Raw genomic sequence first — 55,697 nt, 5'->3', positions numbered from 1 at the left:
ACGCTGGTGCCATGACGCGCCTGCTCGACCGTCTTGAGGCCAAGGGCCTGTGCCGCCGCGTGCGCTCGCTGGAAGACCGCCGCGTGGTCAACATCGAGCTCACCGAAGAAGGCCGTGCCGCCGCCCAGGAAGTGCCGTACGTGCTGAGCCGCGTGCAGAACGAGCACCTGGCGGGTTTCACCAAGGAAGAGTGGGAGCAGCTCAAGGGCTACCTGCGCCGCATCCTCGACAACGCACAGGCCCTTGCGGCTCGTGGAGATAAGAATGACTGAATCCCTTGCCGTGCGCGCCGTGCGCCGCACTCCCGTGGTTGCCGCCGTGCTGCTGATGGCCGCGCTGGCCGGTTGCGCCGACATGGCCGGCATCGGCTCGCAGGCCAGGCTGCGCGATGCCTCGTCGCTCGGCATTGCCGCGGACCGCAGCGCGGCCGCCGTGCCGGGCGTCGAGCGCCAATGGTGGCTGGCTTTTGGCGACGCGCAGCTCAACGCGCTGATCGACCAGGCCGTGGCCGGCAACCCGAACCTGCAGGTTGCACGTGCGCGGCTCGTGCGCGCGCAGGCTTCCGCGGACATCGCCGAGTCGGCGCTGAAGCCCAAGGTCAATGGCGAACTCGACCTGAACCGCCAGAAGTTCAACAGCAACTACATCTATCCCGAGCCGCTCGGCGGCTCGACGCAGAACATCGGCTTGCTGCAGCTCGGCGCGAGTTGGGAGCTCGACTTCTTCGGCAAGAACCGCACGGCGCTCGAAGCCGCCATCGGCAGCGCCAACGCCGCGGCAGCCGATGCCGATGCCGCGCGCGTGCTGCTGGCCAGCAACGTGGCGCGCAGCTACTTCCAGTGGGCGCGCCTGAACGAACAGCTCGGCGTGGCCCGGCGCACGCTGGCCCAGCGCGAGGAAACGCTCAAGCTGGTGCGCGACCGCGTGTCCGCCGGCCTCGACACCCGCCTCGAACTGCGCCAGAGCGAGGGCGGTCTGCCCGAAGCGCGCCAGCAGATCGAGGCACTCAACGAGCAGATCGCGCTGCAGCAGCATGCGCTCGACGCACTCGTGGGCCAGCCCGACATCTCTGCATCGCTCAGGCCGCCGATGCTGGAGGCCGTCAAGCCGATCGCCCTGCAAGCCAGCATTCCGGCCGACCTGCTGGGCCGCCGCGCCGACATCGCCGCCGCGCGCTGGCGCGTCGAGGCTGCCACCAGCGACGTGGCCAATGCCAGGACCCAGTTCTATCCGAACGTGAACCTCACGGCCTTCGTCGGCTTCCAGAGCCTGGGTTTCGGCAAGCTGCTCAAGTCGGGTAGCGAGCAGTGGGGCGTGGGCCCCGCGATCCATCTGCCGATCTTCGAGGGCGGCCGGCTGCGCGCCAACCTGCGCGGCAAGGCGGCCGATCTGGATGCCGCGATCGAGAGCTACAACGCCACCGTGCTGGATGCGGTGCATGACGCGGCCGACCAAGTGTCGAGCGCACAGTCGATCACGCGGCAGCAGGCCGAGCAGCGCGCCGCGCAGACCGCCGCCGAAGGCGCCTACGACATCGCCGTGCAGCGCTACCGCGCGGGCCTGGGCAACTACCTCAACGTGCTGACCGCCGAAACCGCCGTGCTCGCGCAGCGCCGGCTGGCGGTCGATCTTGCCGCGCGCGCACTCGACACGCAGGTGGGCCTGGCGCGCGCGCTCGGCGGCGGCTGGCAGCCGCCGGCAACCGCCACGGCCAGGGCCACGGCGCCCGCTTCGCCTGCATTGAACTGAACTGAACCGGCTTTTTCGTCTTCGGAAAGAACTTCATCATGAGCGACAACAACACTCCGACGCCCGCTGCCCCTGCAGCCTCCACTGCAACCGAAGCACCCGCCGGCAACGGCAAGCGCCGCCGCGCGATGACCGCGCTGGCGGCCGTGGTGATCGTCGCCGGCGGCGGCTGGGGCCTCTACGAATGGCTGGTGGCCAGCCACTACGAGGACACCGACAACGCCTACGTGCAGGGCAACGTGATCCAGATCACGCCGCAGATCGGCGGCACCGTCATGGCCATCAATGCCGACGACACCGACTTCGTGAAGGCCGGCCAGCCGCTGGTGCAGCTGGATCCCGCCGATGCGAAGGTGGCGCTCGAGCAGGCTGAAGCCGCGCTCGCGCAGGCCGTGCGCCAGGTGCGCACGCTCTACGCCAACAACGGCTCGCTCGCGGCGCAGGTCACGCTGCGCCAGGCCGACATCGTCAAGGCGCAGAGCGACATCGCCAAGGCGCAGGACGACCTGCAGCGCCGCCGTGCGCTGTCGGGCAACGGCGCGGTCTCGAAGGAAGAACTCAACCATGCCGAGACGGCGCTCGACAACGCGAAGAGCCAGCTCGCCGCCGCGCAGGCCGGCGTGGTGGCCGCGCGCGAAGCGCTGGCAAGCAACCAGTCGCTGACCGAAGGCACCAGCGTGGCCCAGCACCCGAGCGTGCAGGCCGCTGCCGCCAAGGTGCGCGAAGCCTACCTGGCCACGCAGCGCGTGGCCATGCCGGCGCCGGTCGACGGCTACGTCGCCAAGCGCACAGTGCAGCTCGGCCAGCGCGTGGCGGCCGGCACGCCGATGATGTCGATCGTGCCGCTGAACCAGCTGTGGGTCGACGCCAACTTCAAGGAAGTGCAGCTGCGCAACATCCGCATCGACCAGCCCGTGAAGCTCAGGGCCGACGTCTACGGCAAGAAGGTGGAATACACCGGCAAGGTCGCGGGCCTGGGCGTGGGCACCGGCAGCGCCTTTGCACTGCTGCCGGCGCAGAACGCCACCGGCAACTGGATCAAGGTGGTGCAGCGCGTGCCCGTGCGCATCGCGCTCGACCCCGAGCAGCTCAAGGCCAACCCGCTGCGCATCGGCCTCTCGATGGATGCCGAGATCGACATCTCGCAGAAGAGCGGCAAGATGCTGGCCGACGCGCCGCGCGCCACCGCCATTTCGCAGACGCAGGTCTACAGCAAGCTCGACCACGGCGCCGATGCCGAAGTCGACCGCATCGTGGCCGCGAATCTCGGCCGCGGCGCGCCGACGGCCGCAGCGGCACCGGTGCCGGCGCCGGCGGCAGGCCGCTCCGCCACGCCCGCAGCAACTACCGGAACCGCGGCACACGGCGCTTCGCAGTCCCATCCCGGCTGATCGCCGTTCCCGGTTTCCGAGGCAAAGCCAATGGCCACTGCTGCTCCTGCTTATGTAGCGCATCCGCCGCTCGAGGGCGCTGCCCGCGTCTGGGGCACGATCGCGCTGTCGGCCGCCACCTTCATGAACGTGCTCGACTCGTCGATCGCGAACGTGTCGCTGCCGGCCATTTCGGGTGACCTGGGCGTGAGCACCACGCAAGGCACCTGGGTCATCACCAGCTTCGCGGTGGCCAACGCCATCGCGGTGCCGCTCACGGGTTTCATGACGCAGCGCTTCGGACAGGTGCGGCTCTTCATGGCGAGCGTGATCCTGTTCATGGTCGCCTCGCTGCTGTGCGGCCTGGCGCCGAACATGACCACGTTGATCCTGTTCCGGGCACTTCAGGGCTTCGTCGCGGGGCCGATGATTCCGCTGTCGCAGACGTTGCTGCTGTCGAGCTATCCGCGCGCCAAGGCGGGCCTCGCGATGGCGATGTGGTCGATGACCACGCTGGTCGCGCCGGTGATGGGACCGCTCCTGGGCGGCTGGATCACCGACAACATCTCATGGCCGTGGATCTTCTACATCAACATCCCGGTCGGCATCGTCGCGGCCGCGATCACCTGGGCGCTCTACCGCAAGCGCGAGAGCACCACGCACAAGGTGCCGATCGATGCCATCGGCCTGGCGCTTCTGGTGCTGTGGGTCGGCTCGATGCAGCTGATGCTCGACAAGGGCAAGGAGCTCGACTGGTTCCACTCGCCCGAGATCGTCACGATGGCGGTGATCGCCGTGGTCGGCTTCGCGTTCTTCCTGATCTGGGAGCTGACCGACAAGCATCCGGTGGTCGACCTGTCGCTCTTCAAGCGCCGCAACTTCTGGTCGGGCGCCGTGGCCACGGCCGTGGCCTATGGCCTGTTCTTCGGCAACGTGGTGCTGCTGCCGCTGTGGCTGCAGCAATGGATGGGCTACACCGCCACGCAGGCCGGCATGATCATGGCGCCGGTGGGACTGCTGGCCATCTTCTTCTCGCCGGTGGTCGGGCTCACGGTGGCCAAGATCGATCCGCGGCGCTACGCCACGTTCTCGTTCCTGGTGTTTGCGCTGGTGCTGTGGATGCGGTCGAACTTCAACACGCAGGCCGACTTCGTGACGATCATCATCCCGACGATCATCCAGGGCATTGCGATGGCGTTCTTCTTCATCCCGCTCGTGACCATCACGCTCTCGGGCCTCACGCCCGACCGCATACCGGCCGCGTCGGGGCTGTCGAACTTCCTGCGGATCACCGCGGGCGCCATGGGCACGTCGATCACCACCACGCTGTGGGAGAACCGCGCGGCGCTGCACCACTCGCAGCTCGCGGAGTCGGTGAACCAGGGCAACAACGCGGCGACCAGCGCGATGTCGGGGCTTGCGAGCAGCGGCTTGAGCACCGAGCAGGTGATGGGCCAGATCAACCGGATCGTCGACCAGCAGTCGTTCATGCTGGCCACGAACGACATCTTCTATGCGTCGGCGATCCTGTTCCTGCTGCTGATTCCGCTGGTGTGGCTGGCAAGGCCGCAGCGCGGCGGCGCGGGAGGCGACGCGGCCGCCGGGGCCCATTGAGGGCACGTGTTGCTCTTCAGGCGCCGAGTGCCCGCAGCACGTCGTAGCACGCGCCCATGGTGTGGTAGTCGGTCTTGCCGGCCGGGCTTTTTTCGTCGCTGATCTTGCGGTTGTCGGGCGTGAGGATGCGATACCACGCGCCGTGGGGGTGGTCGACGAAATGCGCCCAGCCGTAGGCCCAGATGCGGTCGTACCAGTTCCAGTAGCCGGCATCGCCGGTGCGCACGGCCAGCAGGGCCGCGGCGGCCAGGCTTTCGGCCTGAACCCAGAAGTACTTGTCGCCGTCGCACACCGCACCGTCGGGCCCGAAGCCGTAGACGAGTCCGCCGTGTTCCGCGTCCCAGCCGCGGAGCATGGCAGTGTCGAAGAAGTGCCTGGCACGCGGCACGGTCCAGTCCGCTTCGCGGCCGGCGGCAACGAGCGCGCGCTCCAGCTGCAGCAGCAGCTTGGCCCACTCGGTGAGATGGCCGGTCTGGAAGCCCCAGGGCCGGAAGATGTTGCTCTTGTCGCCGCGGTTGTAGTCCCAGTCGACCGACCAGTCCTCGCGGTAGTGCTCCCAGACCAGCCCGCCGGCCAGCGCGGCCTGCCGGGCTGTGACCGACTCTGCAAGCGCGAGCGCACGATCGAGGTAGCGTGCGTCCTGCGTGGCCTCGAACGCGGAAAGCATCGCCTCGCAGGCATGCATGTTGGCGTTCTGGCCCCGATAAGTACCCACATGCCAATCGGTGGTGGCTTCGTCGGCATAGAGCGCGTGCTGCGGCTCCCAGAAATGCCGTTCCATCAACTGCCAGGTGTCTTCGAGCCCCGCGCGCGCCTCTTCGATGCCGGCCATGAGCGCATGCGCATGCGCGAGCAGCACGAAGGCCAGGCCGTAGCAATGCTGCGTGCCGTCCTGCACGGTGGCGCGGCCGTCGTGCCAGTCGATCTGCCATGCGTAGCCGCCGCCCGGCTGCGCATGCGCGTGCTGCACGAAAGCCAGGCCGTGGCGCGCACTGTCGAGGTGCTTCGGATCCCCGAAGTGCCGATGCGCCATCGCATGGTTGAAGACGAAGCGCGTGCTGCTGACCAGGTGCCGCGTGCGCCGGTCGTACACCGTGCCGTCGTCCTTGAAGAAGTGGAAGAAGCCACCTGATGGGTCGCGGCTGACCGGCTCATAGAAAGCCAGCGTGTGTTGGATATGGTCGGTCAGGAATTCGGGCGAGCGGAAGTTCGGCATGGAAGTAGGGGGCGAACCGATGGGTCATTGTCATTGTGACGACAGTCGTCCGTTGCCGGGGACAGTCGGCGGAGGCAGGTTGCACTGCAGCATAGGCATTTGCCCCAGTATGCAAGCGGGAGACGGCCACGAACAATCGGTCCGCGCTCGACAGTGGCGCGATGAGATGGACTGCATGACCGACATATCTTTCCTGAACCCGGGCGACTTCGCGAGATGAGCGACGTCATCCTCGAAACACGCCAGCTCACCAAGGAATTCAAGGGGTTCACTGCGGTCAGCAAGGTCGATCTCTCGGTGGTGCGCGGCTCGATCCATGCGCTGATCGGCCCGAACGGCGCCGGCAAGACCACCTGCTTCAACCTGCTCACCAAGTTTCTCGAACCCACCAGCGGCACGATCCTGTTCAACGGGCACGACATCACCGGCGAGCGGCCGGCTCAGATCGCGCGGCGCGGCATCATCCGCTCGTTCCAGATCTCGGCGGTGTTTCCGCACCTCACGCTGCTGGAGAACGTGCGCCTCGGGCTGCAGCGCGCGCTCGGCACTTCGTACCATTTCTGGAAGAGCGAGAAGACGCTCAAGCCGCTCGATGCACGCGCCCGCGAACTGCTTGCGGAGGTTGGCCTGGCGCACGAGGCCGACGAACTCACGGTGAACCTGCCCTACGGCCACAAGCGCGCGCTCGAGATCGCCACCACGCTGGCCATGGACCCCGAGCTGATGCTGCTCGACGAGCCCACGCAGGGCATGGGCCATGAAGACGTGCACCGCGTGGCCGAACTCATCAAGCGCGTGTCGGCCGGCCGCACCATCCTGATGGTCGAGCACAACATGAGCGTGGTCTCGACCATCGCCGACACCATCACGGTGCTGCAGCGCGGCGCCGTGCTGGCCGAAGGGCCGTACGCCGAAGTCTCGAAGAACCCGCAGGTGATGGAGGCCTACATGGGCACCACCGACGGCCAGCTCCAAGGGGCGCATTGACATGACCGCCGCCCTGGAAATCAAAGGCCTCCACGCCTGGTACGGCGAATCGCACGTGCTGCACGGCGTCGACATGGTGGTGCAGCCCGGCGAGGTCGTCACGCTGCTCGGGCGCAACGGCGCCGGGCGCACCAGCACGCTGCGCGCCATCATGGGCCTGACCGGCTCGCGCAAGGGCAGCATCGAAGTCAACGGCGTGCAGACCGTCGGCATGGCCACGCACCGCATCGCGCACCTGGGCATCGGCTATTGCCCCGAAGAGCGCGGCATCTTCGCGAGCCTCTCGGCCGAGGAAAACCTGCTGCTGCCGCCGACGCTCAAGAACGTCAAGGGTGCGGGGCCGGGCATGTCGGTGGCCGAGATCTACGAAATGTTCCCGAACCTGGCCGAGCGCCGCAACAGCCCCGGCACGCGGCTGTCGGGCGGCGAGCAGCAGATGCTGGCGGTCGCACGCATCCTGCGCACCGGCGCCAAGCTGTTGCTGCTCGACGAAATCTCCGAAGGCCTCGCGCCCGTCATCGTGCAGGCCCTCGCCCGGATGATCCACACCCTGCGCGGCAAGGGCTACACCATTGTGATGGTGGAGCAGAACTTCCGCTTCGCCGCGCCGCTGGCCGACCGTTTCTACGTGATGGAGCACGGCCGCATGGTCGAGGCCTTCGGCGCCAAGGAGCTCGACGCCAAGATGCCCGTGCTCAGCGAGCTGCTGGGCGTGTAGCCGCGGCCGCGCCAATCGCTTTTTTCCGTTGACTCTCTCAACCATCCAGGAGACCACCATGCAAACCAAGCTCAAAATCATTGCCCTCATGCTCGGGGCCGCGGGTCTTGCGAGCCATGCCGTGCAGGCGCAGGAGAAGGTCGTCATCGGCTACATCAGCGACCTGTCGGGCCTGTACGCCGACCTGGAAGGCAAGGGCGGCGCAACGGCCATCCAGATGGCCATCGACGACATGGGCGGCAAGGTGCTCGGCCAGCCGGTGGAGGTGCTGAGCGTCGACCACCAGAACAAGCCCGACATCGCGGCCTCGAAGGCGCGCGAGTGGATCGACACCGCCGGCGCCACGATGATCTTCGCGGGCACCAATTCGGGCGTGGCGCTGGCCACCGCCAAGGTGGCGCAAGAGAAGAAGCGCGTGTTCTTCACCAACGGCGCGGCCACCTCGGCGCTCACCAACGCGCAGTGCAGCCCCTACACCGTGCACTATGCCTACGACACCGTCGCACTGGCCAAGAGCACCGGCGGCGCCGTGGTCGACACCGGCGGCAAGAGCTGGTTCTTCCTGACGGCCGACTATGCCTTCGGCCATGCGCTCGAGGGCGACACCGCCAAGGTCGTCAAGGCCAAGGGCGGCACGGTGGTGGGCACGGTGCGGGCGCCGCTCAATGCGTCGGACTTCTCTTCCTTCCTGCTGCAGGCGCAGAACTCCAAGGCGCAGGTGCTGGGGCTGGCCAACGCCGGCGGCGACTTCATCAACTCGATGAAGGCGTCGAAGGAATTCGGCATCGACAAGTCGATGAAGATCGCAGGCCTGCTGGTGTTCCTCACCGACGTGAAGAGCCTGGGCCTGCCGGCCACGCAGGGGCTGCTGCACACCACCAGCTGGTACTGGGACGCCGACGACGAGTCGCGCAAGTGGGCCGCGCGCTACGAAGCCAAGACCAAGAACAAGCCGACCGACATCCAGGCCGCCGACTACTCGGCCACCATGGCCTACCTCAAGGCCGTGGAGGCGGTGAAGAGCACCGACGCCGACAAGGTCATGGCCTACCTCAAGAAGACGCCGATCAACGACTTCTATGCCAAGGGCGTGATCCGCGCCGACGGCCGCATGGTGCACGACATGCTGCTGGCGGAGGTCAAGAAGCCTTCCGAATCCAAGGGCCCGTGGGACCTGCTGAAGATCGTCAAGAAGGTGCCGGGCGACCAGGTCTACACGACCAAGGAAGAAAGCACCTGCGCACTCTGGAAGTAGCTGTTGCTCGCCCGCCCCCGACCCCGGGGGCGGCCGTGCGCGGCGGCCACCGCGCGAAGTCATTGCCACTTTTCTGAACCTCGTTTCCATTCACGATGAACATTTCTATGCCTGCCCTGTTGAGCCAGCTCCTGCTGGGGCTGGTCAACGGGTCGTTCTACGCGATCCTGAGCCTGGGGCTGGCAGTGATCTTCGGGCTGCTCAACGTCATCAACTTCGCGCATGGCGCGCTGTTCATGATGGGGGCGGTGCTGTCGTGGATGGCGATGAATTACTTCAACGTCAACTACTGGGTCATGCTGGCGGTGGCGCCGCTGATCGTCGGCCTGTTCGGCGTGCTGATCGAGCGGTTGCTGCTGCGCTGGATCTACAAGCTCGACCATCTTTACGGCCTGCTGCTCACGCTGGGCCTCACGCTGCTGATCGAAGGCGGCTTCCGTTCGGTGTACGGCGTGTCGGGCCTGGCTTACAACACCCCCGAGGCGCTGAGCGGCGGCACGAACCTGGGCTTCATGTTCCTGCCCAACTACCGTGCCTGGGTGGTCGTCGCATCGCTCGTCGTGTGCTTTGCCACCTGGTATGCGATCGAGAAGACGCGGCTGGGCGCCTACCTGCGCGCCGGCACCGAGAACCCGCGGCTGGTGGAGGCCTTCGGCGTCAACGTGCCGCTGATGGTGACGCTGACCTACGGCTTCGGCGTGGCGCTGGCGGCCTTCGCCGGCGTGCTCGCGGCGCCGGTGATCCAGATCTCGCCGCTGATGGGGCAGAACCTCATCATCATCGTGTTCGCGGTGGTCGTGATCGGCGGCATGGGCTCGATCATGGGCGCCATCCTCACGGGCCTGGGGCTCGGCGTGATCGAAGGCCTGACCAAGGTGTTCTATCCGGAGGCGTCGGCCACCGTGGTGTTCGTGATCATGGTCGTGGTGCTGCTGATCCGCCCCGCCGGCCTGTTCGGCAGCGAGAAGTGAAGTCCATGAAGAAAATATCGCTCGTCGTCTACGCAGTGCTGCTGCTGGCACTCGTCGCCGCACCCTTCATCGGCTTCTATCCGGTGTTCGTGATGAAGGTGCTGTGCTTCGCACTCTTCGCCTGCGCCTTCAACCTGCTGCTGGGCTACACCGGCATGCTGTCCTTCGGGCATGCCGCGTTCCTGGGTGGCTCGGCCTACCTCACGGGGCAGGCGCTCAAGGTCTGGCACTTCACGCCCGAGCTCGGCCTGATCGCGGGCACGCTGGCCGGTGCCCTGCTGGGGCTGGTGTTCGGCTGGCTGGCCATTCGCCGCCAGGGCATCTACTTCTCGATGATCACGCTGGCGCTGGCGCAGATGATGTACTTCGTCGTGCTGCAGGCGCCCTTCACCGGCGGCGAGGACGGGCTGCAGAGCGTGCCGCGCGGCAAGCTCTTCGGCATCGTCGACCTGCGCGACGACCTCACGATGTACTACGTCGCGCTGGTGATCGTGGTCGCGGCCTTCCTGCTCATCGCGCGCACCGTGCATTCGCCTTTCGGCCAGGTGCTCAAGGGCATCAAGGAGAACGAGCCGCGCGCCATCTCGCTCGGCTACGACGTCAACCGCTTCAAGCTGCTGGCCTTCGTGATCTCGGCCGCGCTGTCGGGCCTGGCCGGCTCGCTCAAGACGCTGGTGCTCGGCTTCGCTTCACTCAGCGACGTGCACTGGACCGCATCGGGCCACGTGATCCTGATGACGCTGGTGGGCGGCCTCGGCACGCTGTCGGGCCCGCTGGTGGGCTCGGCGGTCGTGGTGCTGCTGGAGAACAAGGTGGGCGACTTCGGCACCTTCATGGCGCGCCTCACCGGTGTCGACTGGTTCAATACGCTGGGCGAGTCGGTCACCATGGTCACGGGCCTGATCTTCGTGATCTGCGTGCTTGCGTTCCGCAGGGGCATCATGGGCGAGGTCATCGCTTTCCTCGACCGCCGCCGAGGCAAGAAAGCCTGAAACGAAAGAAGGCGGACTCTGTCCGCCTTCTTCGCTTCTGGCGCAAGCCTGCTCAGGGCAGCGCGGTGATGCGGTTGGCCGCGGGTGGCGCCAGCGGGCTGTTCGCCTTGATGTAGGCCTCGAGGGCGTCCACGTCCTGGTCGCCGCCGAGCGTGTCCGTGCCCTGGTTGAAGACCGTGAAGTTGTCGCCGCCGGTGGCCAGGAAGCTGTTCATCGTCACGCGGTAGCTCGCGCTGTCGGTCATCGCGGTTCCGTTGAGCGCCATGTTGCCGATGCGCGAGCCCGCGGGCGCCGAGAGGCTGTAGCTGTAGCTCAGGCTGCGCGAAGGCAGCAGCACCCTCGGCGAAGCGACCGTGTTGCTGCCGCTGTTGAACTGCTGCTCGAGCAAGGCCTTGATCTGCGCGCCGGTCATCGTCTTCACCACCAGGCTGTTGCCGAAGGGCTGCACGCTGAAGATCTGGCCATAGGTCACGCTGCCGTCGCCGGCCGGCACGAGATCGGCGCGTACGCCGCCCGGGTTCATGAAAGCGATCTGCGCGCCACCCTTGTTGCTGGCGCTGGTCGCGTCGAGCTGCGCGTCGGCGATCAGGTTGCCGAGCACGCTTTCGCGGGAGGCCGTCTGCGTGCGCGTGGCCGGGCCGGAGAGCGTGCCCACCACCCGCTGGACCAGCGGAGCGGCGATGGACAGGTACTGGCTCACGAGCGCGGCCACTTCCTGGTTCTTGCCGAACACGGGGTACTGGTCGGTCAGCGCGACCGTGCTGGCGCCGCTGGTGTAGGCCTCGCCCTGGACGATCACGTTGTCGGCCGACTTGGCCGTGACCTTGCGGGTGCGCGTGTCGATCGTCAGGTTGATGTCGGTCAGCAAGGTGCCGTACTGGCCGGCGCTCGTCAGCAGGAAAGGCCTGGCCGGATTCGTCTTGCCGTAGTCGCAGATGTAGGAGCGGTGCGTGTGGCCCGAGATCACCACGTCGACGGACGCGTCGAGCTTGTTGAGGATCGGCAGGATGTCGCCGCTCAGGCCGGCGCAGCTCTTGTCGTTGTAGCCGACCGTGGTCGTGCCGCCTTCGTGGACCACCACCACGATGGCGTCGGCGCCCTGCGCCTTCAGCTGGGGAATCAGCGCATTGGCCGTGTCCGCCTCGTCCTTGAAGCTCAGGCCCGCGACACCGGCCGGCGTCACGATGCTGGGCGTGCCCTTGAGCGTCATGCCGATGAACGCGACCTTCACCGTGGCGCCGTCCTTGGTGAAGGTCTTCATGCCCGTGGCGGGAAACAGCGTGGTGCCGTCGGTCTTCACGGTGTTGGCCGCCAGGAAGCCGAAATTGGCGCCCGGGAAGGCCTTGTTCACGCGGCAGGGCTCCAGCGGCGTGTTTTTGGCGCAGCCGCCGTTCTTCATGCGCAGGAGCTCGGTCTGGCCCTTGTCGAACTCGTGGTTGCCGACCGCATTGAAGTCGATCTTCATCGCGTTCACGGCCTCGATGGTCGGCTCGTCGAGGAACAGCGCCGAGACCAGCGGCGAGGCGCCGATCATGTCGCCGGCGGACACCACGGCATTGTTCTCGTTTTTGGCCTTGAGCGATGCAATGGCCGAAGCGAGGTACGCGGCGCCGCCGGCGGGCACCGGGACCGTGCCGCCTTCCTTGGCCGGAGCGCTGATGGAGAGCCGAGGCGGCTCGAGGTTGCCGTGCAGGTCGTTGAAGGCAATGAGTTTCACGTCCACGCTGCCGGGCATGGCGGGGGCCGGAGCCGGGGGTGGCGCCGGCGCCGGTGCGGGCGGCGGAACGAACGGAATGAACCCGTTCGAATGGCTGCTTCCGCCGCAGGCGGACAAGGAGGCCAGGACAACCCCCGCCATGGCGAGATGTCTCAACGATGCGTGCATGAACCTCTCCTCTTTGATGGAATGCAGCGCATGCTGGACATGGCAGATGACGTCGCCATGACCGTCTCCGCTCCGAGGTGCCATCAGGGCAGGGGAACCAAGCGAATGGCCACGCCGGGGCCGAAGGCGCGCTGCAGCAGTTCCCTGGCCTGGGCGCTGCGCGCGTCGTCGGCCGACTGCACCGCCAGTCGTCCTTCGGTGGCTCGCCGCTGCAGATGCCAGCCCTCCTGGCCCAGGCGGATCAGGCTGGCGAGCGCCGCGGCGTCCGCGATGGGCAGTGCCGCGGGCGCGATGTCGAGCCAGTCCACCACCTGGTCGGCTTCGCCGCCGAGCCGTGCGGTCGCGCCGTCCACCAGCGCGTGCTGCGTGGCCGCATCCCTTACCGCGCCCTGCAGGATGATGCCGTTGCCGTGCCAGCGGATTTCAAGCGCTGCGTTCATTGCCGATGGGGCAGGCCGAGCAGTTGCGAACACCCACGCGGCGCCCGCAGCGGCCAGCAGAACCATCAGCAATGCGATGGCCCGGGGTCTTCTGTTCATTCAAGCCTTGGCGCACGTCCACCGTGCAATGTCGGAAGCCGAGTTCAGGGGCTCGGCATGACGGCGTGATGACAGGCAGGGCTGTGCGGCCTCAGAGCCGCAGCGGTGCGGCGTAGCCGGTCATCTCCAGGTAGCCCCGGCCGACGCGGCGGCCTTGCGCGTCGAGCAGGTCGCTCACGCCTTCCCAGTACACCCCGCCGGTGGAGCCGCGGCTGTCGAGCTCCTGGTCGTCGAGCAGGGCGTGCACCTCGAAGCTGCCCGATGGGGTCTGCACGCGCCACCGGGTCGGGTAGCTTGCCTGCGTGCGCGGGCTGGTCCACGTCTTCGCACCGTCGAAGCGCACCTCGTCGTTGTCGAAAACGCGCAGCGCGCCATCGCGCGTGCGAAACGATCCGCCGGCCCACAGCGCACTGCCGTCGCGGCGCCGCAGGCGAAAGGCAGTGAGGGCGCTGCCGTCGTCCAGGTTCATGCCGATCCAGTCCCAGCCCACGGCCTCGGGATGCATCAGCGCCTCGCTCCATTCGTGGTCGAGCCAGGCGGTGCCGTCGACGTCGAAGGCCTGGCCCTTGAGCGCGAGCTTGCCCTGCGTGCGCAGCTGGGGCTCGCTGTAGTAGTAGCTCGCCTGTGCTTCCTCCGGTCCCTTGCGCGAGAGCCCGGCCTTGCCTTGCAGCAGCACCGGCTGCGTGGGCGCGAAGCGCAGGTCGAGCGAGAACTCGCCCGCCGGGATGCGCGCCGAATAGCTGCCGTCCTCCCTGCGCGCCAGCGACCAGTCGCGCAGGCGCACGTCGGTGTCGGCTTCGCTGGCCGATGCGACGCCGAAGCCCGCGCGCGCAATGCGCTGGTCGTGCAGCAGCACGCGGCCTTCGAGATCTGTCACGGCCGCGTGCGCGAACACGAGGTTCCTGGCCGCGAAGGCCGAGCGCAGGCCCTGCGCCGCATCGACGCGCGAGCGGAAGAAAGTCACCTGGAAGCCGAACTCGCGTCCCGCCGCGGTCTTCGCGTGGCCCGTGATGTACCACCACTCGGTCTGCAGATCGGGATGGCTGCCGTAGTCGCGCGGGAACTGCAGCGTGCGCGCGGGCAGCGCCCAGCTTGCGGGCGCGGCGGCCAGCGCCGCAAGCAGCAGGCTGCGGCGCGAGAGCTTGTGAAGGAAGGCAGGCGGCGGCATCACCCCGCAACCAGTGCGTCGATGCGTTGCTGCGCCGGGTCGATGTCGCCGAACGCGTTCTGCACCCAGGTCGCATCGTGATAGCTCGGCAGATAGCGCTCGCCCGCATCGCACAGCAGCGAAAGGATGGAGCCCTGCCGGCCGGCCGCGCGCATCTCGCTGGCAATGGCCAGCATGCCGACGAAGTTGGTGCCGGTCGACGGGCCGACCTTGCGGCCGAGCAGCGCCGAGAGCGCGTGCATGGCCGCCACCGAATCGAGGTTGGGCACTTCGATCATCCGGTCGACCAGCATGCGGATGAAGCTCGGCTCCACGCGCGGCCGGCCGATGCCTTCGATGCGCGAGCCCGCCGCCGTCAGCGCGGTGTCGCCGGTGCGGTGGTAGGCCGAGAACACCGAGCCTTCGGGATCGGGCACGCACACCTGCGTGTCGTGGCAGCGATAGCGCACATAGCGTCCGATGGTGGCGCTGGTGCCGCCGGTGCCCGCGCCCACCACGATCCACGCCGGCACCGGATGCCGCTCGCGTGCCATCTGCTGGAACATGCTTTCGGCGATGTTGTTGTTGCCGCGCCAGTCGGTGGCGCGCTCGGCATAGGTGAACTGGTCCATGTAGTGGCCGCCGGTCTGCTCGGCGAGCGCGTGCGCTTCCTCGTAGACCTGCGCCGCATGGTCTACGAAGTGGCAGCGCGCACCATAGAAGGCGATCTGCGCCACTTTCTCGGGCGAGGTGCTGCGCGGCATCACGGCGATGAAGGGCAGCCCCAGCAGCCGCGCGAAATAGGCTTCGCTGACCGCCGTCGAACCGCTGGAGGCCTCGACGATCGTGGTGCCCTCGCGCACCCATCCGTTGCACAGCGCATAGAGGAAGAGCGAACGCGCGAGCCGGTGCTTGAGGCTGCCGGTGGGGTGGGTCGATTCGTCCTTCAAGTACAGGTCGATGCCGGCCGCGGCGAGCGCGGGCAGCGGCAGCGGGATCAGGTGCGTGTCGGCGCTGCGCTGGTAGTCGGCTTCGATGCGGCGTATGGCGGCGCCGAGCCAGCCGCCGCAGGAGGAAGAGGAGGGTGTTTGCTGCATGTAGGAGGAAGTCTACAAGTCATCCCTCGCAGCACCCAGCGAACGCGCAAATCGGGATACTGTGCGCTGCCAAATTCCACCCGGCAGGAGACAAGACGCATGAGAACAAGACACCTGCGCCCCACGTCGCGGCGCTCGTTAGGTCAAAGGCATTCCATTGGCGCCACAGCACTCGCGGCCCTGGTGCTCGCGGGCTGCGCATCGGGGCCGCCGGGTGTGCAGACGCCGCCGCGCGTGCCGTCGTCCTTCGCGGTGCCCGGCCTGGAGAAGCCCGCGGAGGTGCTGATCGACCGCTGGGGCGTGCCGCATCTCTATGCCGGAACGCTCTACGACGCGTTCGTTGCGCAGGGCTTCATTGCCGCGCGCGACCGGCTCTGGCAGATGGACCTCTGGCGCAAGCGCGGCTTGGGCGAAATGGCCAGGGACTTCGGCCCCGCCTGGGTCGAGAGCGATCGCGCTGCGCGCGCCGTGCTCTATCGCGGCGACATGTACCGCGAATGGCTGGCCTACGGCTCCGACGCCAAGCGCGTGGCCGAGGCCTTCGCGGCCGGTGTCAACGCCTATGTGGCGCAGGTGCGCGCGCAGCCGGCGCTGCTGCCGAAGGAATTCGCGCTGCTGGGCTACCAGCCATCGCTCTGGTCGGCCGAAGACGTGGTGCGCATCCGCCATCACGGCCTCACGCTCAACTTCACGTCCGAGATCGACCGCGCGCGCGCCTTCTGTGCCGGCGGCCAGGGCATCAAGGCCGACTGGCTGCGCCGCGAACTCGATCCGCCGGTCACACCCAAAGTGCCCGTGGGGCTCGACCCCTGCACCCTTCCGGCGGCCGAGTTGCGCGCGGCCTACCTGCGCGCCACGGAGCCGCCGCGCTTCACCAAGGACAACACGCGGCTGGCCGGCACTGCGACCGCGTCCGCGCTCCTGCCGCCCGGCGGAACCGAAGCCACGGCACGGAGCGCCGAGGAGGAGCAAGAGCGGCAACAGGCACTGCAAGGCGACCCCACGGCCGCCTATGGCAGCAACAACTGGGTCATCGCGCCGAAGCTCACCGCCACCGGCCGCCCGATCCTCGCCAACGATCCGCACCGCGCCCACGGCGCTCCGAGCCTGCGCTACATGGCGCATCTCAGCGCGCCCGGCATGGACGCCATCGGCGCTGGCGAGCCCTTCCTGCCGGGCCTTTCGATCGGCCACAACGGCACCATCGCCTTCGGCCTCACGCGCTTCTACATGGACCAGGAAGACCTGTACGTTTACCAGCTGAATCCGAGGAACCCCAACGAGTACCGCTACCAGGGCCGATGGGACCCGATGACGCGCGTCACCGAGCGCATCGCCGTGCGCGGCGAGAGCGCGCCGCGCGAGGTGGTGAACACCTTCACGCGCCACGGCCCGGTGCTGCTGTCCGAGCCCGGCAAGCGGCGCGCATTCGCCCTGCGGGCCGCATGGCTCGAGCCCGGCATGGCGCCGTACTTCGGTTCGATGGACTACATGCGCGCACAGAACTGGGACCAGTTCCGCGCCGCCATGAACCGCTGGGGCGCACCCGGCGAGAACCAGGTCTATGCCGATCGCAATGGCAACGTCGGCTGGATTCCGGGCGGCCTCACGCCGATCCGCCCCAACTGGGACGGCCTGATGCCGGTGCCGGGCGATGGCCGCTACGAGTGGTCGGGCTTTCGCAACGGCGACGAACTGCCCTCGGAGTTCAACCCCGCGCGCGGCTACGTCGTGACCGCGAACGAGAACAACATTCCACCCGATCATCCGGCCGCGAAGAAGGGCATCGGCTACGAATGGAGCGACGGTGCGCGTGCGCGCCGCCTCAAGGAACTGTTCGAGAAAAAGGCGGCCTCGGGCTCGCGCTTCACGCTCGAGGACTCGGAGCGCATGCAGAACGACATCGTTGCCACGCCTGCCCAGCGCCTGCTGAAACTCCTGGCGGGCCTGCGCAGCGACGATGCCCGCACGGCCGCCGGGCTGCGGCTGCTGCAAGGCTGGGACGGCACCATGGACCGCGACAGCGCCGCCGCTGCGCTGTATGAGGTGTGGAGCGCCAAGACGCTGCGCGCGGCGGTGCTCAAGGCCGGTGCCGGCGAAGCCGCGGCCTCGCTGGCAGCACCCGGGGACAACACACGCATGCTGCTGCTGCTGGAGAACCCCTTCGGCTGGGTGAGCGATGCGCAGCGCGATGCGCTCTTGTTGGAAACCCTGCCGCCCGCGATGCAGGAGCTCACGGCCAAGCTCGGGCCCGACATGTCGGCGTGGAAGTGGGGCGCGCTGCACCGCGCGGAGTTCCGCCATCCGCTCGGCGGCGTGGTCGATGCGGCCATGCGCAAGAAGTTGGAAGTCGGCGACTGGCCGATGTCGGGTTCGGCCTTCACGCCCATGGCTGCCAGCTACCGCGCCAACGACTACAAGCTCACGTCGGGAGCTTCGTTCCGGATGGTGCTGGACGTGGGGAATTGGGATGCCTCGCGGGCGATCAATACGCCAGGGCAGTCGGGGGATCCGGACAGTCCGCACTATCGGGATCTGGCGCCGCTCTGGCTCGAGGGGAAGTATGTGCCGCTGGTTTATAGCCGGGGGGGCGGTGGAGAGGGAGACTGTGGAGAGGGTTCGGTTGACGCCTTCTTTGCCTTAGGTTTTTGGGGTTCGGGGCCGGGGCGAGACCCGGCCCCGGAACCCCAAAAACCTACCAATCCTCCTTCACAGCAAGAACAACATCCCGTCCCGCAGCAGACCGCCCCGCCAGCCACGCAGTGACCGTCCCCGCAGCAACCACGGCAGCGCAGAGCACCAGCAGCCGCCCCCAGGGCACCAGCAGATCCATCGTCCAGTGAAAGCTCTGCGGATTGACCACCTTCACCAGCACCACCGACACCGCCAACCCGAGCAGCAGCCCCGCCACGGCGCCGATCGCGGTCCACGCCGCGCCTTCGCCCGCCACCACCGCCAGCACCTGCCGCCGCGTGAATCCCAGGTGCGCGAGCAGCCCGAACTCCTTGCGCCGCGCAAGCACCTGCGCGCTGAAGCTCGCCGCAATGCCGAACAGGCCGATGGCAATGGCCACGGCCTGCAGCCAGTAGGTCACTGCAAAGCTGCGGTCGAAGATGCGCAGCGAGGTGGCGCGGATCTGCCCGACCGACGAGATCTCGACGTTCGTCGTAGTCGAATCGGAGCCGTCGCGGCGTGCCGCCAGCTCGCGCACCGCGGCCTGCACTGCGCCCTCGGACGTGCCGGGTGCGAGCCACAGCGACACATCGCTCACGTTGCGTTCGCCCGTCAGGCGCTCGAAATCCCGCGCGTCCATGGTGATGGCGCCGAACTGCCGTGCATAGTCGCGCCACACGCCCGCGACGAAGAACGCAGCTGGATCAGACCCCGCGGTGGCCAATGCCGGCGAAAGCGGCGCGAAGAGAGAACCCGGCTTCGCGCCATACAGCTCGACCATCGGTTCGCTCACGTAGATGCCGACCTGGCCAGCAGGCACCGGCAGCGCGGGGCCCACCAACGGCAGTGCCTGTGACGCGCCGCCTTCGAGGCTTCGTGCGATCAGCGTGACCGCGGGTTGCGCGGGGTCGAGCTGCAGCGATCGGGTTCGCAGCGTGCCGACGCGCTCCACGCCAGGCAGCCGTGCCAGCGCCTGCACGAAAGCCGGCGCAAAGGTGGCTGTGTCGCTGCTGCTCTGTGTGCCCGAATTGCCGGAGCGGCCGCTCGACGTGGCGCGAACATAGAGATCCGCCGGCAGCACCACGTCGAGCCAATGCGTGACCGAATCGCGAAAGCTCGCCACCATCACCGTGAGCGCAACCGCAAGACTCAGGCTGGCGACCACGCCGCTGACCGCCACGGCTGCGGTGCCGCGCATGCGCCGTGCCCGTTCGATGGCCAGCATCGGCAGCACGCGTTGCGCGAACACGGGCGCCACGCGGTCGTACAGCAGCGCAATCAGCCAGGGCAATGCGGTGATGCCGCCCACCAGCAGGCAGCCCACCGAGAGATACGCCGCAATCGGAATGCCGCCGACGGCCGGCATGTTGGCCAGCGCCGCGCTTGCGGCAATGAGGCCGAGCGCCAGCCAGTGGCTGTGGCCCTGTACGGGCGCGGCGCCCAGGCCCTTGAGGGTCTGCGCTTCAGGCAGTGCCTGCGCCGCGCGTGCGGGCCACCAGCCGCCCACCAGCGCCGCAAGCACGCCGAGCCCGCCGTACAGCAGCGCCGAGCCGGTGCTCCAGTGCAGCGTGGGCGCCACGCCCTCGAAGTACCCGCCACCCAGGTCGCCGCCGAGCACGCGCAATGCGAAGGCCGCGAGCGCTGTGCCCAGCGCAAGGCCGGCGCCGCTTCCAATCAGGCCCAGCACCAGCGATTCGATCAGCACCAGGCGCAATCGCTCGCGCGGCGTCAGGCCCAGCACGCCGAGCAGCGCGAACTGCTGCGCCCGCTTGGCAACGCTGAGCGCCAGCACCGAGAACACCAGGAAAGCGCCGGTGAAAAGTGCCACCAGCGCCAGCACCGTCAGGTTGACGCGGTAGGCGCGCGAGAGATTGCTCACGCGCTCGGCCGCGTCGCCCGGTTCGGCAAACTGCAGGCCGGCAGGCCAGCCCGGCGACCGTTGCAGCGATGCGATGAAGGCCGCCCGGTCGGTGCCGGGAGCGAGCCTCAGGTCGATGCGGCTGAGCTGGCCGAGCTTGTCGAACAGGTCCTGCGCAGCCGCGATGTCCAGCACCGCCAGCGCCGCGCCGCCGGCGGCGACGTGGCCTGCAACCTCGAGCCGCTGCCAGGCGCCGCCGCTGCGCAGCTGTATCGTCTCCACGCGGCCTTGCGCCGCTTCGGCCGGGAGCCCGAGCACGTTGCGCGCCGCGGTGTTGAGAAACACATGGCCCGGCGCCAGCATCGCGAAGCGGGTGGCGTTCTTGCCGGGCTGCGGCATCAGCGCCGGCGCGATGGTGGGCAGCGCCAGCGCATCGATGCCGATCACGCGCATCGGTAGCTGGCGTTCGCCGGCCAGCGCGAGCCCCTGGAACTCGAGCACCGGACTCGCCAGCGCCACCTGCGGATGCTGCGCGAGCCGCGCGAACACCGCTTCGTCGAAGCTGCCCTGCACGGCGCGAACTTCGAGATCGGGCTGGCCGTTGACCGAGCGCACCGCGCTCGAGAACTCGTCGAGGGCCGAGGCATTGATCAGCTGCACCGAGAACGCGAGCGCCACGCCCAGCATCACGGCCAGCACGGCCGCGGCATTGCGCCAGGGATGGTGGCGCAGTTCCTGCCATGAGAAGGTGGTGAGCAAGGCACGCATGCCGTCATTGTGGCTGGCGCGCGCGGAGTTCCGCGGCCGTGGCACCATGGCGCCTCTTCGATGCCTGGGGAATTCGACGATGCGGCTTCCGTGCTCCGACCTGTACCGCCGATGGATGGCGGCATGGCTTCCTGCCTTGCTGCCGGCGGCTGCCGCGTTGGCACAGCCGTTGCCCGTCACCCTGGCCAGCGATCCCGCCGCCATCGCGAAGATGGCGCTCGGTGCCGAAAGGGGAATGCTCGTCGTCGGCGTCCTGCGCGGCGGCAAGGCCGCCTATGGCGTGGCGCACAACCCCGAGCCGTCTGCGGCGCCGCGGGGCATCGCGCCGAACAGCGCCGAGCAGCCGATGTTCGAGATCGGCTCCGTGACGAAGGTGTTCACGGGCCTGCTGCTGGCCCAGTCGGTGGAGCGTGGCGAGGTGGGGCTCGACGACACCGTGGGCCAGCTGCTTGCAGGCAAGTTGGCGTCACCGCTCTCGCCCGCGGTGGCCTCCGTGACGCTGCGCCAGCTCGTGACGCACACCGGCTGCATGCCTGTGATGGCAGACGGCGTGACCGGCGGACCCGCGCTGGCCGCGCAGTTCCGTGCCTTCGACAAGGCGGCGTTCTGGGATGCGCTGTCGCGCATCAGGCTCACGGCGCCGGCGCCGGCGCCGCCCTGCGAAGCGGCGTACAGCAATTTCGGGATGGCGCTGCTGGGGCAGATACTGGCTGAACGCCATGGCACCACGTGGGGCGAGCTGGTGCGCGCGCGCATCACCGAGCCGCTGGGCATGAACGACACGGTGATCCAGCTCGGCGACAAGGCCTCGCGCGTGGCGCCGGCCTTCGCCGGCGACCGGCGCCAGCGGCTGCTCGACATGGCGGCCTATGCACCGGCCAGCGCGCTGCGTTCCACGGCCGCCGACATGCTCACGCTGAGCCGCGCAATCCTCGCCGGCGCCAGCGGTCCGCTGGGCCCCGCGGCCGTGCGCATGCTCACGCCGCTGGCGCGCTACGAAGGCGCCGAGATCGGCTATGCGGTGATGGTGCGCGGCCCCGAAGGCGGCCGGCGCACCTACTACCACGCAGGCGTGACCGAGGGCTACCGCACGCTGTGGCTGCTGGCGCCCGACAGCGCAGAGGCGCTGATCGTGCTCGGCAGCAACGCGCGCGCACCGCTGCAGTCCGTGATGCTGGCCATCGGCAAGAGCCGCTACCCGGTGCCGACCGTGGAGGTGCCCATCGACCCGCAGCGCCTCGAGGACTACCAGGGCCAGTTCCGCATCAACAAGGCCAAGACGCTGAGCTTTGCCGTGCGCAGCGGCCGCCTGCTGGTGAGGGAGACGGGGCGGGGCTACAACGCACTCACGCCCATCGGCAGCGACCGCTTCGCGGTCACGGCCATCGGCGCCGAGGTCACGTTCCGGCGCGGCGAAGGCAACGCGGTGGTCGGCGTGGCGCTGGCGCAGGGCGGCAGCCGGCTCGATGCGCGGAGGGGGGCGAGGCGGTGGCGGTTCCGCAGGATTGACCGGTCTTCGGGCGATGAAAGCTCAAAGCCGTTCCGACATTGCGTTCAGATAGGCGCGCACGGCGGCGTTGCTGCTGAGGCCGATCGCGCGGTCGTAGGCCTGGCGCGCCGCCGCGCGCGCACCGCCGGCCGCGAGCAGGTGCGCGCGGGCGGCCCAGAACGGCTGGTAGCTCGCCACCTCGGCGGCCGGAATGGCCTCCAGCGCACGCAGGCCGATGTCGGGGCCGCGCGCATTGGCCAGCGCGCAGGCCAGGCTGACCTGGGCACCGATGCTGGGCCGCAGCGCCAGCAGTCCTTCGTAGAGCGACACCAGCACTTCGGGCGGCACGGGCGCGCCCACGCGGCGCTCGCAATGGGCCGACTGGATCGCCGCCTCCAGCTGGTAGGGGCCGAGCGCTTTCATCTCCGAGGCCCGGCGCAGGCAGCGTTCGGCTTCCGCGAGCAGGTCGGGGTTCCAGCGCAGCGGGTCCTGCTGGTCGAGCGGCACGTAGGCGCCGGTCTCGCTGCGGCGCGCCGCAGCGCGGCTTTCGCAGAAGAGCATCAGCGCGAGCAGGCCCAGCGGCTCGGGCTCATTGGGCATCAGGCTGCACAGGATGCGGCCGAGGTCGATGGCCTCGGCGGTGAGGCCGCGCGGCAAGGCGTCGGCGCCATCGACGTCGTCCCAGCCGGTGCCGTAGGCGGCGTAGATGCCGTCCAGCACGTCCTGCAGCCGCTGCGGAAGTTCGCGTGCCTGCGGATACTCGAAGGGAATGCCTGCGGCGCGGATGCGCGCCTTGGCCCGCACCAGCCGCTGGCCGAGCGTGGAAGGCGCGGTGAGAAAGGCGCCGGCCATGCGGGCCGCGTCGAGTCCGAGCACGGTCTGCAGCATCAGCGGCGCGCGGGCCGCCGCGTCGATGGCGGGGTGCGCGCAGACGAACATCAGGCGCAGCCGCTCGTCGGGCACGGCCGCGCCTTCGGTGCCGGCGGCGTTGTCCACCTCGCCGGCCAACAGCAGCAGGGTCTGTGTCGCGTCGTCCTGCACGCGGCTGTGGCGCCAGGCGTCGAGCTTGCGGTGCCGGGCCACGCTCAGCAGCCAGGCGTCGGGCTGCGCGGGAATGCCGTCGGCCGGCCAGCGCTCCAGCGCGCGCGCGAAGGCCTCGGCGAGCGCATCTTCCGATGCGGCGATGTCGTGCGTGCGCGCAGACAGGATGGCCAGCAGGCGGCCGTACGACTCGCGCGCCGCACGTTCGGCGGCCTGGTGAGCCGCCGGGGCGTTCACGGTGTGGGCGCCGCGATGGCCGTGGCGGTAAAGACCGGCCGCACCTCCACGCCCCCGCTGGCCGCGCAGGGCGCGCGGGCCGCCCATTCGAGCGCGGCATCGAGGTCCGGCACGTCCACCACGAAGTAGCCGCCGAGCTGCTCCTTGGTGTCGGCGAAGGGGCCGTCCTGCACCTGGCGCTTGTCGCCGCGCACGCGCAGCGTGGTGCCGGTCATCGGCGGGAACAGGCCGTGGCCGCCCAGCGAAATACCTGCCGCGCGCACCGCATCGGCGTACGCGATCCAGCTGGCCCGATAGGCCTGCGAAGAAGCGTCGTCCCTTTGTTCGAATTCGGCCGCGGGCTGATAAAACATCAACATGTACTGCATGGTGTCTCTCCATCGTGGAAAAGAGGCTGAGCAGGATCGCTCACCACAATGACGGCCCGCTGCCGGTCATTTCGACACGGCGTCCGCGTCGAGCAGATGATTTTTTAGGCTATTGCCGCTTGGCGCAATGGCTGGGCTACCTAAGCCTTTAGGCTGCCTTCGCCTGAACGGAGGGCGCGAACATGGCCTCCATTTCGCTTCGCAGCCTGTAGGCGGGGGTCGAGGTGTCCATGGCCACGTCGGCCCAGCACAGGCTCTGGCCTTTCTTCACCGGGCGCACCAGCTTGACGTTGTGTGCCAGCCCGAGCGGCAGGCCGCCCAGGCGCAGCGAGCGCTCGGCCGGCAGCAGCTTGCCCCAGACGGTGTAGCCGCCTTCGCCGTCGAGCATTTCGCCGGGCGCCAGGTCGCGCTTGGCCGTGGCCACCACGTCGGCGTTCCAGCAGGTGGCAACGCCGGTCGGCTCGCCGCGCAAGGCCACGCTCGCGACCGACATGCCGACCTCCAGGCCGATCAGGTGCCAGCGCTTGTAGAGCGTGAAGTAGCGTCCGCTCGGGTCGGTGTGGGCGTTGTATTCCTCGAAGCAGTTCTTGATGTAGTCGGTCTCGGCCTCGACCGTGACCCACACGCCCATGCGGATGTCGTAGGGGATTTTTCGCCCGTCGGCCTCGAGCGATGAAATGACTTCGACCATGCCCTTGCGTTCGAGCACGCCGCCTTCGCTCTGTGGCCGCGTGACGAAGGGAATGTCCTCCACGCTCGCGGGCGGGTAGAGCAGGCCGTCCGAAGGCACGGTGAGGCCGGTGGCGTTGGCCACCGCCGAGCTTTCGATGGACGGCTTGGAGCCGTCGAGAAAGCTGTTGAACATCTTCGGATTGAGGCCGCCGCGCAGCGCCTGTTCGGGCGTGAGGCCGTAGTTGCCCCAGACGGTTTCGGGCGTCGATTCGGTGAAGTGCGGCAGCCACTTGTGGCCGCGTCCGGCCGCAACCACGGGAAAGCCGCAGGTGCGCGCCCAGTCGACCAGGTCGCAGATCAGCGCGGGCTGGTCGCCGAAGGCCAGCGAATAGATCACGCCGGCCTGCTGCGCCTTGCGTGCGAGCAGCGGGCCGCAGAAGGCATCGGCCTCGACGGTCACGTTGACCACGTGCTTGCCGTGCGCGAAGGCATCCAGGCAATGCTCGACGGCGGCCACCGGGTTGCCGGTGCACTCGACCACGATGTCGATCGACGGCTCGCGCGTCACGGCCTGCCAGTCGTCGGTGATCCAGGTGCTGCCCGTCTGCAGGGCCTCCTGCACCGAGCCCGCCGCGGCGCGCTCCGGGTTCCAGCCGACGCGCTCGAGGTTGACGCGCGCCGCCGCGGGCGACAGGTCGGCAATCGCCACCAGCTGCACGCCGGGTGTGCACGGAATCTGCGCGAGGTACATCGAGCCGAACTTGCCGGCGCCGATCAGGCCGATGCGGATGGGGCGGCCTTCGGCGGCGCGCTGCTGCAGGCGGGTGTAAAGGCTCATGGCGTCAGGCCTCCGCGGTGTCGAGGACTTCGAGCGAGGTCTTCAGCGCGCTCTCGGGCAGTCCGTTCTTCCACGGCACCTCGACCGGGTAGGGCTTCAGCAGGCAGTCGTCGGGCAGCATCTCGATGGGCGTAAAATTTCTGTGCGCGATGTATTCGGGCCGCTTGTGGCGGCGGATGTGGTTGCTGACGGCACACAGGCTCAGGTACACCGACACGCGGTTGAACGGCGAGAGGTTGCTGCCCGAGGCATGCACGAGGCAGCTGTGGAAGAGGATCATCGAGCCGGCGGGGCCCTTGGGCGAGACGATGCCGCCGTCCTTGCCGCCGGCGCGGTCCACGAGCTGCGCGATCAGTTCGTTGTCCACCGTCCAGAGCGGATAGCTGGTGGTCGTGCGGTCGTGCCTGGCATCGACCACGCCCTTGCGGTGGCTGCCCGGAATGAACATCAGCGGGCCGTTGTGCTCGTTCACCTCGTCCAGGAAGATCGCGACGTTCATCGCGCGTTCGGTGGGCATCAGGTCGTCGTTGAGCCAGGTGCCGTAGTCCTGGTGCCACTGCCACACGTCGCCTTCGAACGCCATCTTGCCGTTGATCTTGAACTGGTGCATGTAGACCTCTTCGCCGAAGAGATCCACCACCGGTTCCACCATGCGCGGATGGCGCGCGAGCCGGGCGAAGGGCTCGCTGATCAGGTGCGCGGCAAAGTTCGTGCGCACCGCATCCGAGCCTTTCTCGCGCACGTTGAAGGCCTCGCGCTTGCCGTACAGGTCTGGCACCGCATCGGTCAGCGCCTTGGTTTCTTCGGCCGAGAAATGGCCGGGAAAGAACAGGTAGCCGTCGCGCTCGAACTGCGCGCGTTGCTCGGGGGTCAACTTCATGCCTTGTCTCCTTTGCGGGTGGGGGTGGTGGATGCGGTGCGCGCGAGCTGCTGCGCGAGCCGCCGGCCCAGTGCCTCGCTGGCCCTGGCGACGTGTTCCTCGCTCAGCTGCGCGGCGCGCTGCGCGTGGCCGGCGGCAATGGCGGCGGCGATGGCTTCGTGCTCGTCCCAGAGCGTCTCGCGCTGCGGCTCGGCCTGCAGCACCGCGCCCATTGCGCGGCGCAGGTGGCGCCAGTGCTGGTCGGCGCTCTGGCCGATCAGCGGATTGCCCGAGGCTTCGTAGATGGCCTGGTGGAAGGCCATGTCGGCATCGATCATGGCTTCGACATTGCGCCCGCGCGCCGCGCGGCGGCCGCGCTCCATCAGCCTGGGGTCGATGCGAAAGCGCTGTGCGGCCGCGAGCCGCGCGGCCAGCACGTCGAGCGCGCCGCGCACCTGGTAGACCTTGCGCATCCACTCGGCGTCGAGCGGCGCCACCAGCACGCCGCGGCCGGGCGCGTCATGCACGAAGCCGTCCTTCTTGAGCAGGCGCAGCGCCTGCAGCACGGGCTGGCGCGACACCGACAGGCGCTGCGCGATGTCTTCCTGCGTGATCCGCTCGCCGGGTGCCAGCGCGCCGCTGCTGATGGCGCCGAGCAGGGCGCGATAGACCTGGTCGACGAGGTCGGGCGCGACTTCGATGCTGACGAGCTGGGCTGGCATGGATGGCTTCTTTGAACTCTGTATACAGAGTACGGAATTCGAGGCTGCCGCGTATCCCGGGTTTTTACCCATGGGGGCTGCAAAGAAACGTAACCCGCCGCTAAGCTCGGCCCATGCAACTACCTACCTACGACGACGTCATCGCCGCGGCCGCGCGGCTCGAGGGCCATGCCCACCGCACGCCCGTGCTGCGATCGCAGACGGCCGACGAACGCTGGGGCGCCAGGTTCTTCTTCAAGTGCGAGAACTTCCAGCGCATGGGCGCATTCAAGTTCCGCGGTGCGTTCAATGCGCTGTCGAAGTTCGACGCCGCGCAGCGCAAGGGCGGCGTGATCGCGTTCTCTTCGGGCAACCACGCGCAGGCCATCGCGCTGTCGGCCCGGCTGCTGTCGATGCCGGCCGTGATCGTCATGCCCAAGGACGCGCCGGCCGCCAAGGTCGCGGCCACGCAGGGCTACGGCGCCGAAGTGGTGACGTACGACCGCTTCGCCGAGGATCGCGAGGCGCTCACGAAGCGGCTCGCGCAGGAACGCGGCATCACGATGATCCCGCCCTACGACCATCCGGACGTGCTCACGGGGCAAGGCACGGCGGTGAAGGAACTGATCGAGGAAACCGGCCCGCTCGACCACCTGTTCGTGTGCCTGGGCGGCGGCGGGCTGCTGTCGGGTTCGGCGCTGTCGGCGCGTGCGCTGGCGCCCGATTGCAAGGTCTACGGCGTGGAGCCCGAAGCGGGCAACGACGGCCAGCAGTCGCTGCGCGCCGGGAAGATCGTGCACATCGAAACGCCCAAGACCATTGCCGACGGTGCGCAGACGCAGCACCTGGGCGAATACACCTTCGGCATCATCCGGCGCGACGTGGACGACATCTTCACCGTGACGGACGAGCAGCTCGTCGAGGCGATGCGCTTCTTTGCCGAGCGCATGAAGATCGTGGTGGAACCGACCGGTTGCCTCGCCTTCGCGGGCGCCATTGCTGCGGGCAAGGCCATCGCGGGCCAGCGCATCGGCATCGTGGTCAGCGGCGGCAACGTCGATCTCTCGCGCTACGCGGCGCTGCTCGCGTAGCTCAGGCGCGGATTCCCTCGGCGGTGAGGTGCAGCAGGCGGTCCGCACGGGCTGCTGCGCTCTCGGAATGCGTCACCAGCACCAGCGAAGCGCCGTGCTCGCGCGTCTGGCCGATCAGCAGTTCCATCACCTTCGAAGCGGTGCCGGGGTCGAGGTTGCCCGTGGGCTCGTCGGCGAGCAGCAGGGCGGGCCGGTGCACCAGCGCGCGCGCGATCGCCACGCGCTGCAGCTGACCGCCCGAGAGTGTCTGCGGCAGGCGCGCGCCCATGCCGGGCAGGCCCACCGCATCGAGCATGTGCGCGACGCGGCCTTCATCGCGCTGGCCCAGCAGCATCAGCGGCAGCGAGACGTTCTGCCCCACGTCCAGGTGCGGCAGCACGTGAAAGGCCTGGAACACGAAGCCCACATGGCGGCGGCGCCAGAGCGCACAGGCCTCGCCATCGAGCGCGCCGATGTCGGTGCCGTCGTGCGTGACCGTGCCCGTGTCCCAGCTGTCGAGCCCGGCCATGCAGTTGAGCAGCGTCGACTTGCCGACGCCCGATTCGCCGACGATGGCGACGAACTCGCCGGTCTCGACGCTGAGCGTCACGTTCTCGAACACGGGCACGTCGCCGTAGCGCTTGCCCAGCCTGGAAATGCGCAGCGTCATGCAGTGGCGGTGGCAATGCGTTGAACGGCCGTCTGCACGGCGTCGGGCGCGTCGCAGGCGATGACGGTGCGCGCCGGCATGCTGCGCAGCCAGGTGATCTGCCGCTTGGCAAGCTGGCGCGTGGCCGCGATGCCGCGTTCCCGCAGGTCGTCCATGGCCTTGGCATCGGGCTTCCCGACGCCGCATGCGTCGAGCATTTCCCACGCCTGCCGGTAGCCCACGCAGCGCATCGAGGGAAGGTCGGTGGAGAGATCGCCGCGTGCGCGCAGCGCCCTGACCTCGTCGAGGAAGCCGGCGGCCAGCATGGCGTCGAAACGCTCGGCAATGCGCGAATGCAGCCATGCGCGGTCGGTGGGCTCGAGCGAGAAGAGCGCGCCGCCGGCCAATCCCTTCACCGCCTTGTTCTTGTCGCTGGCATGAAAACTCGACAAGGGCTGGCCGCTGCTTTCCCAGACTTCGAGCGCGCGCTGGATGCGCTGGCTGTCTTGCGGCGCAAGGCGCGCGGCGGTCACGGGGTCGACCTTGGCGAGCCTCGCATGCATCGCAGGCCAGCCGCGCTCGGCGGCTTCCGCGTCGATGCGCGCGCGCACGGCTGCATCGGCCGCGGGCATGGCGTCGATGCCGTCGAAAAGCGCCTTGAAATACAGCATCGTGCCGCCCACCAGCAGCGGCAATGCCCCGCGCGCACGGATTTCGTCGATGAGCCGTGTCGCGTCGGCCACGAAGGCGGCGGCGCTGTAGCTTTCGCTCGGGTCGATGATGTCGATCAGGTGATGCGGCACGGCGGCCTGTTCGGCCTTGCTCGGCTTGGCGGTGCCGATGTCCATGCCGCGATAGACCAGTGCGGAATCGACGCTGACGATCTCGACCGGGCGCACACGCGCCACCGCGAGCGCTACCGCCGTCTTGCCGGAGGCGGTCGGCCCCGCGAGCGCAATGTATTTCAGGTTTTCAGGAGGGCCGGAGGCGGCAACGGAGGGCGGCATAAGCGCCCGAGGGTAACAACAAAACCGAAGCGGCCAGGGCCCTGCGTCAGATCGCCTGCGCGCTGGTGCTGGCCTTGACGCGCGCTTCCTGCGGCAGGGCGGGCGAATCCGCCCGAGGGGCCGCCGGCAAGACAGGCAGCGGCTGCGCGCCGCGCACAACGGGCGCGCCTTCCGTTTGCCGCGAGGCCAGCGTGGTCTCGGGCTTCATGCGGAACAGCTGGGAGAGCGCCGAGCGGTACTGGGCCTCGCCGACCGAATTGGTGTTGTGGTGCGATCCGCCCTCGACCAGCACGAAGAGCTTGGGCACGGTGGCCGCGTTGTAGAGCTTGCGGCCCAGCGTGGGGTTGATCAGGCTGTCGGCGGTGCCATGCACCACCAGCAGCGGCGCGCCGATGTCCTTGACCCGGTTGATGGCCTCGAAGCGCTGCGTGATGAGCGGGCCGAACGGCAGCCAGCCCCACTTGAAGCCGCTCACCACGTCGGCAATGGAGGTGAAGGTGCTTTCGACGATGGTGCCGCTTTCGTCGTTGACATGCGCGGCCAGGTCGATGCCGATGGCGCCGCCGAGCGAGTGGCCGAAGATGTAGCGGTGCTGCCGTGGGTGCCTGGCCGCGAGCCAGGTCCAGGCGGCGCGGGCGTCCTCGCGCGCCGATTCTTCCGACGGCAAGCCCTTGGAGCTCTTGCCGAAACCGCGGTAGTCGATGGCCAGCACCGAGAAGCCGAGCTCGTGCATGCGCTGGATGCGCGGCGCCGATCCGGCCACGTTGTAGCGGGCGCCGTGCAGGTACAGCATGACCGGCCGGTCGGTGGTCTCGGGCTCGCCGCCGAGCCAGAGGCCGTGAAGGCGCGCGGATTCGCCGGTGATGGACGACTGGAAGTCGATCCAGACGTCCTGCATGCCCTCGGTCATGGTCGCGGTGTTGCCCCAGCTGCGGTCGCTGGGTTGAAAGATCCACTCGCGTTGCTGTTCATCGAATGTGGAGCAGCCGGCGGCCAGAAGGGCACACAGCGAAAGAACGGAGGCAAGGAGGGACCAGCGTTTCATGGGCTAGAGGGACAGCGAAGCCGGCAGAAAGTTCATGTGCTTTCGACTGAAACGCGCCGACAACTGCGCTCCAGCACCTCCCAGACAGTGCCTCGGGTGGCACTTTGTTCTACACACGCAACGCCCGTGCCCGCTTTGCGGATGACGGCCGAAAACCCAGGAAAAACCCTCAAAATGCCTTGATTTGCTATCTGCCGCGCATAAAAAGCGCGTCCAGCTCCCGAATCGACAGCTGCCGCCAGGTGGGGCGGCCGTGGTTGCACTGGTCCGAACGCTCGGTAGCCTCCATTTGACGTAATAAAGCGTTCATTTCGTCGATGGTGAGCTTGCGGTTGGCCCGCACCGCACCATGGCAGGCCATGGTGGAAAGCAATTCGTTCTGTGCCCGCTGTACAACGGTGCTGGCGTCGTGCTGCGCCAGTTCGGCCAGCACGCTGCGCGCGAGCTCCACCGGGTCGCCGTCGGCCAGGGTGCCCGGCACCGCGCGCACCGCAAGGGTGCGCGGTGAAAAGGGGGTGATTTCCAGGCCCAGCGTGGGCAGCACCGCGGCGCAGGCCTCGGCGGTGGCCACTTCCTGGGGCGTGGCCGCGAATGTGGCCGGAATCAGCAGCGGCTGGCTCGTGATGGCGGCGCCGTCGAGCTGGGTCTTGAGCCGCTCGTAGACGATGCGTTCATGCGCCGCGTGCATGTCGACCACGATCAGGCCCTGGCTGTTCTCGGCCAGGATGTAGATGCCCTGCAGCTGTGCCAGTGCGCGGCCCAGCGGCCAGGCTTGCTCGCTGGTGGCAAGGGTGCCTGCGCCTGGCGATTCGGCCGGCAGCCCGACGGGGGCCCGGAACGCCGTGGGCACCGCACCGGCTGCAGGCCAAAGGGAAGGGCCGGATTCGGCTGCATGGCCCGATTCGGCGGTTCGCTGGGGCCACATGGCCTCGAAATCGCCGGCGCCGCGCTCCGCGGCCACGAAATTGATGCCGGGTTGGGCCCAGGTGGCGCCCGAAGCGGGCACGTTCGGCTTGAAAAAAGGCTGCTGGGGCGCCGCCGGCGTGACCGCATCGCCCGCGCGCGGTGCGGCAAGGGCGTTCTCGATGGCGTGGCGCACTGCCTGGTGCACCTCGCGGCCATCGCGAAAACGCACCTCGATCTTGGTCGGATGCACGTTCACGTCGACTCGCGACGGATCGATTTCGAGGTACAGCGCATACACGGGCTGGCGCTGGCCGTGCAGCACGTCTTCATAGGCGCTGCGCACGGCATGCGACAGCACCTTGTCCCGCACGAAGCGGCCGTTGACGTAGAAGAATTGCTGGTCGGCGCGCGAGCGGGCGGCATCCGGAATGCCGGCACGGCCGACCACGCGCACCGGGCCGCCGATGTGCTCGACGGCCACGCTCTGCGCCACGAAGTCGTCGCTGAGCGCATCGGCCAGGCGCTGCTCGCGCCGGTCGGCGGCGCGCCACTGCTCCATCAGCTTGCCGTCGTGCCACACCGAAAAGCCGACTTCGGGCCGCGCCAGCGCATGGCGGCGCACGGCCTCGATGCAATGGGCCAGTTCGGTGGCGTCGGTCTTCAGGAACTTGCGCCGCGCGGGGGTCGCGAAGAAAAGCTCGCGCACCTCGACCGTGGTGCCGACGGCGCGGGCCACCGGCCGCAGTTCGCCGGTGCGGCCGTCGAGCGCGAAGGCGCCGTCGGCGCCCGCAAAGCGCGAAAGGATGCTGAGTTCCGCAATGGCGTTGATGGCTGCGAGCGCCTCGCCGCGAAACCCCATGGTGCCCACGGTCTCGAGATCGTTCAGGCTTGCGATCTTGCTCGTGGCATGGCGGCGCAATGCCACCGTGAGCTCTTCGCGCGGAATGCCCTGGCCGTCGTCCTCGACCGAGATCAGCCGCACACCACCCGAAGCCAGCCGCACCGTGACCTGGCGCGCGCCGGCGTCCAGGGCGTTGTCGAGCAGCTCGCGCACCACGGAGGCCGGGCGTTCGACCACTTCGCCCGCGGCGATCTGGCTGATCAGCTCGTCGGGAAGTTCGCGGATCGGACGGCGTTCGAGGGATGGAATGGAAGAGGGAAGGGCGCTCACGCAAGCATTCTAGAAGCCGGCCGCCGCCGCCGCGGCCCGGCCTCCGGGAGCCCTTTCAGCCCGGCATCAGCGTGTTGGAAGGCAGGGTTTCGTCGAGCAGCTTGCGCGCCGTTTCGACGCCCGCCACGGGAAGCAGCCCGGGGTCGAGCAGGCCCACCTGCACCAGCACGCTGGCCTGGTCCCAATAGATGTGCTCGTGATAGAGCTTGTTGCCGCGAAACTTGACGACGGCCAGCAGCGGCACCTCGACCCGCTTGCCGGTGGGCGCCACGCCCGGGAGCATCCAGGGGATTTCGGTGGTGTGCGTGAAGCTGAAGAGAAGTTCGTCGACCACCTGCGTGGCGCCTACCGTGCGCGAGATGGATACGAGCGCAGTGTCGGGCGGGTTGCTGTTGACGAAGTGGTTCGTATAGAAGGCGTGCAGCGCCTTGTAGCCCACGCCGCCGGTCATGGTCGGGATGTGATTCACATACGGCTCGGCCACCATCGTGCCCATGGTGTCGTCGACGTTGCGGGTGGCGAACTCGTATTCGCAGTGTTTGTCCCACAGCGCCGAGAGATCGTAGTGCGGGCCGATGGCGGCCTTGAGCGCGGCAATGCTGCGCTCGTGCGCCATCAGTGCCGAGGGCTTGTGGAAATGCTCGCCGCCGGCGCGTGCAAAGGCGTGGTCGACACTCGGGTAGACATGCAGCGTCACGCCGGGCCGGCCCTGCAGGGCCTGCACGATGCGCTCGCGTGCTTCGGGCGGGCAGAACTTGTCGAGCTCGGCGATGTGCAGTGTCAGCGGGCGCTTGATGTGGTCGGCCTCGTCGAGCGCTGCATCGATGCCCACGCCGTAGTAGCCCACCGACACGTCCGCATCGGTGCGGCAGGCCGCAAGATAGGCCAGCTTGCCGCCAAGGCAGAAGCCGAGCACGCCGACCTTGCCGCCGCTTGCCTCGGGCAGGGCGCGCAGCGCATTGATGGCGGACTGCATGTCTTCCATGCCCTTGGCCTCGTCGAAACCCTGGTAGAAGCCGAATGCGCGCTGCCAGTCGGCCTCGCTGTAGCCGAGCTCCACGTCGGGCTGCTGGCGCCAGAACAGGTCGGGCACGAGCGCCACATAGCCTTCCTCGGCGTAGTAGTCGGCCACATCTCGCATCGTGTGGTTGATGCCGAAGATTTCCTGGGCAATCACGAGCCCGGGCCCGCTGCCGGACTCGGGCAAGGCCAGGTAGCCGCGAAACGTGCCGCTGCCGTCGCGGGCCTCGATCTGGATGTATCGACCTGTCATCTTGGATCTCCGAATTCGTCATGGGACGCCACGCGGCGTGCAGCAAGGATAATCCGCAACCATGGAAATCATCAGCTTTCTCGTCGACTTCATCCTGCATGTCGACAAACACCTCGAGGCCTTCGTCGTTGCCTATGGCCCCTGGGTCTATGCGTTGCTCTTCCTGATCGTGTTCGTGGAGACAGGCGCGGTGGTGATGCCCTTCCTGCCCGGCGATTCGCTGCTCTTCATCGTGGGCGCTCTGTGCGGCGTGGGGCTCATGAGCTTTCCTCTGGCCTGCGCAGTGCTCATTGCCGCGGCCATCCTGGGCGACCAGTGCAACTACAGCATCGGCCGCTATTTCGGGCCCAAGGTCTTCCAGTGGGAGAACTCGCGCTTCTTCAACCGCAAGGCCTTCGACCAGGCCCACGCGTTCTACGAGCGCTATGGCGGCATCACGATCATCCTTGCGCGCTTCATGCCCTTCATTCGCACCTTCGCGCCCTTCGTGGCCGGCGTGGCCGAAATGAGCCGCGCGAAATTCACCATGTTCAATGTGGTCGGCGCGCTGATCTGGGTGCTGGGCATTGCAACGGCGGGCTACTTTTTCGGCAACCTGCCATTCGTGCGCGAGCATCTCGACAAGATCATCTGGGCGCTGATCTTCGTGCCGGGCCTGCTTGCTATCTTCGGCGCCTGGCGCGCATCGCGCGCGGAGAAGGCGCGCACGCAGTTGCCTTCGAAGGCCTGACGGCCGGCAAAAAAAAAGCGCGCCGGCGGCGCGCTTCGATGAGAGTGGGATCGGGTCAATATCTCGGCCCGTTGTAGGGGTAGTAACTGCGCGGCGGATAGGCGCGCTGGCTCTCGTAGTAGTTGCGTTCGTCCACACTGCGGCCCACTTGGTTGCCGATCACGCCGCCAATGGCCGCGCCGCCCAGGGTGCTGCCGGTGTTGCCGCCGATGGCGTGGCCCACGGCCGCGCCGCCAAGCGCACCGATACCGGTGCCCAGGTTCTGGTTGGGTCCGGATGCGCAACCTGCCAGCGCCATGACCGCGGTTGCCGCTGCAGCGGTCATCCAGATTCGTGCCTTCATCATCATGGTGTCCACCTTTCTAGAGTGATGGGACCATGATGGTCAAAAGGCACTGGTCCCCTGTGTAGGAGCCTGCCGCGCTTGCCTGTGCGTTGCCACGGGCCGCCCGGCGTGGGACGGCAGGGCGAGCGAGGCCTAGAGTTGGCGACTGCGCGCCAGCGGCGGGTTCTGCGCAAAGTAGCGCTGGATGCCGCGCATCAGAGCATCGGAAAGGCTTTCCTGGTAGCTGACGCTGCGCAGGTTCGCTTCTTCTTCGGGGTTGCTGATGAACGCCGTTTCGACCAGCACGCTGGGGATGTCGGGTGCCTTGAGCACCGCGAAGCCGGCCTGCTCGACCGCGGGCTTGTGCAGCCGCGCGCCGATGCCGCGGATCTCGCCGAGCATGGCGCCGCCGAGCTTGAGGCTGTCGTTGATCTGCGCCGTGGTGCTCATGTCGAGCAGCGCGCGCTGCACCTGCACTTCGTGGTTGCCCACGTTCACGCCGCCGACCTTGTCGGCTTCGTTTTCCTTGTTGGCGAGCCAGCGCGCGGCGCTGCTCGATGCACCGCTCTGGCTCAGCGCAAAAACACTCGCGCCGCGCGCGGCGGGCGTGGTGAACGCATCGGCATGGATGCTCACGAAGAGGTCGGCCTGCACGCGCCGCGCCTTTTGCACGCGCACACCCAGCGGCACGAAAAAATCGGCGTCACGCGTGAGAAACGCGCGCATCGGATTGCCGTTGACGCTGCTGGCGTTGATGCGGTCGCGCAGGCGGTGCGCGATCTGCAGCACGATGTCTTTCTCGCGCGTGCCGTTGGGGCCGATGGCGCCCGGGTCTTCGCCGCCATGGCCGGGATCGAGCGCCACGATGATGATGCGGTCGGTGCGGCTCGTGGTGGCGCCGCCACGCGTGGATGCGACAGGCGCGGCGGGCGCAACAGGCGCAGCAGGCGTAGCAGGAGCAATGGGCGGTGGAGGCGCGACAGGGCCGGGCCGCGTCGACTGCTGCGCCATCAGCTCGCCCAGCGGATCGGGTGCGGGCGCGGCCGCAGCGGCCGGCGGCCGGGCGGGAGGCGCGATGCTGCCGGGGGCGGGGCGCGGCGCGGGCACGTTGGGCGAAGGCCGCACGAGGATCGGCGGCCCTCCGTCGGGCGCAAGGCCCGAAGAGGGCGCGGCGGGCGGCGGCACCGAGGGCGCGCTGGCCACGGCGGTGTCGTTGCCGCCACCGCTGCTGCGCGGCGCCTCGCGCAGGCGCTCGGTGATCAGCGCCTCCATCGGATCGATGGCTTTTTCGGGGTAGAGGTCGAGCACCAGCCGGTGCTTGTACGCGGCGATCGGCGCGAGCGAGAAGACCTGCGGCACCACGGCCTGCTTGAGGTCGAACACGATGCGCACCACCTTCGGTGCGTTCTGGCCGACGCGCAGGCCGTTGATATACGGGTCGCCGGGCTTGATCTTGCCGACCAGTTCGCGCAGTTCGGGGTTGAGATCGATGCCTTCGATGTCCACTGCCAGCCGCGGCGGACTGCCGACGACCAGCTGCTGCGAATGGAGCCGTGCATCGGATTCGATGGTCACGCGCGTGTAGTCGGCCGCAGGCCACACGCGCACCGCGAGGATGGTGGCGCCGCGCGCGATCTGGTGCACGCCGAGCATCAGCGCGACGCTGCCGCCCTGCAGCAGCACGCGCCGCTTGAGGCCGCTGGCCTTCATGCGCCGACGTGCGCCAGCAGGTCGCTGCCGCGGGGAGTGTTCGCCAGGAGGGTCACGCTGCGTGTGTCGTCTGTCATTGCTTCTATTTTAATAGCGAGGTCGGCAATTGGTGTGCGGCCGGCAGCGTTTTCTGGCCACTCCGCGAGCTTGAGGCCCGGTCCCGCGAAAATGTCACGGAAGCCGGCGTCGTCCCACTCGCGCGGATCGTTGAAGCGGTAGAAGTCGAAATGAAAGATGGCAAGGCCGTCGGGCGCTTCGTGGGGCTCGACCACCGCATAGGTCGGGCTCTTGATGCGGCCCTCGATGCCGAGCGCGCGCAGCAGGTGGCGCACGAAGGTGGTCTTGCCGGCGCCGAGGTCGCCGTGCAGCGCGATGAAGGCATTGCGCAGCGCGGGCGAGGCCGCCAGCGCGCGCGCGAAGGCGTCGGTGTCTTCTTCGCTGCGCCAGCGCAGCATGCGGCCGGCGTTCTTCGGCGTTTCTACAATCGGCAAGTGATCGTCAGCCATCCACTCGTTGCTCGTATTCAGGCATTGGCCCGGGAACTCGGATTCTCCCAAATCGGAATCGCGGGCGTCGATTTATCGAGCGCCGAGGAAGGTCTGATGCAATGGCTGGCCCATGGGTTCCATGGCGAGATGAAATACATGGCAACGCATGGCACGCGCCGCGCCAGGCCGGCCGAACTGGTGCCGGGCACGGTGAGCGTCATCACGGCACGCATGGACTACCTGCCGCGCGACACGCCGCTCGACGATTGGCAGGCCGTGGAATTCGATCGCCTCGCGCGGCCCGGCGAAGCCATCGTCTCGGTCTATGCGCGCGGCCGCGATTATCACAGGGTGCTGCGTGCGCGGCTGGCCAGGCTGGCCGAGCGCATTGCCGAGGAGGTGGGGCCATTCGGGCATCGCGCCTTCACCGATTCGGCCCCGGTGCTCGAAGCCGAGCTCGCATCCCGCAGCGGCCAGGGCTGGCGCGGCAAGCACACGCTGGTGCTGGACCGCAGCGCGGGCTCGATGTTCTTCCTGGGCGAGATCTACGTCGACATGGCATTGCCCGAAAGCGAGCCGGTCACCGCGCACTGCGGCAGCTGCAGCGCCTGCATCGACGTCTGCCCGACAAAGGCCATCGTCGCGCCGTACCGGCTCGATGCGCGGCGCTGCATTTCGTACCTGACCATCGAGCACGGCGGACCGATTCCGCTGGAGCTTCGGCCCCTGATGGGCAACCGCATCTACGGCTGCGACGACTGCCAGCTGATCTGCCCCTGGAACAAGTTCGCGAAGAAGAGCGCGCTGCCCGACTTCGATGCGCGCGAAGGGCTCACCGGCCAGGCGCTGGCTTCGCTCTTTGCCTGGAGCGAGGAAGATTTTCTGCGCTTCACCCAAGGCAGCCCCATCCGGCGCATCGGGCATGAACGCTGGCTGCGCAACATCGCCGTGGCACTGGGAAACGCGCTGCGCGCGGGCGAGAGCGGCGCCGCGGAGGCCCTGGCCACGCGGGCCTCGGACCCCAGCGAACTGGTGCGCGAGCACGTGGCGTGGGCGCTGGCGCAGCGCCCCGAACGCTGAACGAACCCTAGCGCGGCAGGGCCAGCGCAAACGGCAGGCTCGCCATTCCCAGCAGCGTGGACAGGGTCACGAGACCTGCCACGTACGGTCCGTTGTAGCCCATGCGCGCCGCCAGCACATAGGCGCTCGAGGCCGTGGGCACGGCGGAGAACGCCATCAGCACGGAAGCCTGTGTCGCGTCCAGCCGCAGTGCAAGAGAGAGGCCCCACGCCACCAGCGGCAGGAACAGATGCCGTATGGACAGCACCGACACCGCCAGCACCTTTCCACGACCCAGGGTTGCGAACTGCATGCCGGCGCCCGCCGCCAGCAGGCCGAGCGCAAGCGACGCGGCGCCGATGCGCGTGAGCGTGGGCGTGGCCCAGTTCGGAACGGTGAAGCCCAGCACGTTCGCCAGCAGCCCGGCCAGCGTGGCGACGATCAGCGGGTTGCGCATCAGCTGCCGCGCGAAGCCGCTCTGCGCGTGCCGCGCCATCGGCCAGACGGCTGCGATGTTGAACATCGGCACGCACACGCCGATCAGCACCGCGATCAGCAACAGGCCCTGCGCACCGGCCAGCCGTTCGGCGAGCGCAAGGCAGATGAAGGAGTTGAAGCGGAACCCGATCTGCGCGCTGGCCGCGTGATCGCGGCGGTCGATGTGCGAACCGAGGCCGGGGACGTAGGGCAGCGCGTAGGCCATCGCGATGCCGCAGAGGCCGATGGCCACGCCCGCGGTGAGCAGGTTCGAGGTAGCGGCAAAATCGAGCGGGCTGCGCACGATCGAATGAAACAGCAGCACCGGGAACAGAAAGTAGTACACCAGGCTTTCGACCTGGTCCCACACGCGGCGGTCGAGCGCGGTGTAGCGGCAAAGCAGCCAACCGATGGCAATGAGCGAGAAATCCGGGAAGAGCAGCTGGGCAAAGTTCACCGCTTCGAGCATAAACCGTGGCGGACCATGGGTAATCCACAGCACGGGCGAAGTACGAAGCCGCTAGCATCCGGGGCTTTGGTTTTTCGACATCAGTCAATCAAGGAGTTTTAGATGCAACGTCGTCAATGGGGCGCCATGGTGGGAGCCGCCGCGCTGGTCGCGGCCGCGGGCCAGAGCTTCGCGCAGGGCTATCCGAACAAGCCGGTCGAACTGAGCGTGCCCTTTGCACCGGGCGGCACGACCGACATCGTGGCGCGCGTGATTTCCGATCCGCTGGGCAAGGTGCTGGGCCAGCCGGTGGTGGTGATCAACCGTGCCGGCGGCGGCGGCATCGTGGGTGCGGCCGAAACGGCGCGCGCCGCGCCCGACGGCTACAAGCTCGGCGTTGCCACGGTTTCGAGCACGGCGGCCAATCCGGCCATCAACCCCAAGGTGCCGTACGACCCGATCAACGACTTCACGCCGATCATCAACATCGCGGCCACGCCCAACATCATTGCGGTGAATCCGAGCTTCCCGGCCAAGAATTACGCGGAGTTCGTGGCCGAGCTCAAGAAGAACCCCGGCAAGTACTCGTACGCCTCGTCGGGCACGGGCGGCATCGGCCACCTGTTGATGGAGCTCTACAAGAGCCTCACCAACACCTTCGTCACGCACATTCCCTACCGCGGCGCGGGCCCTGCGCTCAACGACGTGGTGGCCGGCCAGGTGCCGATCATCTTCGACAACATCCCGTCGGCCATGCCTTTCATCCAGAGCGGCCGGCTGGTTCCCATCGTGGTGTCGGCGCCGCAGCGCCTGGCCGCGTTGCCCAATGTGCCGACTTTCAAGGAAGTGGGGCTCGAGCCGGTCAACCGCATGGCGTACTACGGCATCCTGGGCCCCAAGGGCCTGCCGAAGGAAGTGGTCGACAAGATCAACGCCGGCGTGAAGAAGTCGGTGGAAGACCCGGCCGTGAAGAAGCGCATCGAAGACACGGGGTCGCTGATCGTGGCCAACACGCCCGAGCAGTTCGCGGCGCAGATCAAGGCCGAGTACGAGGTCTACAAGCAGGTCGTCGCAAAGCAGAAGCTCAAGCTGGACTGAGCCTCGCCCACCCTGCCGAAGCCGCCCGCACCACGGGCGGCTTTTTCTTTTTGTTATCTTGCAGCGCATGACCGAGGCCGCCGCCACACAAACCCCCGAGATCGACGACTTCATCGATGCCCTCTGGCTCGAGGACGGGCTGTCGAAGAACACGCTCGCCGCCTACCGCCGCGACCTTGCGCTGTTCGCACAGTGGCTGGGCAGGCAGCGCAGCGGCGGCGCGCTCGACACGGCACAGGAGTCCGACCTGCAGGCCTACATGGGCGCGCGCCTGTCGACCAAGGGCAAGGCCACCTCGGCCAACCGGCGGCTCACGGTGTTCAAGCGCTACTACCGCTGGGCACTGCGCGAGCGGCGCATCGCGGCCGATCCGAGCATCAGGCTCGCACCCGCGCGGCAGATGCCGCGAGCCATCAAGACGCTGTCGGAAAAACAGGTGGACGACCTGCTGGCCGCGCCCGACGTCGAAACGCCGCTCGGCCTGCGCGACCGCGCGATGCTCGAGCTGATGTATGCGAGCGGCCTGCGCGTGAGCGAGCTGGTGGCGCTCAAGGTCATCGACATGAGCCTGAACGACGGCGTGCTGCGCGTGCTCGGCAAGGGCAGCAAGGAGCGCCTCGTGCCCTTCGGCGGCGAGGCGCGGCGCTGGATCGAGCGCTACCTGGAGGAGTCGCGCCCCGCCATCCTCGACGGGCAGCAGACACCGGACCTGTTCGTGACCGCGCGCGGCGCGGGCATGACGCGCGTGATGTTCTGGATCATCGTGAAAAAGCAGGCCGCCGCGGCCGGCATCCACGTGCCGCTGTCGCCGCACACCTTGCGCCATGCCTTCGCGACGCACCTGCTGAACCATGGCGTGGATCTGCGCGCGGTGCAATTGCTGCTCGGCCATGCCGACATCTCCACGACCACCATCTACACCCACGTGGCGCGCGAACGACTCAAGCAGTTGCATGCGCAGCACCACCCGCGCGGCTGAAGGCGCGGTGTTCCTTCATTTCAACCAACAGCAAAGAGACTTCGTTCATGCAGAAAAGAATCTGTGTCGCGGCGGTACTGTTCGCCGCCGGCGGCGCACAGGCCCAGCCCGTTCCCAAGACCATCCGCCTCATCGTGGCGTATCCCGCGGGCGGCGTCAGCGACGTGGTCGCGCGTGCGCTCGGCGACAGGCTCGCCACACAGCTGGGCACCACGGTGGTCGTCGACAACCGGGCCGGTGCCAGCGGTGCCATCGGCATGGACGCCGTCGCCAAGGCCGCACCCGATGGCGCGACGCTGGGCTTCTCGGCCATCAGCCCGCTGGTGCTGAGTCCGCACCTCGGCAAGCTGCCCTTCGATCCGCTGAAGGACATCGCGCCGGTGGCGAGCGTGATGTATTCGCCGGTGCTGCTGATCGCCACGCCGGCCAGCAAGGCGAAGGACTTTCGCGCGCTGATCGCCGATGCCAAGGCGCAGCCCGGCGCGGTGCGCTGGGCCACCTCGGGGCCGGCGTCGCTCGGCCACATCGTGCTCGAGCAGGTGAAGGCGGCCACGGGCGTCGACATCACGCACGTGCCCTACAAGGGCGGCGGCCAGCAGCTCAACGATGCGCTCGGCGGGCAGTTCGAGATTCTCTCGAGCAATGCGAGCCCGACGCTCACGTCGCACATCCAGTCGGGCAAGCTGCGTCCGCTGGCCGTGGGTGCGCCGGCTCGGCTCGAAAGCCTGCCGCAGGTGCCCACGCTGGGCGAGCTGGGCTACAGCGCGGCGAACATCAACTCGGTGTTCGGCGTCTTCGCGCCCGCGGCCACGCCGCCCGCATTGATCGCGAAGTACAACGCCGAGATCAACAAGGCCCTCGCCAGCCCCGAGCTGCGCGCCAAGCTCACGGCCACCGACAACGTGCCGACCGGCGGCACCCCCGCGGCCTTCGCCAGGGAGATCGCCTCGGAGTTCGAAGGCAACGGGCGCATCGTGAAGGCCGCGAACATCAAGGCCGATTGACCTTGCGGCTTGCGGTCTCAATTTCCCTACCTTATAGTAGGCAGATGAGCGCCGCCACCGCCAGACCCGCCGGACTCGCCGCCGGCAGCACCCGGGAGCAGATTCTCGGGGTGGCGCGCCACCTGATCGAAACGCGCTCCTACCTGGGCTTCAGCTTCCAGGACGTGGCCGATGCGGTCGGCATCCGCAAGGCGAGCCTGTACCACCATTTCCCAACCAAGGAAGCGCTGGGCATCGCGGTGATCCGGCAGGCCACCCAGTCCTTCAAGGACTGGGACGCGGCCCGGGTGCGCACGCCGAAGGACGCGCTCGAATCCTATTTCCGCATGTACCGCAACACGCTCAAGGCGGGCTCGGGCATGTGTCCCGCGGGGGCGCTGACGCCGGGGTGGGACTGCATCAACGAGGAACTGCGCCAGGCCGTGCAGGAACTGCGCAACACGCAAGTGCTGTGGCTCACCGGGGTGCTGGGGGCGCTGGCGCCGGCCCGGCAGAAGAAGGGCGCATCGGTCGCATCGCAGGCGGCCTATGTGTTTTCGGTGTGCCAGGGCGCGCTGCTCGCATCGCGCATGACGGGACGCGTCGAGGACTTCGACGAAGCCATCGCGCAGCTCAGGAGTTCGTTGCCCGGCTGATGGCCGGGCGGCATCGCAGGCACGCAGGACGTGCCTATTTTTTGACCTCACTGCCTACCGATTGGATGGTAGATTTCAATCAAGGAGAGTTCTCATGAAAGCCGTCATTTCCGCCTATGCCCGCTCGCCTTTCCACTTCGCGAAGAAAGGCGCGCTCGCCGAGGTGCGCCCCGACACGCTGGCCGCGGGTGTGGTTCGCGGCCTGCTGCAGCGCACCGACCTCGACTCCGCACTGCTCGAGGACATCGTCCTGGGCTGCGCGTACCCCGAGGCCTCGCAGGGCAACAACCTGGCGCGCATCGTCGGCCTGCTCGCCGGGCTGCCGCATGAAGTGGGCGGCATGACGGTCAACCGCTTCTGCGGCTCGTCGATGCAGGCCGTGCACATTGCCGCGGCGCAGATCGAGGCGGGCATGGGCGAGGCCTTCCTGTGCGTGGGCGTGGAGTCGATGACGATGGTGCCGCAGGGCGGCTTCAACTTCTCGCCGAACCTGGAGCTGAAGGAAAGCACCGACGCCTACATCTCCATGGGCGAGACCGCAGAGAACGTCGCGCAGCGCTGGAACGTGAGCCGCGCCGATCAGGAGGCCTTCGCCGTCGAGTCGCACCGCAAGGCCGCCGCCGCGCGAGCGCAAGGGCGCCTGGCGGGCGAGATCGTGCCGGTGCGCCTGGCCTCGGGCGACGTGGTCGATGCCGACGGCTGCATCCGCCCGGCCACTTCGGCCGAGGCGCTGGCAGGCCTCAGGCCGGCGTTCCGTGCCGATGGCGTGGTGACGGCCGGCACCTCTTCGCCGCTCACCGATGGCGCCGCAGTCGTGCTCGTGACCAGCGACGCCTTCGCCGCGAAGCACGGCCTGCAGGCGCTCGCGCGCATCCGCTCGTTCGCGACCGTGGGCGTCGACCCGGCCATCATGGGCATCGGCCCGATCCCCGCAACGCGCAAGGCGCTGGCGCGCGCAGGCCTCAGCGCGGCCGACCTCGACGTGATCGAGATCAACGAAGCCTTCTCGTCGCAGGCGCTGGCCTGCATCCGCGATCTTGGCCTCGATACGGCGAAGATCAATCTCGACGGGGGCGGCCTTGCCATCGGCCATCCGCTGGGTGCGACCGGTGCGCGCATCACGGGCAAGGCGGCGTCGCTGCTCGCACGCGAGAAGGGCCGCTATGCGCTGGCCACGCAATGCATCGGCGGCGGGCAGGGCATTGCCACCATCCTCGAGCGCGTCTGAATAGTTCGAGAATGCGCACAGGCACTACAAGGAACTCCCATGGCGGCACTCCCTGACGACACCGGCGCCAAGCGCGCGCTGTACCTCGAAGACCTGTCGGTCGGCGACCACTTCCAGAGCGGCGAACACACGCTGGACGTGGCGCAGATCAAGGCCTTTGCGTGCCAGTTCGATCCGCAGCCCTTTCATACCGACGAAGAGGCCGCGAAGAGCACCTTCTTCGGTGGCCTCGCGGCAAGTGGCTGGCATACGGCGGCGCTCACGATGAAGCTGCTGGTGGAAAGCGGCATTCCGCTGGCCGAGGGCATCATCGGCTCGGGCGGCGAGCTGCAATGGCCCAAGCCGACACGGCCCGGGGATGTGCTGCATGTGGTGAGCGAGGTGCTCGACATCACGCCCTCGCGCTCCAAGCCGGGCCGCGCGATGGTGACGATGCGCTGCCGCACGCTCAACCAGCGCGGCGAGGTGCTCCAGTACTTCACTCCGAAGCTGGTGGTGCACGCCCGGCCTGCGTAGGCCCCCTGTTCAGTCCTTGCTGCCGGCCGAGAGCGCGCGCAGTTCCTCGGCGCTGAAGCCCGCACGCCCGCGGGCTTCGAGGTTGAAGGGCGGCTTCAGGCGCGGCGCTTCGTAGCGCGCCACGAGTTCGGGGTAGGTTGCCTCGGGGTCGAGGCCGGCGCGCTCGCAGAGCCAGCGGTACCAGCGGTTGCCGATGGCCACATGGCCGACTTCGTCGCGCAGGATGATGTCGAGGATCTCGACCGCACGCAGCGCATCGGGCGTGTTGACGCGCTTGAGCTTGGCCTGGATGAGCGGCGTGGCATCGAGCCCGCGTGCTTCGAGCGTGCGCGGCACCAGCGCCATGCGCGCGAGCACGTCGTCTTTCGTCTTCTCGCACATGCTCCAGAGTCCGTCGTGGCCCGGGAAGTCGCCGTAGCGCCAGCCCACGTCCTGCAGGTGCGCATGCAGCAGCGTGAAGTGCTGCGCCTCTTCATCGGCCACGCGCAGCCAGTCGCGGTAGTAGGCCTCGGGCATGCCGTCGTAGCGCCAGACGGCATCGAGCGCGAGATTGATGGCGTTGAACTCGATGTGGCAGATCGAATGGATCAGCGCGGCGCGGCCCTCGGGCGTGAAGGGCGAGCGTTTTTGCACCGCGGTGGCGGCCACGCGCAGCGGACGTTCGGGGCGGCCCGGCACGCCGATGTCATCGCCCATGGCGCGCAGAGGGTCGGTTGCTATGGAATCGGTAGCGGCTCGGGCAGCAGTGGCGCGTGTTGCCGCAACCTTCTGCTCAGGATCGGTGAGTCGCAGCGCGGCCAGCGCGCTCAATCGGGGGTGCATCCCTACAATTCTAGTTTTTGCCCCCGGAGACTCCACGATGGCCCTCTATGAACTCGACGGCGTTGCGCCGCAACTCGGCACCGGTGCATGGGTCGCCGACAGCGCGGAGGTGATCGGCAACGTGCAGCTGGGTGACAACGCGAGCATCTGGTTCGGCGCGGTGCTGCGCGGCGACAACGAGAAGATGACCATCGGGCGCAACAGCAACGTGCAGGACATGTCGATGCTGCATTCCGACCCCGGCAGCCCGCTCACCATCGGCGAGAACGTCACCATCGGCCACCAGGTCATGCTGCATGGCTGCACCATCGGCGACAACTCGCTGATCGGCATCCAGGCCGTGGTCTTGAATAACGCGAAGATCGGCCGCAATTCGATTGTCGGCGCCGGCAGCGTCGTGACCGAGGGCAAGGAGTTTCCCGACAACTCCCTGATCTTCGGCTCACCCGCCAAGGTGATGCGCACGATCAGCGACGAAGACGCCGCGCGCCTGCGGCACGGCTCCGATCACTACGTCAAGAACGCCATTCGCTATGCGAAGGGCCTGAAGAAAATCGCCTGACACCGCGCAGGCCCAACAGAAAGAAGAATCCGTTTTGAGCGAGCTGCACAAATTCCTGTTCGATGGCCTGCCGGTGCGCGGCATGATCGTGCGCCTGACAGATGCGTGGCAGGAAATCCTGGCGCGGCGCGCCTCCAACACATCGACCGGCGCCTATGCGTCGCCCGTGGCCGAGCTGCTCGGCGAGATGACCGCCGCGGCCACGCTGATGCAGGCCAACATCAAGTTCAACGGTGCGCTGATCCTGCAGATCTTCGGCGACGGCCCGGTCAAGGTGGCCGTGGCCGAAGCCAAGCCCGACCTGAGCCTGCGCGCCACCGCCAAGGTGATCGGCGACCTGCCGGCCGATGCGCGCCTGCCCGAGATGGTCAACGTCAACAACAAGGGCCGCTGCGCCATCACGCTCGACCCCAAGGACAAGCTGCCGGGCACCACGCCCTACCAGGGCGTGGTGCCGCTGTTCGACGACGAGGGCGAGAAGCTCGGCAGGCTCAGCGACGTGCTGCAGCACTACATGCTGCAAAGCGAACAGCTCGACACCACGCTGGTGCTCGCGGCCGACGACCAGGTGGCCGCCGGCCTCCTGATCCAGCGCCTGCCGGTGAAGGGCGAGGGCAACCTCGAAGGCACTTCCGACAAGGACCACGACCAGGCCAACGAAGACCAGATCGGCCGCAACGAGGATTACAACCGCATCTCGATCCTCGCCTCGAGCCTCACGCGCGACGAGCTGCTCACGCTCGACATCGAGACCATTCTTCGCCGCCTGTTCTGGGAAGAAAAGCTGCTGCGCTTCGAGCCGCAGGCTGGCCTGCTGGGGCCTCATTTCGCGTGCACCTGCGGCCGCGATCGCGTGGCGCAGATGATCCGCGGGCTCGGCGTGCAGGAGGCCGAGGAAATCCTCGCCGAGCGCGGCGACATCGAGGTGGGCTGCGATTTCTGCGGCAAGCAGTACCGCTTCGACGCGGTCGACACGGCGCAGCTCTTCAAGCCGCCGGGCGACCAGGTTCCGGGCAGCCCGGTCGTCCAGTAACGCTCTTCGCCGAGTGAGGTTCGGCGCGCGGGTGAGCCGAGCCAGCCGCGCTCGCTCAGCGCGGCGCCTTGTCGTCGAAGCCGCTGAACTCGATGTCGGGGGCGCTCGTGTTGTGCTTGGAAGGCAGGCTGCGCCCGAAGCGCACCTGCGTGGCGCTCAGCGTCTTCACGTCGGGAAGGGGCAGCACCTGCTCTGCGGCCTCGGCCGATTCCTGCCAGCGCAGCTCGCTCACGTCGGCGTTGTCGGGCGCCACGTACATCGAGCGCAGCACCGCGAAGGGCCGCGCGTTGGCCGTGGGCTTGGAAAGCGTCACGTCGAGCGCGGTGCGCGCGCGGCTGATCTCGGACACCTTGGCCACGGCGCTGCCGCCTCCGACGAAGCGCAGGTGGATGGCCAGCGGCTTCGGCACGATGCGGATCGACGCAATGTCGACCACAGGCCGGCTGCCTTGCTCGACCGGGCCGAGCAGGAACGAAGAGCCGTAGACCCCGTCGCCGAAGCGCGCTTGCGGCAGTGGCTTGATGCGCCAGTAGCCGTCGGCCGGGTAGAGCACCAGCGCTTCGAGCGCCTTGCCTTCTTCCTTGCGGAAGATCTGCAGCATGTGAAAGCCGCGGTCCGTGCGCGCGCCCACGCGCACCGGCACCTGCTGGGGCCGCCAGAAGCTGGGCAGCGTCATGCCGACGATGCGCCACTGCGCGTCGTCGAGCAGCACCACGCGGCGCGGCTTGAACTTGTGCGCGGGATCGGTGGGATGCGCGCCGCCGTCGAAGTTGCAGCCCGAGAAGTCGGGCGCGGTGGTGTCGCTGCCGACGCTGTCGAGATAGGCCGGCTGCAGCGCCTCGATGCGCATGCGCCGGATGCCTTCGCCGCGCAGCACCATCGACACGTTGTCTTCCTCGGCGCAGGCGGTGGCCGTGGTAGCGTTCTCCACGGTGGCCGAGACGGGCGCGGCCGTGGCAGCGGCACCCGCTGCCAGCAACGCGGCAAGGAAGATGCCGGAGAGATGAGAGGAACGAAGCGGGAACATCAATCAGGTCTCCGAACTGGGGGTTGAAGGCGTGTCGCGGCGTCCGAGCAGGTCGCTGAAAAGACGATGCTCGCATTCCGGGTCGGAGCACTTCTCGCAAGGCCATGACCAGGAGGCGGGTTTCGATTCGAGGCGGCCCCGTGCCCGGGCCCGGGCACGGCCTTCGTCGCCGGCAACGGAATTGATGGCGTTCCACGCATTGGAGAGTCTTTCGCTGCCGGTGCCGTGCACCACGGCGAAAGAAAGCCCCGCGCCCGAAAGCGCCGCGCGCACCAGCGCGTCCGTGGGTTGGCGTGCGTGGTCGCCATCGCGCAACGCGTCCGCAGCCCAGGGAATGTCGAGCGCGGTCAGCAGGGTGATGGCGCAGCGCGCCTGCGCCGCCAGTGCATCGGCATGGAGCGAGGTATCGCCGAACAGCAGTTCGCTGTAGACCGCGGTCATGACGGCCGTGGTGTCGGCCACCACCACACCCGAAGCGGCCGCGGCATCGATGCGGCGCGTCTGCTCTCGCGCGATGGCCTGCTGCTCGTCGGGGCGGGGCGTACGGCCCTCGCGGTCACACCATTCGCGCAGGTATTCGCCCACCAGCGTGGCGGCAATGCCGCGTTCCTGCAGGCGCAGCACGAGCGCGCGGGCGAGTTCGGTCTTGCCGGTGCTCTCGGCACCGAGCAGCGCAATCACGCATCCGGCCGGCAGCATGGGCGTCATGCGCGCGCGGCCCCGTCGTGCATGCGCGTGCGCCACGCAAGGAAGCCCGCCACGCTGAGCACCGCGAACACGGCATAGAGGCCCACCGTGAGCCACAGGCCCTTGTGGATGAACAGGCCCACGCTCACGACGTTCACCGCCAACCACACCAGCCAGTTCTCGATGAACTTGCGCCCGAGCAGGAACTGGCCGACGAGACTGAGCCCGGTCGAGAACCCGTCCCACCAGGGCACGTCGGTGTCGGTGAAGCGGCGCAGGAAGAGGGCGACCGCGGGCCATGCCAGTGCGCAGGCCGCAAGTGCCAGTGCCGTGCCGCGCGGTGAAAGCCGGCTGACCCGCAATGCGCTGCCGTCGGCGCGGTGGCCGCGCAGCCATTGCGACCAGCCCCAGAACGCGACGATCGCGAAGAACACCTGCAGCGAGGCATCGCCGTAGATGCGTGCCTGCGCGAACACGGCCACGTAAAGCAGCGAGCTGATGATCGCCAGCGGCCAGCCCCAATGAATCTCGCGCATGTTGCAGCCGACCATCGCAAGCGCCAGCACCGCGGCCAAGAGTTCGAGCCAGCTGACCGGTGAGCCCCAGAGCGCGAATGCGGGGGCCGAGAAGAACTCGGGCATCAGCCTAGTGGGTGACCTGAACGAACACTTCGTTGGGCTTGACCATGCCCAGTTCCTGCCGTGCACGCTCTTCGACCATCTCGAGGCCGATCTTGAGGTCGTTGACCTCGGAGGCCAGCCGCTCGTTGTTCACCACGGCCTTGGCGTTGGACGCCTTCTGGTCGGCCAGCTTGGACTGCAGCTGCGCCACGTCGCGCACGCTGCCGCGCCCGTTCCACAGCTGCCACTGCAGGATGACCAGCAGCAGCAACAGCACGATGGGTGGAACGAGGCGCGAGCGCATGCCGCCGGCTTCGCGCGCTACTTCAGGTTGTAGAACGCGCCGCGGCCGGGATAGCTGGCGATGTCGCCGAGGTCTTCTTCGATGCGCAGCAGCTGGTTGTACTTGGCGATGCGGTCGGAGCGCGAGAGCGAACCGGTCTTGATCTGGCCCGCGTTGGTGCCCACCGCGATGTCGGCGATGGTGCTGTCTTCGGTTTCGCCCGAGCGGTGCGAGATGACGGCCGTGTAGCCTGCGCGCTTGGCCATCTCGATGGCGGCGAAGGTCTCGGTCAGCGTGCCGATCTGGTTGATCTTGATCAGGATCGAGTTGGCAATGCCCTTGTCGATGCCTTCCTGCAGGATCTTGGTGTTGGTGACGAACAGGTCGTCGCCCACCAGCTGCACGCGCTTGCCGAGGCGGTCGGTGAGCAGCTTCCAGCCGTCCCAGTCGCCTTCGTGCATGCCGTCCTCGATGCTGATGATCGGGTACTTGTCGACCCAGGTGGCGAGCATGTCGGCCCAGTTGCCGGCCGACAGCGTGAGGTTCTCGCCGGAGAGCACGTAGTTGCCGTCCTTGTAGAACTCGCTGGCGGCGCAGTCGAGGCCGAGCGCAATCTGCTCGCCCGCCACGAAGCCGGCCTTGTCGATGGCTTCGAGAATCAGCTGGATGGCTGCCTCATGGCTTTCGACGCTGGGCGCGAATCCACCCTCGTCGCCGACTGCCGTGCTGATGCCGCGGTCGCCCAGGATCTTCTTGAGCGCATGGAACACCTCGGCGCCGTAGCGCACGGCTTCGCGGAAGCTCGGTGCACCCACGGGGATGATCATGAACTCCTGCAGGTCGAGGCTGTTGTTGGCGTGCGCGCCGCCGTTGATGACGTTCATCATCGGCACCGGCAGCTGCATGCCGCCCATGCCGCCGAAGTAGCGGTACAGCGGCAGGCCCGACTCTTCGGCCGCAGCGCGCGCCACGGCCATCGAGACGGCGAGGGTGGCGTTGGCACCCAGGCGGCCCTTGTTGTCGGTGCCGTCCAGGTCGATCATCGTGCGGTCGAGGAAGGCCTGCTCGCTGGCGTCGAGGCCGAGCACGGATTCCGAGATCTCGGTGTTGATGTTCTCCACCGCCTTGAGCACGCCCTTGCCGAGATAGCGTTTCTTGTCGCCGTCGCGCAGCTCGATGGCTTCGCGCGAACCGGTCGATGCGCCCGAGGGCACGGCCGCGCGGCCCATGGTGCCCGATTCGAGCAGCACGTCGCACTCGACTGTGGGATTGCCGCGGCTGTCGAGGATTTCGCGGCCGACGATGTCAACGATTGCACTCATGCGTTTCTCTTTCTTTTCAGTCTCAATTCAATTAATCAAAGGCCTTCGACCGCGACCATGCGCATGACGGCGGTACCGGCGCGGGCTTCGCGCGCCTTCAGGTATTCGGGCGTTTCGTAGAAAGCCCTGGCCTTCTCGAAGCTGGGAAATTTCAGGATGACGAGGCGCGAAGGCGACCAGTCGCCCTCCAGCACTTCGACCTGGCCGCCGCGCACGCACACTTCGGCGCCGTGCGCCTGCATGGCGGCACTCGACCACTTCTTGTATTCCTCGTACTGCGTCGGGTTCGTGACCTCGACGTGGGCGATGACATAACCACTGCTCATGATTGAAAGACGTCCTCCAGAAATGCGTTTTTCTTGGTCACCTGGTCGAGCGCGAGCAGCGTTTCGAGCAGGGCCTTCATGTGCTTGAGCGGCACGGCATTGGGGCCGTCGCTCAGTGCCTTGGCGGGATCGGGGTGCGTTTCCATGAAGAGGCCGGCCACGCCCACGGCCACGGCCGCGCGCGAGAGCACCGGCACCATTTCGCGCTGGCCGCCCGAGCTCGTGCCCTGGCCGCCCGGCAGTTGCACCGAGTGGGTGGCGTCGAACACCACGGGTGCGCCGGTCTCGCGCATGATCGCGAGCGAACGCATGTCCGACACCAGGTTGTTGTAGCCAAAGCTCGCGCCGCGCTCGCAGGCCATGAAGCTGTCTTCGGGCAGGCCGGCTTCCTTGGCGGCAGCGCGCGCCTTGTCGATCACGTTCTTCATGTCGTGCGGTGCGAGGAACTGGCCCTTCTTGATGTTCACCGGCTTGCCCGACTGCGCCACCGCGCGGATGAAGTCGGTCTGGCGGCACAGGAAGGCGGGCGTCTGCAGCACGTCGACCACCTTGGCGGCCTCGGCGATGTCATCCTCGGTATGAACGTCGGTCAGTACGGGCAGGCCGAGTTCGCGCTTCACCTTGGCCAGGATCTCCAGGCCCTTCTCGCGGCCCGGGCCGCGAAAGCTGGTGCCCGAGGAGCGGTTGGCCTTGTCGAAGCTGCTCTTGAAGATGAACGGAATGCCGAGCGAGGAAGTGATTTCCTTCAGCGTGCCAGCCGTGTCCATCTGCAATTGCTCGGATTCGACAACGCAGGGGCCGGCAATCAGGAAGAAGGGCTGGTCGAGCCCGATGTCGAATCCGCAGAGTTTCATAGAGATGCCTCCGTGCTGCGCACTTCGTCATTCGCCTTGGGAGCGGCCCGGCGGCTCATGCCACCGCCTTCAGGTTCTTTGCGCCGCCCGCGCTCTGGGCCTTGTGGTCGAGCGCCGCCTTGATGAAGGCGTTGAACAGCGGATGCCCACTCCACGGCGTCGATTTGAATTCGGGGTGGAACTGCACGCCCATGAACCACGGGTGCACGTCCTGCGGCAGCTCGACGATTTCGGTCAGGTGCTCGCGCTGCGTCAGCGCGGAGATCACGAGGCCGGCAGCGCGCAGTTCGTCGAGGTAGTTGACGTTGGCTTCGTAGCGGTGGCGGTGGCGCTCGGTCACCACGTCGCCATAGATGCTGTGGGCCAGCGTGCCGGGCGAGACGTCGGAACTCTGCGCGCCCAGGCGCATGGTGCCGCCGAGGTCGGACTTCTCGTTGCGCGTCTTCACGGTGCCGTCGGCGTCCTTCCACTCGGTGATCAGCGCGATCACGGGGCAGGGCGTCTCGGGGTCGAACTCGGTGCTGTTGGCGTTCTTGAGGCCCGCCACGTGGCGCGCGTATTCGATGGTGGCCACCTGCATGCCCAGGCAGATGCCGAGGTAGGGCACCTTGCTTTCGCGGGCGAAGCGGGCGGCCGAGATCTTGCCCTCGACGCCGCGCTGGCCGAAGCCGCCGGGCACCAGGATCGCGTCGTACTTGGCAAGCCGCGAGACGTCCTGCGGGGAAATGGTTTCGGAATCGATGTAGTCGATCTTCACGCGCGCATGGTTCTTCATGCCGGCGTGGCGCAGTGCCTCGTTGAGCGACTTGTAGCTGTCGGACAGGTCGACGTACTTGCCGACCATCGCGATGCTTACTTCCTGCTGCGGGTGCTCGACCTCGTACACCAGCTCGTCCCAGCGCTGCAGCTTGGCCGGCGGCGTGTTGATGCGCAGCTTGTCGCAGATCAGACCGTCCAGGCCCTGCTCGTGCAGCATGCGCGGCACCTTGTAGATGGTGTCGACGTCCCACATGGAGATCACGCCCCATTCGGGCACGTTCGAGAACAGCGAGATCTTGGCGCGCTCGTCGTCGGGGATCGGGCGGTCGGCGCGGCACAGCAGCGCGTCGGCCTGGATGCCGATGGCACGCAGTTCCTTGGCGGTGTGCTGCGTGGGCTTGGTCTTGAGCTCGCCGGCTGCGGCAATCCAGGGCACGTAGCTCAGGTGCACGAAGGCCGAGTTGTTCGGGCCCATGCGCAGGCTCATCTGGCGCACGGCTTCGAGGAACGGGAGCGATTCGATGTCGCCCACGGTGCCGCCGATCTCGACGATGGCCACGTCCACTTCATGCGCGGTGCCGAGGCCGGCGCCGCGCTTGATGTATTCCTGGATCTCGTTGGTGATGTGCGGAATCACCTGCACCGTCTTGCCGAGGTAGTCGCCGCGGCGCTCTTTCTCGAGCACGGTCTTGTAGATCTGGCCGGTGGTGAAGTTGTTGGCCTTGCGCATCCGCGTGGTGATGAAGCGCTCGTAGTGGCCGAGGTCGAGGTCGGTCTCGGCACCGTCGTCGGTGACGAACACCTCGCCATGCTGGAACGGTGACATCGTGCCGGGGTCGACATTGATGTACGGATCGAGCTTGATGAGAGTGACCTTGAGGCCGCGCGATTCAAGGATCGCAGCGAGGGAGGCGGAGGCGATTCCCTTGCCAAGGGAAGATACGACACCACCGGTGACGAAGACAAATTTGGTCATGCCAGTTCCGGACCAGAGATCCGGGCAGTGGGAAATTGCGATTATAGGTGTCCCCTTTGTGCCCCTTCGGCCCAAGGCCATCCCATTCCTGATCTTGTCGGTATGTGAGCAACAATATGACTCATGCAAGATCTCGCCGGCAAACACATCGTCCTGGGCCTTACCGGTGGTATCGCCTGCTACAAGTCGGCGGAGTTGTGCCGCCTGTTCGTGAAGGCGGGCGCCACCGTCCAGGTCGTGATGACCGAGGCGGCCGAGCAGTTCATCACGCCGGTCACGATGCAGGCGCTCTCGGGGCGCACGGTCTACACCTCGCAATGGGATGCGCGCGAGCCCAACAACATGCCGCACATCAACCTGAGCCGCGAGGCCGACGCCATCGTGCTGGCGCCCTGCAGCGCCGACTTCATTGCGCGGCTGGTGCAGGGGAGGGCCGACGACCTGCTGAGCCTGATGTGCCTCGCCCGTCCGATGGACCGCGTGCCGCTCCTGATCGCGCCGGCCATGAACCGCGAGATGTGGGCGCATCCCGCGACCCAGCGCAACCTGATGCAGGCGTCGGCCGACGGTGCCACGGTGCTGGGCGTGGGCAGCGGCTGGCAGGCCTGTGGCGAGACGGGCGATGGCCGCATGCTCGAGCCGGCGCAGCTGCTCGAGGACATCACGGCCTTCTTTGCGCCAAAGCTTCTGGCGGGCCAGAAGCTGCTGGTGACCGCAGGCCCTACGTTCGAGCCGCTCGATCCGATACGCGGCATCACCAACCATTCGTCCGGCAAGATGGGTTTCGCCATTGCGCGCGCCGCGCACGAGGCCGGCGCCGAGGTCACGCTGGTGGCCGGTCCGGTGCACCTGCCAACGCCGCGCGGGGTGAACCGCATCGACGTGCTTTCCGCGCAGGACATGCTCGAGGCCACCCTGCGGGCTGCGCAGTCTGCTAGCATTTTTGTAGCGACGGCCGCTGTGGCCGACTGGCGGCCCGCCACCCACAGCGAGCAAAAGATCAAGAAGGACGGCAGCGGCAAGACGCCCGTGCTGAATTTCGTCGAGAACGCCGACATCCTGCTGGCGGTGGCCAGGAGCGAGCGCGCGCAGTCCCGCAAGCTGTTCTGCGTGGGCTTCGCGGCCGAGAGCGAGAACCTGGTCGAACACGCCAAGGCCAAGCGCGAGCGCAAGGGAATCCCGCTCCTGGTCGGCAACATCGGTCCGCTGACCTTCGGGCAGGACGACAATGCGCTGCTGCTGGTGGACGCAACGAGCACGCGCGAGCTGCCGCGTGCGCCCAAGCTCACCCTCGCGCGCGAACTCATGGCCGAGATTGCCGTCCGCCTTCCTGACTGGAGAGTCTGATGAACCCCCAATGGAACACACCGCCCAATGGCGATTTCGCCAGCTACGTCGAGCGGCTGTCGGCCCAGGCCGCGTTGCCGAAGCGGGCGGCGCACGAAGGGGACCATGGGCTCGACGTGGGCATCACGCCCGCACCGGGCGCGCAGGGCGCTGCGGCGGCCGCAGCGCAGCGGCGCGAATCGTCGAACGGGGACACCTCGGCGCCAGGCGCCGGGGC

Annotated in this window: 51 protein-coding genes and 2 pseudogenes (2 of these 53 cut by a window edge); 24 read left to right on the top strand and 29 right to left on the bottom strand. The window is 67.9% G+C overall.

What is annotated here, in order from left to right:
• The 4 genes in view from VAPA_RS17755 to VAPA_RS17740 are tightly spaced (at most 38 nt apart) and all read left to right on the top strand, a layout consistent with a single transcriptional unit that may run on beyond the window.
• Positions 1–272: the 3' portion of a MarR family winged helix-turn-helix transcriptional regulator gene (locus VAPA_RS17755; protein ID WP_021008148.1), read on the top strand. It extends 265 nt beyond the left edge of the window; only the last 272 of its 537 coding nucleotides appear in the window; its start codon lies beyond the left edge, outside the window; it ends in the stop codon at positions 270–272.
• Positions 265–1,749 carry an efflux transporter outer membrane subunit gene (locus VAPA_RS17750; protein ID WP_021008147.1) on the top strand — a complete coding sequence of 495 codons (1,485 nt, stop codon included), beginning with the start codon at positions 265–267 and terminating at the stop codon, positions 1,747–1,749. The genes VAPA_RS17755 and VAPA_RS17750 overlap by 8 nt, the downstream gene beginning before the upstream one ends.
• Before the next feature lie 38 nt (positions 1,750–1,787).
• Complete coding sequence (locus VAPA_RS17745) at positions 1,788–3,140, top strand: efflux RND transporter periplasmic adaptor subunit (protein WP_021008146.1); 1,353 nt, start codon at positions 1,788–1,790, stop codon at positions 3,138–3,140.
• A 30-nt stretch (positions 3,141–3,170) separates the two neighbouring features.
• Entirely contained in the window at positions 3,171–4,733 is a 1,563-nt protein-coding gene (locus VAPA_RS17740; RefSeq protein ID WP_021008145.1) for a DHA2 family efflux MFS transporter permease subunit, read from the top strand.
• A 16-nt stretch (positions 4,734–4,749) separates the two neighbouring features.
• Here VAPA_RS17740 and VAPA_RS17735 read toward each other — a convergent pair whose 3' ends face one another.
• Complete coding sequence (locus VAPA_RS17735; RefSeq protein WP_021008144.1) at positions 4,750–5,949, bottom strand: AGE family epimerase/isomerase; 1,200 nt, start codon at positions 5,947–5,949, stop codon at positions 4,750–4,752.
• 216 nt (positions 5,950–6,165) lie between these two features.
• On the opposite strand from VAPA_RS17735, the gene VAPA_RS17730 reads away from it, so the two are divergent.
• From VAPA_RS17730 to VAPA_RS17710, 5 genes are all read left to right on the top strand, one after another.
• Entirely contained in the window at positions 6,166–6,936 is a 771-nt protein-coding gene (locus tag VAPA_RS17730) for an ABC transporter ATP-binding protein (protein WP_021008143.1), read from the top strand.
• Between the two features lies 1 nt (position 6,937).
• Positions 6,938–7,654, top strand: coding sequence for an ABC transporter ATP-binding protein (locus VAPA_RS17725; RefSeq protein WP_021008142.1), 717 nt, complete (start codon positions 6,938–6,940; stop codon positions 7,652–7,654).
• 58 nt (positions 7,655–7,712) lie between these two features.
• Complete coding sequence (locus VAPA_RS17720; RefSeq protein ID WP_021008141.1) at positions 7,713–8,909, top strand: ABC transporter substrate-binding protein; 1,197 nt, start codon at positions 7,713–7,715, stop codon at positions 8,907–8,909.
• Positions 8,910–9,004: 95 nt separating this feature from the next.
• The gene (locus tag VAPA_RS17715; RefSeq protein WP_021008140.1) at positions 9,005–9,880 is read left to right on the top strand and encodes a branched-chain amino acid ABC transporter permease; all 876 of its coding nucleotides are present in this window, start codon (positions 9,005–9,007) and stop codon (positions 9,878–9,880) included.
• Positions 9,881–9,885: 5 nt separating this feature from the next.
• Positions 9,886–10,872, top strand: a complete 987-nt coding sequence (locus VAPA_RS17710; protein ID WP_021008139.1) for a branched-chain amino acid ABC transporter permease — start codon at positions 9,886–9,888, stop codon at positions 10,870–10,872.
• Positions 10,873–10,924: 52 nt separating this feature from the next.
• On the opposite strand, the gene VAPA_RS17705 is transcribed toward VAPA_RS17710, so the two are convergent.
• The 4 genes from VAPA_RS17705 to VAPA_RS17690 form a co-directional block, all read right to left on the bottom strand.
• Entirely contained in the window at positions 10,925–12,757 is a 1,833-nt protein-coding gene (locus VAPA_RS17705) for a bifunctional metallophosphatase/5'-nucleotidase (RefSeq protein ID WP_021008138.1), read from the bottom strand.
• Positions 12,758–12,840: 83 nt separating this feature from the next.
• On the bottom strand, positions 12,841–13,296 hold the full coding sequence (locus VAPA_RS17700) for a hypothetical protein (protein WP_021008137.1): 456 nt from the start codon (positions 13,294–13,296) through the stop codon (positions 12,841–12,843).
• A 91-nt stretch (positions 13,297–13,387) separates the two neighbouring features.
• On the bottom strand, positions 13,388–14,464 hold the full coding sequence (locus tag VAPA_RS17695) for a lipocalin-like domain-containing protein (RefSeq protein ID WP_021008136.1): 1,077 nt from the start codon (positions 14,462–14,464) through the stop codon (positions 13,388–13,390).
• Positions 14,464–15,540: a PLP-dependent cysteine synthase family protein gene (locus VAPA_RS17690; protein ID WP_021008135.1), complete on the bottom strand. Its 1,077-nt coding sequence runs from the start codon at positions 15,538–15,540 to the stop codon at positions 14,464–14,466. Before VAPA_RS17690 ends, VAPA_RS17695 begins: the two co-directional genes overlap by 1 nt.
• A 99-nt stretch (positions 15,541–15,639) precedes the next feature.
• Between VAPA_RS17690 and VAPA_RS17685 the strand changes: the two are divergent.
• Positions 15,640–18,184: pseudogene (locus tag VAPA_RS17685) on the top strand (penicillin acylase family protein).
• 51 nt (positions 18,185–18,235) lie between these two features.
• Here VAPA_RS17685 and VAPA_RS17680 read toward each other — a convergent pair.
• Positions 18,236–20,839, bottom strand: coding sequence for an FtsX-like permease family protein (locus VAPA_RS17680; protein ID WP_196232513.1), 2,604 nt, complete (start codon positions 20,837–20,839; stop codon positions 18,236–18,238).
• On the opposite strand from VAPA_RS17680, the pseudogene VAPA_RS35200 reads away from it, so the two are divergent.
• Positions 20,838–21,917 (top strand): annotated as a pseudogene (locus VAPA_RS35200) (serine hydrolase domain-containing protein); the annotation flags it as partial. The gene VAPA_RS17680 and the pseudogene VAPA_RS35200 overlap by 2 nt on opposite strands.
• A 453-nt stretch (positions 21,918–22,370) precedes the next feature.
• Here the strand turns inward: VAPA_RS35200 and VAPA_RS17670 are convergent.
• The 5 genes from VAPA_RS17670 to VAPA_RS17650 form a co-directional block, all read right to left on the bottom strand.
• On the bottom strand, positions 22,371–23,606 hold the full coding sequence (locus VAPA_RS17670; protein ID WP_021008132.1) for an RNA polymerase sigma factor: 1,236 nt from the start codon (positions 23,604–23,606) through the stop codon (positions 22,371–22,373).
• Entirely contained in the window at positions 23,603–23,974 is a 372-nt protein-coding gene (locus tag VAPA_RS17665; RefSeq protein ID WP_021008131.1) for a YciI family protein, read from the bottom strand. Before VAPA_RS17665 ends, VAPA_RS17670 begins: the two co-directional genes overlap by 4 nt.
• 148 nt (positions 23,975–24,122) lie before the next feature.
• On the bottom strand, positions 24,123–25,484 hold the full coding sequence (locus tag VAPA_RS17660; protein ID WP_021008130.1) for an NAD(P)H-dependent oxidoreductase: 1,362 nt from the start codon (positions 25,482–25,484) through the stop codon (positions 24,123–24,125).
• 4 nt (positions 25,485–25,488) lie between these two features.
• On the bottom strand, positions 25,489–26,364 hold the full coding sequence (locus VAPA_RS17655; RefSeq protein ID WP_021008129.1) for a phytanoyl-CoA dioxygenase family protein: 876 nt from the start codon (positions 26,362–26,364) through the stop codon (positions 25,489–25,491).
• Positions 26,361–27,065: a GntR family transcriptional regulator gene (locus VAPA_RS17650; RefSeq protein WP_021008128.1), complete on the bottom strand. Its 705-nt coding sequence runs from the start codon at positions 27,063–27,065 to the stop codon at positions 26,361–26,363. Before VAPA_RS17650 ends, VAPA_RS17655 begins: the two co-directional genes overlap by 4 nt.
• Before the next feature lie 113 nt (positions 27,066–27,178).
• Between VAPA_RS17650 and VAPA_RS17645 the strand changes: the two genes are divergently transcribed.
• Positions 27,179–28,135: a threo-3-hydroxy-L-aspartate ammonia-lyase gene (locus VAPA_RS17645; protein WP_021008127.1), complete on the top strand. Its 957-nt coding sequence runs from the start codon at positions 27,179–27,181 to the stop codon at positions 28,133–28,135.
• Between the two features lies 1 nt (position 28,136).
• Here the strand turns inward: VAPA_RS17645 and VAPA_RS17640 are convergent, their stop codons facing one another.
• The 5 genes from VAPA_RS17640 to VAPA_RS17620 all read right to left on the bottom strand — a co-directional run bounded on the left by VAPA_RS17640 (position 28,137) and on the right by VAPA_RS17620 (position 34,165).
• A complete protein-coding gene (locus VAPA_RS17640; protein ID WP_021008126.1) occupies positions 28,137–28,784 on the bottom strand; it encodes an ABC transporter ATP-binding protein in 648 nt (215 codons plus the stop codon).
• A complete protein-coding gene (miaA, locus tag VAPA_RS17635) occupies positions 28,781–29,770 on the bottom strand; it encodes a tRNA (adenosine(37)-N6)-dimethylallyltransferase MiaA (RefSeq protein WP_021008125.1) in 990 nt (329 codons plus the stop codon). Before miaA ends, VAPA_RS17640 begins: the two co-directional genes overlap by 4 nt.
• Positions 29,771–29,816: 46 nt before the next feature.
• Positions 29,817–30,815 carry an alpha/beta hydrolase gene (locus VAPA_RS17630; RefSeq protein WP_021008124.1) on the bottom strand — a complete coding sequence of 333 codons (999 nt, stop codon included), beginning with the start codon at positions 30,813–30,815 and terminating at the stop codon, positions 29,817–29,819.
• A gap of 187 nt (positions 30,816–31,002) precedes the next feature.
• Positions 31,003–32,892, bottom strand: a complete 1,890-nt coding sequence (gene mutL, locus VAPA_RS17625) for a DNA mismatch repair endonuclease MutL (protein ID WP_021008123.1) — start codon at positions 32,890–32,892, stop codon at positions 31,003–31,005.
• 55 nt (positions 32,893–32,947) lie between these two features.
• Positions 32,948–34,165, bottom strand: a complete 1,218-nt coding sequence (locus VAPA_RS17620; protein WP_021008122.1) for a dienelactone hydrolase family protein — start codon at positions 34,163–34,165, stop codon at positions 32,948–32,950.
• A gap of 61 nt (positions 34,166–34,226) precedes the next feature.
• Here VAPA_RS17620 and VAPA_RS17615 point away from each other — a divergent pair, with 61 nt between their 5' ends.
• The gene (locus tag VAPA_RS17615) at positions 34,227–34,895 is read left to right on the top strand and encodes a DedA family protein (protein ID WP_021008121.1); all 669 of its coding nucleotides are present in this window, start codon (positions 34,227–34,229) and stop codon (positions 34,893–34,895) included.
• Positions 34,896–34,950: 55 nt separating this feature from the next.
• Here VAPA_RS17615 and VAPA_RS17610 read toward each other — a convergent pair whose 3' ends face one another.
• The 3 genes from VAPA_RS17610 to tsaE all read right to left on the bottom strand — a co-directional run bounded on the left by VAPA_RS17610 (position 34,951) and on the right by tsaE (position 37,436).
• The gene (locus VAPA_RS17610; RefSeq protein ID WP_230558889.1) at positions 34,951–35,241 is read right to left on the bottom strand and encodes a glycine zipper domain-containing protein; all 291 of its coding nucleotides are present in this window, start codon (positions 35,239–35,241) and stop codon (positions 34,951–34,953) included.
• Between the two features lie 132 nt (positions 35,242–35,373).
• Positions 35,374–36,930 carry an N-acetylmuramoyl-L-alanine amidase gene (locus VAPA_RS17605; RefSeq protein WP_021008119.1) on the bottom strand — a complete coding sequence of 519 codons (1,557 nt, stop codon included), beginning with the start codon at positions 36,928–36,930 and terminating at the stop codon, positions 35,374–35,376.
• Positions 36,927–37,436, bottom strand: coding sequence for a tRNA (adenosine(37)-N6)-threonylcarbamoyltransferase complex ATPase subunit type 1 TsaE (tsaE, locus tag VAPA_RS17600; protein WP_021008118.1), 510 nt, complete (start codon positions 37,434–37,436; stop codon positions 36,927–36,929). Before tsaE ends, VAPA_RS17605 begins: the two co-directional genes overlap by 4 nt.
• On the opposite strand from tsaE, the gene queG reads away from it, so the two are divergent.
• Entirely contained in the window at positions 37,422–38,498 is a 1,077-nt protein-coding gene (gene queG / locus VAPA_RS17595) for a tRNA epoxyqueuosine(34) reductase QueG (RefSeq protein WP_041946502.1), read from the top strand. The two genes, tsaE and queG, sit on opposite strands and share 15 nt — an antisense overlap.
• Before the next feature lie 7 nt (positions 38,499–38,505).
• On the opposite strand, the gene VAPA_RS17590 is transcribed toward queG, so the two are convergent.
• Positions 38,506–39,423 carry an AEC family transporter gene (locus VAPA_RS17590; protein ID WP_021008116.1) on the bottom strand — a complete coding sequence of 306 codons (918 nt, stop codon included), beginning with the start codon at positions 39,421–39,423 and terminating at the stop codon, positions 38,506–38,508.
• Positions 39,424–39,525: 102 nt separating this feature from the next.
• Between VAPA_RS17590 and VAPA_RS17585 the strand changes: the two genes are divergently transcribed.
• The 6 genes from VAPA_RS17585 to VAPA_RS17560 all read left to right on the top strand — a co-directional run bounded on the left by VAPA_RS17585 (position 39,526) and on the right by VAPA_RS17560 (position 44,862).
• Entirely contained in the window at positions 39,526–40,500 is a 975-nt protein-coding gene (locus VAPA_RS17585) for a tripartite tricarboxylate transporter substrate binding protein BugE (protein ID WP_021008115.1), read from the top strand.
• Between the two features lie 67 nt (positions 40,501–40,567).
• Complete coding sequence (gene xerD, locus VAPA_RS17580) at positions 40,568–41,479, top strand: site-specific tyrosine recombinase XerD (RefSeq protein ID WP_021008114.1); 912 nt, start codon at positions 40,568–40,570, stop codon at positions 41,477–41,479.
• Positions 41,480–41,526: 47 nt separating this feature from the next.
• Positions 41,527–42,483, top strand: coding sequence for a Bug family tripartite tricarboxylate transporter substrate binding protein (locus VAPA_RS17575; RefSeq protein ID WP_021008113.1), 957 nt, complete (start codon positions 41,527–41,529; stop codon positions 42,481–42,483).
• Positions 42,484–42,527: 44 nt separating this feature from the next.
• On the top strand, positions 42,528–43,118 hold the full coding sequence (locus VAPA_RS17570; RefSeq protein ID WP_021008112.1) for a TetR/AcrR family transcriptional regulator: 591 nt from the start codon (positions 42,528–42,530) through the stop codon (positions 43,116–43,118).
• Positions 43,119–43,212: 94 nt separating this feature from the next.
• On the top strand, positions 43,213–44,346 hold the full coding sequence (locus VAPA_RS17565; RefSeq protein WP_021008111.1) for a thiolase family protein: 1,134 nt from the start codon (positions 43,213–43,215) through the stop codon (positions 44,344–44,346).
• 39 nt (positions 44,347–44,385) lie between these two features.
• Positions 44,386–44,862, top strand: a complete 477-nt coding sequence (locus VAPA_RS17560) for a MaoC family dehydratase (RefSeq protein ID WP_021008110.1) — start codon at positions 44,386–44,388, stop codon at positions 44,860–44,862.
• 9 nt (positions 44,863–44,871) lie between these two features.
• On the opposite strand, the gene VAPA_RS17555 is transcribed toward VAPA_RS17560, so the two are convergent.
• Complete coding sequence (locus tag VAPA_RS17555) at positions 44,872–45,684, bottom strand: ferritin-like domain-containing protein (protein WP_021008109.1); 813 nt, start codon at positions 45,682–45,684, stop codon at positions 44,872–44,874.
• Between the two features lie 37 nt (positions 45,685–45,721).
• On the opposite strand from VAPA_RS17555, the gene VAPA_RS17550 reads away from it, so the two are divergent.
• Positions 45,722–46,246: a gamma carbonic anhydrase family protein gene (locus VAPA_RS17550; RefSeq protein WP_018905892.1), complete on the top strand. Its 525-nt coding sequence runs from the start codon at positions 45,722–45,724 to the stop codon at positions 46,244–46,246.
• A gap of 34 nt (positions 46,247–46,280) precedes the next feature.
• Positions 46,281–47,279 carry an Hsp33 family molecular chaperone HslO gene (gene hslO, locus VAPA_RS17545; protein ID WP_021008108.1) on the top strand — a complete coding sequence of 333 codons (999 nt, stop codon included), beginning with the start codon at positions 46,281–46,283 and terminating at the stop codon, positions 47,277–47,279.
• Between the two features lie 55 nt (positions 47,280–47,334).
• On the opposite strand, the gene VAPA_RS17540 is transcribed toward hslO, so the two are convergent.
• The 8 genes from VAPA_RS17540 to VAPA_RS17505 are packed head-to-tail and all read right to left on the bottom strand — an operon-like array spanning position 47,335 to position 54,133.
• Positions 47,335–48,306 (bottom strand): hypothetical protein, encoded by a 972-nt coding sequence (locus VAPA_RS17540; RefSeq protein WP_021008107.1) that lies wholly within the window; start codon positions 48,304–48,306, stop codon positions 47,335–47,337.
• 3 nt (positions 48,307–48,309) lie between these two features.
• Positions 48,310–49,014, bottom strand: coding sequence for an AAA family ATPase (locus VAPA_RS17535; RefSeq protein ID WP_021008106.1), 705 nt, complete (start codon positions 49,012–49,014; stop codon positions 48,310–48,312).
• Positions 49,011–49,634, bottom strand: coding sequence for a nicotinamide riboside transporter PnuC (gene pnuC, locus VAPA_RS17530; RefSeq protein ID WP_021008105.1), 624 nt, complete (start codon positions 49,632–49,634; stop codon positions 49,011–49,013). The genes VAPA_RS17535 and pnuC overlap by 4 nt, the downstream gene beginning before the upstream one ends.
• Before the next feature lie 4 nt (positions 49,635–49,638).
• Complete coding sequence (ftsB, locus tag VAPA_RS17525) at positions 49,639–49,917, bottom strand: cell division protein FtsB (protein ID WP_021008104.1); 279 nt, start codon at positions 49,915–49,917, stop codon at positions 49,639–49,641.
• Positions 49,918–49,934: 17 nt separating this feature from the next.
• Positions 49,935–51,218, bottom strand: coding sequence for a phosphopyruvate hydratase (gene eno / locus VAPA_RS17520; protein WP_018905898.1), 1,284 nt, complete (start codon positions 51,216–51,218; stop codon positions 49,935–49,937).
• A gap of 35 nt (positions 51,219–51,253) precedes the next feature.
• Positions 51,254–51,544, bottom strand: a complete 291-nt coding sequence (locus VAPA_RS17515; RefSeq protein ID WP_021008103.1) for a DUF1330 domain-containing protein — start codon at positions 51,542–51,544, stop codon at positions 51,254–51,256.
• Positions 51,541–52,398, bottom strand: a complete 858-nt coding sequence (gene kdsA, locus VAPA_RS17510; RefSeq protein WP_021008102.1) for a 3-deoxy-8-phosphooctulonate synthase — start codon at positions 52,396–52,398, stop codon at positions 51,541–51,543. Before kdsA ends, VAPA_RS17515 begins: the two co-directional genes overlap by 4 nt.
• Before the next feature lie 55 nt (positions 52,399–52,453).
• Positions 52,454–54,133 (bottom strand): CTP synthase, encoded by a 1,680-nt coding sequence (locus VAPA_RS17505; RefSeq protein ID WP_021008101.1) that lies wholly within the window; start codon positions 54,131–54,133, stop codon positions 52,454–52,456.
• Positions 54,134–54,256: 123 nt separating this feature from the next.
• Here VAPA_RS17505 and coaBC point away from each other — a divergent pair, with 123 nt between their 5' ends.
• Together coaBC and VAPA_RS17495 are read left to right on the top strand one after the other, a co-directional pair.
• The gene (coaBC, locus tag VAPA_RS17500) at positions 54,257–55,480 is read left to right on the top strand and encodes a bifunctional phosphopantothenoylcysteine decarboxylase/phosphopantothenate--cysteine ligase CoaBC (protein ID WP_021008100.1); all 1,224 of its coding nucleotides are present in this window, start codon (positions 54,257–54,259) and stop codon (positions 55,478–55,480) included.
• Positions 55,480–55,697: the start of a hypothetical protein gene (locus VAPA_RS17495; RefSeq protein ID WP_021008099.1), read on the top strand. Its footprint extends 232 nt past the window's final position; 218 of the gene's 450 nt are visible here — the first part of the coding sequence; the start codon lies at positions 55,480–55,482; the stop codon falls past the right edge of the window. The genes coaBC and VAPA_RS17495 overlap by 1 nt, the downstream gene beginning before the upstream one ends.

The sequence above is a fragment of the Variovorax paradoxus B4 genome (assembly GCF_000463015.1).
In the GTDB taxonomy this organism is placed as follows: Bacteria; Pseudomonadota; Gammaproteobacteria; order Burkholderiales; family Burkholderiaceae_C; genus Variovorax; species Variovorax paradoxus_E.
Note: the sequence above shows the minus strand (reverse complement) of the source record. Positions and strands in the feature narration are given on the sequence as shown.

Bases quoted from the DNA above. Each gene is read 5' to 3' on its own strand.
- VAPA_RS17750 (WP_021008147.1), top strand. From the start codon at position 265: ATGACTGAATCCCTTGCCGTGCGCGCCGTGCGCCGCACTCCCGTGGTT.
- VAPA_RS17745 (WP_021008146.1), top strand. From the start codon at position 1,788: ATGAGCGACAACAACACTCCGACGCCCGCTGCCCCTGCAGCCTCCACT.
- VAPA_RS17740 (WP_021008145.1), top strand. From the start codon at position 3,171: ATGGCCACTGCTGCTCCTGCTTATGTAGCGCATCCGCCGCTCGAGGGC.
- VAPA_RS17735 (WP_021008144.1), bottom strand. From the start codon at position 5,949: ATGCCGAACTTCCGCTCGCCCGAATTCCTGACCGACCATATCCAACAC.
- VAPA_RS17730 (WP_021008143.1), top strand. From the start codon at position 6,166: ATGAGCGACGTCATCCTCGAAACACGCCAGCTCACCAAGGAATTCAAG.
- VAPA_RS17725 (WP_021008142.1), top strand. From the start codon at position 6,938: ATGACCGCCGCCCTGGAAATCAAAGGCCTCCACGCCTGGTACGGCGAA.
- VAPA_RS17720 (WP_021008141.1), top strand. From the start codon at position 7,713: ATGCAAACCAAGCTCAAAATCATTGCCCTCATGCTCGGGGCCGCGGGT.
- VAPA_RS17715 (WP_021008140.1), top strand. From the start codon at position 9,005: ATGAACATTTCTATGCCTGCCCTGTTGAGCCAGCTCCTGCTGGGGCTG.
- VAPA_RS17710 (WP_021008139.1), top strand. From the start codon at position 9,886: ATGAAGAAAATATCGCTCGTCGTCTACGCAGTGCTGCTGCTGGCACTC.
- VAPA_RS17705 (WP_021008138.1), bottom strand. From the start codon at position 12,757: ATGCACGCATCGTTGAGACATCTCGCCATGGCGGGGGTTGTCCTGGCC.
- VAPA_RS17700 (WP_021008137.1), bottom strand. From the start codon at position 13,296: ATGAACAGAAGACCCCGGGCCATCGCATTGCTGATGGTTCTGCTGGCC.
- VAPA_RS17695 (WP_021008136.1), bottom strand. From the start codon at position 14,464: ATGCCGCCGCCTGCCTTCCTTCACAAGCTCTCGCGCCGCAGCCTGCTG.
- VAPA_RS17690 (WP_021008135.1), bottom strand. From the start codon at position 15,540: ATGCAGCAAACACCCTCCTCTTCCTCCTGCGGCGGCTGGCTCGGCGCC.
- VAPA_RS17680 (WP_196232513.1), bottom strand. From the start codon at position 20,839: ATGCGTGCCTTGCTCACCACCTTCTCATGGCAGGAACTGCGCCACCAT.
- VAPA_RS17665 (WP_021008131.1), bottom strand. From the start codon at position 23,974: ATGCAGTACATGTTGATGTTTTATCAGCCCGCGGCCGAATTCGAACAA.
- VAPA_RS17660 (WP_021008130.1), bottom strand. From the start codon at position 25,484: ATGAGCCTTTACACCCGCCTGCAGCAGCGCGCCGCCGAAGGCCGCCCC.
- VAPA_RS17655 (WP_021008129.1), bottom strand. From the start codon at position 26,364: ATGAAGTTGACCCCCGAGCAACGCGCGCAGTTCGAGCGCGACGGCTAC.
- VAPA_RS17650 (WP_021008128.1), bottom strand. From the start codon at position 27,065: ATGCCAGCCCAGCTCGTCAGCATCGAAGTCGCGCCCGACCTCGTCGAC.
- VAPA_RS17645 (WP_021008127.1), top strand. From the start codon at position 27,179: ATGCAACTACCTACCTACGACGACGTCATCGCCGCGGCCGCGCGGCTC.
- VAPA_RS17640 (WP_021008126.1), bottom strand. From the start codon at position 28,784: ATGACGCTGCGCATTTCCAGGCTGGGCAAGCGCTACGGCGACGTGCCC.
- miaA (WP_021008125.1), bottom strand. From the start codon at position 29,770: ATGCCGCCCTCCGTTGCCGCCTCCGGCCCTCCTGAAAACCTGAAATAC.
- VAPA_RS17630 (WP_021008124.1), bottom strand. From the start codon at position 30,815: ATGAAACGCTGGTCCCTCCTTGCCTCCGTTCTTTCGCTGTGTGCCCTT.
- VAPA_RS17620 (WP_021008122.1), bottom strand. From the start codon at position 34,165: ATGACAGGTCGATACATCCAGATCGAGGCCCGCGACGGCAGCGGCACG.
- VAPA_RS17615 (WP_021008121.1), top strand. From the start codon at position 34,227: ATGGAAATCATCAGCTTTCTCGTCGACTTCATCCTGCATGTCGACAAA.
- VAPA_RS17610 (WP_230558889.1), bottom strand. From the start codon at position 35,241: ATGATGAAGGCACGAATCTGGATGACCGCTGCAGCGGCAACCGCGGTC.
- VAPA_RS17605 (WP_021008119.1), bottom strand. From the start codon at position 36,930: ATGAAGGCCAGCGGCCTCAAGCGGCGCGTGCTGCTGCAGGGCGGCAGC.
- tsaE (WP_021008118.1), bottom strand. From the start codon at position 37,436: ATGGCTGACGATCACTTGCCGATTGTAGAAACGCCGAAGAACGCCGGC.
- VAPA_RS17590 (WP_021008116.1), bottom strand. From the start codon at position 39,423: ATGCTCGAAGCGGTGAACTTTGCCCAGCTGCTCTTCCCGGATTTCTCG.
- VAPA_RS17585 (WP_021008115.1), top strand. From the start codon at position 39,526: ATGCAACGTCGTCAATGGGGCGCCATGGTGGGAGCCGCCGCGCTGGTC.
- xerD (WP_021008114.1), top strand. From the start codon at position 40,568: ATGACCGAGGCCGCCGCCACACAAACCCCCGAGATCGACGACTTCATC.
- VAPA_RS17575 (WP_021008113.1), top strand. From the start codon at position 41,527: ATGCAGAAAAGAATCTGTGTCGCGGCGGTACTGTTCGCCGCCGGCGGC.
- VAPA_RS17570 (WP_021008112.1), top strand. From the start codon at position 42,528: ATGAGCGCCGCCACCGCCAGACCCGCCGGACTCGCCGCCGGCAGCACC.
- VAPA_RS17565 (WP_021008111.1), top strand. From the start codon at position 43,213: ATGAAAGCCGTCATTTCCGCCTATGCCCGCTCGCCTTTCCACTTCGCG.
- VAPA_RS17560 (WP_021008110.1), top strand. From the start codon at position 44,386: ATGGCGGCACTCCCTGACGACACCGGCGCCAAGCGCGCGCTGTACCTC.
- VAPA_RS17555 (WP_021008109.1), bottom strand. From the start codon at position 45,684: ATGCACCCCCGATTGAGCGCGCTGGCCGCGCTGCGACTCACCGATCCT.
- VAPA_RS17550 (WP_018905892.1), top strand. From the start codon at position 45,722: ATGGCCCTCTATGAACTCGACGGCGTTGCGCCGCAACTCGGCACCGGT.
- VAPA_RS17540 (WP_021008107.1), bottom strand. From the start codon at position 48,306: ATGTTCCCGCTTCGTTCCTCTCATCTCTCCGGCATCTTCCTTGCCGCG.
- VAPA_RS17535 (WP_021008106.1), bottom strand. From the start codon at position 49,014: ATGACGCCCATGCTGCCGGCCGGATGCGTGATTGCGCTGCTCGGTGCC.
- pnuC (WP_021008105.1), bottom strand. From the start codon at position 49,634: ATGCCCGAGTTCTTCTCGGCCCCCGCATTCGCGCTCTGGGGCTCACCG.
- ftsB (WP_021008104.1), bottom strand. From the start codon at position 49,917: ATGCGCTCGCGCCTCGTTCCACCCATCGTGCTGTTGCTGCTGCTGGTC.
- eno (WP_018905898.1), bottom strand. From the start codon at position 51,218: ATGAGTGCAATCGTTGACATCGTCGGCCGCGAAATCCTCGACAGCCGC.
- VAPA_RS17515 (WP_021008103.1), bottom strand. From the start codon at position 51,544: ATGAGCAGTGGTTATGTCATCGCCCACGTCGAGGTCACGAACCCGACG.
- kdsA (WP_021008102.1), bottom strand. From the start codon at position 52,398: ATGAAACTCTGCGGATTCGACATCGGGCTCGACCAGCCCTTCTTCCTG.
- VAPA_RS17505 (WP_021008101.1), bottom strand. From the start codon at position 54,133: ATGACCAAATTTGTCTTCGTCACCGGTGGTGTCGTATCTTCCCTTGGC.
- coaBC (WP_021008100.1), top strand. From the start codon at position 54,257: ATGCAAGATCTCGCCGGCAAACACATCGTCCTGGGCCTTACCGGTGGT.